This window comes from Arthrobacter sp. P1_D4, from assembly GCF_056406115.1.
On the sequence record NZ_JBFUAU010000013.1, the window covers coordinates 228,331 to 274,216 of the forward strand.

General features: G+C 67.1%; 43 protein-coding genes and 2 tRNA genes (1 of these 45 cut by a window edge). 29 read left to right on the top strand and 16 right to left on the bottom strand.

Annotated features, from left to right (window positions below):
* A protein-coding gene (locus AC1D0A_RS14385) for an MFS transporter (protein WP_476946092.1) crosses the window boundary here: on the bottom strand, positions 1 to 46 show its start. The gene continues 1,199 nt to the left of window position 1, outside the view; only the first 46 of its 1,245 coding nucleotides appear in the window; it begins with the start codon at positions 44 to 46; its stop codon lies beyond the left edge, outside the window.
* Between the two features lie 232 nt (positions 47 to 278).
* Between AC1D0A_RS14385 and AC1D0A_RS14390 the strand changes: the two genes are divergently transcribed.
* The gene (locus AC1D0A_RS14390; RefSeq protein ID WP_476946093.1) at positions 279 to 950 is read left to right on the top strand and encodes an MmyB family transcriptional regulator; all 672 of its coding nucleotides are present in this window, start codon (positions 279 to 281) and stop codon (positions 948 to 950) included.
* 34 nt (positions 951 to 984) lie between these two features.
* Here AC1D0A_RS14390 and AC1D0A_RS14395 read toward each other — a convergent pair whose 3' ends face one another.
* Together AC1D0A_RS14395 and AC1D0A_RS14400 are read right to left on the bottom strand one after the other, a co-directional pair.
* On the bottom strand, positions 985 to 1,287 hold the full coding sequence (locus AC1D0A_RS14395) for a YciI family protein (RefSeq protein WP_476946094.1): 303 nt from the start codon (positions 1,285 to 1,287) through the stop codon (positions 985 to 987).
* Positions 1,288 to 2,045: 758 nt separating this feature from the next.
* Positions 2,046 to 2,133: transfer RNA gene (locus AC1D0A_RS14400), tRNA-Ser, on the bottom strand.
* A 163-nt stretch (positions 2,134 to 2,296) separates the two neighbouring features.
* Between AC1D0A_RS14400 and AC1D0A_RS14405 the strand changes: the two genes are divergently transcribed.
* The 7 genes from AC1D0A_RS14405 (at position 2,297) to AC1D0A_RS14435 (ending at position 8,987) form a co-directional block, all read left to right on the top strand.
* Positions 2,297 to 3,280, top strand: a complete 984-nt coding sequence (locus AC1D0A_RS14405; protein WP_028276366.1) for an NAD(P)H-quinone oxidoreductase — start codon at positions 2,297 to 2,299, stop codon at positions 3,278 to 3,280.
* Positions 3,281 to 3,458: 178 nt separating this feature from the next.
* Positions 3,459 to 3,995: a PadR family transcriptional regulator gene (locus tag AC1D0A_RS14410; protein ID WP_476946095.1), complete on the top strand. Its 537-nt coding sequence runs from the start codon at positions 3,459 to 3,461 to the stop codon at positions 3,993 to 3,995.
* Between the two features lie 134 nt (positions 3,996 to 4,129).
* Entirely contained in the window at positions 4,130 to 6,469 is a 2,340-nt protein-coding gene (locus tag AC1D0A_RS14415) for a carbon starvation CstA family protein (RefSeq protein WP_476944166.1), read from the top strand.
* Positions 6,470 to 6,482: 13 nt separating this feature from the next.
* Positions 6,483 to 6,674, top strand: coding sequence for a YbdD/YjiX family protein (locus AC1D0A_RS14420; protein WP_476946096.1), 192 nt, complete (start codon positions 6,483 to 6,485; stop codon positions 6,672 to 6,674).
* A 161-nt stretch (positions 6,675 to 6,835) separates the two neighbouring features.
* On the top strand, positions 6,836 to 7,513 hold the full coding sequence (locus AC1D0A_RS14425) for a bacterial proteasome activator family protein (protein WP_476944168.1): 678 nt from the start codon (positions 6,836 to 6,838) through the stop codon (positions 7,511 to 7,513).
* Positions 7,514 to 7,520: 7 nt separating this feature from the next.
* Positions 7,521 to 7,988, top strand: coding sequence for a hypothetical protein (locus AC1D0A_RS14430; RefSeq protein WP_243181865.1), 468 nt, complete (start codon positions 7,521 to 7,523; stop codon positions 7,986 to 7,988).
* A gap of 153 nt (positions 7,989 to 8,141) precedes the next feature.
* Positions 8,142 to 8,987 carry an aldo/keto reductase gene (locus tag AC1D0A_RS14435; protein WP_476944169.1) on the top strand — a complete coding sequence of 282 codons (846 nt, stop codon included), beginning with the start codon at positions 8,142 to 8,144 and terminating at the stop codon, positions 8,985 to 8,987.
* 96 nt (positions 8,988 to 9,083) lie between these two features.
* Here AC1D0A_RS14435 and AC1D0A_RS14440 read toward each other — a convergent pair whose 3' ends face one another.
* Both AC1D0A_RS14440 and AC1D0A_RS14445 read right to left on the bottom strand, forming a co-directional pair.
* Entirely contained in the window at positions 9,084 to 9,341 is a 258-nt protein-coding gene (locus AC1D0A_RS14440) for a hypothetical protein (RefSeq protein ID WP_279294440.1), read from the bottom strand.
* Positions 9,342 to 9,377: 36 nt separating this feature from the next.
* Positions 9,378 to 10,427 carry a hypothetical protein gene (locus tag AC1D0A_RS14445; RefSeq protein WP_476944170.1) on the bottom strand — a complete coding sequence of 350 codons (1,050 nt, stop codon included), beginning with the start codon at positions 10,425 to 10,427 and terminating at the stop codon, positions 9,378 to 9,380.
* Between the two features lie 86 nt (positions 10,428 to 10,513).
* Here AC1D0A_RS14445 and AC1D0A_RS14450 point away from each other — a divergent pair, with 86 nt between their 5' ends.
* Positions 10,514 to 10,987, top strand: coding sequence for a DUF2231 domain-containing protein (locus AC1D0A_RS14450; RefSeq protein ID WP_243181844.1), 474 nt, complete (start codon positions 10,514 to 10,516; stop codon positions 10,985 to 10,987).
* A 1-nt stretch (position 10,988) separates the two neighbouring features.
* On the opposite strand, the gene AC1D0A_RS14455 is transcribed toward AC1D0A_RS14450, so the two are convergent.
* Together AC1D0A_RS14455 and AC1D0A_RS14460 are read right to left on the bottom strand one after the other, a co-directional pair.
* The gene (locus AC1D0A_RS14455) at positions 10,989 to 12,299 is read right to left on the bottom strand and encodes an MFS transporter (RefSeq protein WP_476946097.1); all 1,311 of its coding nucleotides are present in this window, start codon (positions 12,297 to 12,299) and stop codon (positions 10,989 to 10,991) included.
* Between the two features lie 43 nt (positions 12,300 to 12,342).
* Positions 12,343 to 12,495, bottom strand: coding sequence for a hypothetical protein (locus AC1D0A_RS14460; protein WP_476946098.1), 153 nt, complete (start codon positions 12,493 to 12,495; stop codon positions 12,343 to 12,345).
* Positions 12,496 to 12,514: 19 nt separating this feature from the next.
* Between AC1D0A_RS14460 and AC1D0A_RS14465 the strand changes: the two genes are divergently transcribed.
* From AC1D0A_RS14465 to AC1D0A_RS14480, 4 genes are all read left to right on the top strand, one after another.
* Positions 12,515 to 12,802, top strand: coding sequence for a cellulose binding domain-containing protein (locus AC1D0A_RS14465; RefSeq protein WP_308197256.1), 288 nt, complete (start codon positions 12,515 to 12,517; stop codon positions 12,800 to 12,802).
* 157 nt (positions 12,803 to 12,959) lie between these two features.
* On the top strand, positions 12,960 to 13,703 hold the full coding sequence (locus tag AC1D0A_RS14470; protein WP_476946099.1) for an HNH endonuclease family protein: 744 nt from the start codon (positions 12,960 to 12,962) through the stop codon (positions 13,701 to 13,703).
* A 225-nt stretch (positions 13,704 to 13,928) separates the two neighbouring features.
* Positions 13,929 to 14,105 (top strand): hypothetical protein, encoded by a 177-nt coding sequence (locus AC1D0A_RS14475; RefSeq protein ID WP_476946100.1) that lies wholly within the window; start codon positions 13,929 to 13,931, stop codon positions 14,103 to 14,105.
* A 41-nt stretch (positions 14,106 to 14,146) separates the two neighbouring features.
* Positions 14,147 to 14,710 (top strand): DUF805 domain-containing protein, encoded by a 564-nt coding sequence (locus AC1D0A_RS14480; RefSeq protein WP_476946101.1) that lies wholly within the window; start codon positions 14,147 to 14,149, stop codon positions 14,708 to 14,710.
* A gap of 186 nt (positions 14,711 to 14,896) precedes the next feature.
* On the opposite strand, the gene AC1D0A_RS14485 is transcribed toward AC1D0A_RS14480, so the two are convergent.
* The 4 genes from AC1D0A_RS14485 to tmk all read right to left on the bottom strand — a co-directional run bounded on the left by AC1D0A_RS14485 (position 14,897) and on the right by tmk (position 18,523).
* Positions 14,897 to 14,969: transfer RNA gene (locus AC1D0A_RS14485), tRNA-Thr, on the bottom strand.
* A 114-nt stretch (positions 14,970 to 15,083) separates the two neighbouring features.
* A complete protein-coding gene (locus AC1D0A_RS14490; protein WP_476944500.1) occupies positions 15,084 to 16,667 on the bottom strand; it encodes an alpha/beta hydrolase in 1,584 nt (527 codons plus the stop codon).
* 60 nt (positions 16,668 to 16,727) lie between these two features.
* Complete coding sequence (locus AC1D0A_RS14495) at positions 16,728 to 17,870, bottom strand: DNA polymerase III subunit delta' (RefSeq protein WP_243181851.1); 1,143 nt, start codon at positions 17,868 to 17,870, stop codon at positions 16,728 to 16,730.
* Positions 17,867 to 18,523 (bottom strand): dTMP kinase, encoded by a 657-nt coding sequence (tmk, locus tag AC1D0A_RS14500; RefSeq protein ID WP_028276354.1) that lies wholly within the window; start codon positions 18,521 to 18,523, stop codon positions 17,867 to 17,869. The genes AC1D0A_RS14495 and tmk overlap by 4 nt, the downstream gene beginning before the upstream one ends.
* Positions 18,524 to 18,657: 134 nt before the next feature.
* Here tmk and AC1D0A_RS14505 point away from each other — a divergent pair, with 134 nt between their 5' ends.
* On the top strand, positions 18,658 to 19,854 hold the full coding sequence (locus AC1D0A_RS14505) for a trans-sulfuration enzyme family protein (RefSeq protein WP_243181852.1): 1,197 nt from the start codon (positions 18,658 to 18,660) through the stop codon (positions 19,852 to 19,854).
* Positions 19,855 to 19,863: 9 nt separating this feature from the next.
* Positions 19,864 to 20,223: a DUF2516 family protein gene (locus AC1D0A_RS14510; protein ID WP_028276353.1), complete on the top strand. Its 360-nt coding sequence runs from the start codon at positions 19,864 to 19,866 to the stop codon at positions 20,221 to 20,223.
* 13 nt (positions 20,224 to 20,236) lie between these two features.
* Here AC1D0A_RS14510 and AC1D0A_RS14515 read toward each other — a convergent pair whose 3' ends face one another.
* The gene (locus AC1D0A_RS14515) at positions 20,237 to 21,085 is read right to left on the bottom strand and encodes a class I SAM-dependent methyltransferase (protein WP_476946102.1); all 849 of its coding nucleotides are present in this window, start codon (positions 21,083 to 21,085) and stop codon (positions 20,237 to 20,239) included.
* Positions 21,086 to 21,263: 178 nt separating this feature from the next.
* Here AC1D0A_RS14515 and AC1D0A_RS14520 point away from each other — a divergent pair, with 178 nt between their 5' ends.
* Positions 21,264 to 22,010, top strand: coding sequence for a phosphoglyceromutase (locus AC1D0A_RS14520; RefSeq protein ID WP_243181854.1), 747 nt, complete (start codon positions 21,264 to 21,266; stop codon positions 22,008 to 22,010).
* A gap of 165 nt (positions 22,011 to 22,175) precedes the next feature.
* Here the strand turns inward: AC1D0A_RS14520 and phoU are convergent, their stop codons facing one another.
* Positions 22,176 to 22,838, bottom strand: coding sequence for a phosphate signaling complex protein PhoU (gene phoU / locus AC1D0A_RS14525; protein WP_079552056.1), 663 nt, complete (start codon positions 22,836 to 22,838; stop codon positions 22,176 to 22,178).
* A 207-nt stretch (positions 22,839 to 23,045) separates the two neighbouring features.
* Here phoU and AC1D0A_RS14530 point away from each other — a divergent pair, with 207 nt between their 5' ends.
* Both AC1D0A_RS14530 and AC1D0A_RS14535 read left to right on the top strand, forming a co-directional pair.
* Positions 23,046 to 24,278, top strand: coding sequence for a sensor histidine kinase (locus tag AC1D0A_RS14530; protein ID WP_028276349.1), 1,233 nt, complete (start codon positions 23,046 to 23,048; stop codon positions 24,276 to 24,278).
* Positions 24,275 to 24,955, top strand: coding sequence for a response regulator transcription factor (locus AC1D0A_RS14535; protein ID WP_028276348.1), 681 nt, complete (start codon positions 24,275 to 24,277; stop codon positions 24,953 to 24,955). The genes AC1D0A_RS14530 and AC1D0A_RS14535 overlap by 4 nt, the downstream gene beginning before the upstream one ends.
* Before the next feature lie 164 nt (positions 24,956 to 25,119).
* Here AC1D0A_RS14535 and AC1D0A_RS14540 read toward each other — a convergent pair whose 3' ends face one another.
* Positions 25,120 to 25,689, bottom strand: a complete 570-nt coding sequence (locus AC1D0A_RS14540) for a hypothetical protein (protein WP_476946109.1) — start codon at positions 25,687 to 25,689, stop codon at positions 25,120 to 25,122.
* A 326-nt stretch (positions 25,690 to 26,015) separates the two neighbouring features.
* On the opposite strand from AC1D0A_RS14540, the gene AC1D0A_RS14545 reads away from it, so the two are divergent.
* The 6 genes from AC1D0A_RS14545 to rlmB all read left to right on the top strand — a co-directional run bounded on the left by AC1D0A_RS14545 (position 26,016) and on the right by rlmB (position 31,240).
* Positions 26,016 to 26,498: a CarD family transcriptional regulator gene (locus AC1D0A_RS14545; RefSeq protein WP_026266570.1), complete on the top strand. Its 483-nt coding sequence runs from the start codon at positions 26,016 to 26,018 to the stop codon at positions 26,496 to 26,498.
* A gap of 201 nt (positions 26,499 to 26,699) precedes the next feature.
* A complete protein-coding gene (gene ispD / locus AC1D0A_RS14550) occupies positions 26,700 to 27,545 on the top strand; it encodes a 2-C-methyl-D-erythritol 4-phosphate cytidylyltransferase (protein WP_476946103.1) in 846 nt (281 codons plus the stop codon).
* Positions 27,542 to 28,060, top strand: coding sequence for a 2-C-methyl-D-erythritol 2,4-cyclodiphosphate synthase (gene ispF, locus AC1D0A_RS14555; protein ID WP_243181856.1), 519 nt, complete (start codon positions 27,542 to 27,544; stop codon positions 28,058 to 28,060). The genes ispD and ispF overlap by 4 nt, the downstream gene beginning before the upstream one ends.
* A gap of 120 nt (positions 28,061 to 28,180) precedes the next feature.
* Positions 28,181 to 28,540 carry a hypothetical protein gene (locus AC1D0A_RS14560; RefSeq protein WP_079552067.1) on the top strand — a complete coding sequence of 120 codons (360 nt, stop codon included), beginning with the start codon at positions 28,181 to 28,183 and terminating at the stop codon, positions 28,538 to 28,540.
* 115 nt (positions 28,541 to 28,655) lie between these two features.
* Positions 28,656 to 30,104 (top strand): cysteine--tRNA ligase, encoded by a 1,449-nt coding sequence (cysS, locus tag AC1D0A_RS14565; RefSeq protein WP_243181857.1) that lies wholly within the window; start codon positions 28,656 to 28,658, stop codon positions 30,102 to 30,104.
* A gap of 134 nt (positions 30,105 to 30,238) precedes the next feature.
* Complete coding sequence (rlmB, locus tag AC1D0A_RS14570; RefSeq protein ID WP_028276342.1) at positions 30,239 to 31,240, top strand: 23S rRNA (guanosine(2251)-2'-O)-methyltransferase RlmB; 1,002 nt, start codon at positions 30,239 to 30,241, stop codon at positions 31,238 to 31,240.
* 304 nt (positions 31,241 to 31,544) lie between these two features.
* Here rlmB and AC1D0A_RS14575 read toward each other — a convergent pair whose 3' ends face one another.
* Positions 31,545 to 32,348, bottom strand: coding sequence for a carbon-nitrogen hydrolase family protein (locus AC1D0A_RS14575; protein ID WP_243181858.1), 804 nt, complete (start codon positions 32,346 to 32,348; stop codon positions 31,545 to 31,547).
* A 115-nt stretch (positions 32,349 to 32,463) separates the two neighbouring features.
* Here AC1D0A_RS14575 and glgX point away from each other — a divergent pair, with 115 nt between their 5' ends.
* Positions 32,464 to 34,578: a glycogen debranching protein GlgX gene (gene glgX / locus AC1D0A_RS14580; protein WP_476946104.1), complete on the top strand. Its 2,115-nt coding sequence runs from the start codon at positions 32,464 to 32,466 to the stop codon at positions 34,576 to 34,578.
* 22 nt (positions 34,579 to 34,600) lie between these two features.
* Entirely contained in the window at positions 34,601 to 34,957 is a 357-nt protein-coding gene (locus AC1D0A_RS14585) for a barstar family protein (protein WP_079552073.1), read from the top strand.
* Positions 34,958 to 35,002: 45 nt separating this feature from the next.
* Here AC1D0A_RS14585 and glgP read toward each other — a convergent pair whose 3' ends face one another.
* On the bottom strand, positions 35,003 to 37,621 hold the full coding sequence (gene glgP, locus AC1D0A_RS14590) for an alpha-glucan family phosphorylase (protein ID WP_243181860.1): 2,619 nt from the start codon (positions 37,619 to 37,621) through the stop codon (positions 35,003 to 35,005).
* A 151-nt stretch (positions 37,622 to 37,772) separates the two neighbouring features.
* Here glgP and AC1D0A_RS14595 point away from each other — a divergent pair, with 151 nt between their 5' ends.
* Genes AC1D0A_RS14595 through AC1D0A_RS14605 form a run of 3 tightly spaced genes read left to right on the top strand, consistent with a single transcriptional unit; the run spans position 37,773 to position 45,374 of the window.
* A complete protein-coding gene (locus tag AC1D0A_RS14595) occupies positions 37,773 to 39,845 on the top strand; it encodes an alpha-1,4-glucan--maltose-1-phosphate maltosyltransferase (protein WP_476946105.1) in 2,073 nt (690 codons plus the stop codon).
* A gap of 5 nt (positions 39,846 to 39,850) precedes the next feature.
* Positions 39,851 to 41,647, top strand: a complete 1,797-nt coding sequence (gene treS / locus AC1D0A_RS14600) for a maltose alpha-D-glucosyltransferase (RefSeq protein ID WP_243181862.1) — start codon at positions 39,851 to 39,853, stop codon at positions 41,645 to 41,647.
* A gap of 1 nt (position 41,648) precedes the next feature.
* The gene (locus tag AC1D0A_RS14605) at positions 41,649 to 45,374 is read left to right on the top strand and encodes a 1,4-alpha-glucan branching enzyme (RefSeq protein ID WP_476946106.1); all 3,726 of its coding nucleotides are present in this window, start codon (positions 41,649 to 41,651) and stop codon (positions 45,372 to 45,374) included.
* Positions 45,375 to 45,886: the final 512 nt, after the last annotated feature.

A 45,886-nucleotide genomic window follows, 5' to 3' on the forward strand; every position in this document is an offset into this window, starting at 1 on the left:
AGGCACTGGCTTCCTGTGCCGGTGTTCGGGTGGGGGCGGTCGTCATGCGGTTCCTTTCGTGCGTGGCGGTATTGCCTCAGCGTTGGGGTTGGTCAAGCGTGGCTGTGTAGCCACCGGAAGCGGCGCCTCGCCCGACGTCGTCGACCGTTCCGCAGGCCGCGAAGCACCGCTCAACCCTCCGGCCAGTCAATCCCGATTTCCGCGGGCGGGGGAGTCCCCGGTGAGACGTGTACCGGGAGGGAACCCCTTGTTCGGCCGCAGCGATTTACCCTTGATGCATGGATAACCGGGGTGAAGTGCGTGAGTTCCTGATGTCGCGCCGTGCACGACTGACGCCGGAACAAGCGGGCCTTGCGGCAGGCTCGAACCGACGGGTGGCCGGATTGAGGCGCAGCGAGGTTGCGGTTCTCGCCGACGTCAGCGTGGAGTATTACGCCAAGCTGGAGCGCGGTTCCATCGCCGGTGCGTCCTCGTCCGTGCTCGAAAGACGGCATCCCGACCTCTGGACGGGGGCGCCCGCGGGCGGCCGCACCCCGAACTTGGCGCGGTTCCAGTTCCTCGACCCCGCCTCGCGCGACTTCTACCCAGACTGGGACTTGTTCGGTGAAATGTGCGTCGGCATCATGCGCGCTGAAGCCGGCCGCGACCCCCACGACCGCACCATGCAGGACCTGGTCGGCGAACTGTCGACCCGCAGTGAGACGTTTCGGACACTGTGGGGCGCCCATAATGTGCGGACTCACGGGTCCGGCACGAAACGCTTTCACCACCCCGTGGCCGGCGAACTCACGCTGGCCTACGAGGAACTGGCGATCACCGCGGAACCGGGCCTGGTCCTCTTGGTCTACACCGCCGAGCCGGGCTCGCCCTCAGCGGAACGGCTGCACCTCCTCGCCAGTTGGAGTGCAAGCGAAGACGCCACGATCGAACGGCGGCGGGCAACCAGCTGACGGGAGGCAAGTTCCGTGCCCGCCAGAGAGCGTGCTACCCGGCGCCGGAGTTGCCTTGGAGGTAGTTCAGGCTGATGAGCAGCGCCTTAAGCTGGGCGTACCGGTCTGTTGCCATCCAGGCCTTTGCGGCGGCCCGGGTCGGGAACGCGGGGTCGTTGAAAAGAACACTCGTGGTGAGCCCGCCGTTCCCCGTGGCCAGGAGCCCGCAGCTTGAGGTGACGCCTTTGCCCTGCTCCAGGTATCGAGGGTCGCGGAGACCCATTCCGTAAAAATCGCGGGTCGAAGAGGATTCCACGGCGAACCCAAAAACGGGTTTAGTGCCGCCCGGTGCGGTCATTCCCGGAGCCTGCACCTTATCGAACACTTCGCGGGAGGTGGGCGCAGTTGCGCAACCAGTTGTAAAGCCATTTTGTAGTGAGAGCAGATCGTTGCCGGCGCCATCGGAAACGATCGCCTCAACGCCGGGGACGGTTCGGGCAGGCGGGAGGACCGTTCGCACGGTCCAGGTCGACGGATACGTGAAGGAAATGTGGCCATCCGGGAAAGTGAACGTCTTCCGCGCAGGTGCTGCAGGCTTCGCTGACGGGGCAGGCGCCGCAACCGGGGGTGCCGCGCTGGCGGTCGGGGCCACCGGTGCTGGAGTGGCGGTTGGTGTGGCCGTCACGGTCGGCGCGGCCCCAGCCGTGGCCCCCGTGGTCGAGCGCGGAGCGGCAGCGGCAGGATTAGTTCCTGGCTGTGATGCACATCCGGCAAGGACGAGGCTGAGCGCAATGCCCGCCATTGTGACATGCGCGTAAAACCCGGTGCGGTTGAGACCCACTTTTTGGTTCCCCCAATATTTGCGACGGCCGGGTGAATATCCCGCTCGAGACCTCAGTATCAGGGATGCGGCCGGAAGTTATTGTCAGGTCTGAAAGACGGCGCAGAACCGTTACCTTGGGCTGCCAGTTGGCCGCCAACCCGACCGACATTCACAGCTGATAATTCTTGGGCCGGTCGGGAGTTTCACTCCGGGCGGAGACGAGTAAGGCCGGCCGGAACGATCTTTCGATCGCCCCGGGCCGGCCTCTGAACCGCGCATGATCTGCGCTCCCGCGGAAGGTAAGAGATTCGAACTCTTGGTACGGGGTCACCGCACACTGGTTTTCAAGACCAGCTCCATCGGCCGCTCGGACAACCTTCCCTAACGAGTAGTCTTTCATAGGCAGTCGGCTGCAACAAAAACCAAAAACACGGTGCGCTTGCGGACGCGTGCAGCTCCCCGCCATATTCTGGGGAGTGATGTTGATCGGACCTGGCGATCGCGGCGAACGTGCGCGGAGCCAGTTAGGAATCGGGAGTGCTCCATGAAGGCTGTCTATATCTCAGAGCCCGGCGGACCCGAGGTCCTGGAAGTCCGTGAGGTTCAGGCCCCGGTGGCCGGCCCCGGCGAGGTGCTGATCGACGTCGTGGCCGCGGGCCTTAACCGTGCCGATGTCCAGCAGCGCAAGGGCTTCTACCCGCCGCCCCCGGGCGCCTCCGAGGTCCCCGGGCTGGAGGTCTCCGGCCGGATCGCAGGGTTCGGTCCGGGCGTGACCAAGGCGTTTTCCGTGGGGGACAAGGTGGTGGCGCTGCTCGCCGGCGGCGGCTACGCCCAGCAGGTGGCCGTCCCCGCGGGTCAGGTCCTGAGGATCCCCGACGGCGTGGATCTGGTCACGGCGGCGTCGCTGCCCGAGGTCGCGGCGACGGTCTATTCCAACCTGATCATGACGGCGCAGCTGCAGCCGGGCGAAACTGTCCTCATCCACGGAGCCACAGGCGGTATCGGCACCATGGCCATCCAGCTGGCCAAGGCCGTCGGCGCCCGCGTGGCCACGACGGCCGGGAACGCGGAAAAAGTCGGCACCGCCAAGGCCTTCCTCGGGGCGGACATCGCCATCAACTACGCGGAGGAAAACTTCCCGGCGAGCCTGCGCGCGCAAAACGGCGGCAAAGGCGCGGACGTCATCCTCGACGTCGTCGGGGCCAAATACCTCGAGCAGAACATCGATGCGCTCGCCGACTACGGACGCCTCGTGGTGATCGGGCTGCAGGGCGGCGCGAAGGCGGAACTGGACCTTGGCCAGCTGCTGCAGAAACGGGCCGCTATCATCGCCACCGCACTGCGTCCCCGCCCGGTGGAGGAAAAGACAGTGATCATGAACGCCGTCCGCGACGCCGTGTGGCCGATGCTGACCGACGGCAGGATCCGGCCCCTCGTGGCCAAGAGCTTCCCGCTGGACCAAGTCGCCGCCGCGCACACCTACTTCGACTCCGGCGACCACGTGGGCAAGGTCCTGCTGGTCATGTAGCGGGGCGCCGGATCCGGCCTAAAACCGCAGGTCCGGGCCGACTTATTCCGTGCGGGGCATGCGCTGTTTTGCGACAAAGTCACCAAAGACGATAGCGTGGTTCCATACGCGGTATACACGCGTCTTGGGGCGCGTGTATGCTGTGTGATTTCGTGACTTAGCGATTCCGGGGGGCGCCATGTCTATACGTCACAGTCTCCTCGCCCTCTTGCAGGACCGCCCGCGCTACGGGTACCAGCTCAGGACCGAATTCGAGGACCGCACCGGGTCCTCCTGGCCGCTGAACATCGGACAGGTCTACACCACCCTGGACCGGCTGGAACGCGACGGGCTGGTCCGCAAAGACGGCGGCGACGGCGACGGGCACGTCATCTACAGCATCACCACGGCCGGGCGGACCGAAGTCGGCGCCTGGTTCACGGCCCCGGTATCCCGCGCGAATCCGCCCCGGAATGAACTGGCCATCAAGCTCGCCCTCGGCCTCACGATTCCCGGGACAGACGTCGGCGCCATCATCCACGCCCAGCGGACGGTCTCCATCCGCGCGCTGCAGGACTACACCAAGTCCCGCCGCGACACGGCCGCGCTTCAGCGCCCGGCCGACACCGCCAGGCTCCTGGTGCTGGATTCCCTCATCTTCCAGACCGAAGCCGAGGTGCGCTGGCTGGACCTCTGCGAGGCCCGCCTCGTGCAGCTCAGCAACCTCCGGGCGTAGCCGGGCCGACCGCTCGTCGCGCAATCCACACCGCCGGGCGCAGGGCTGCGGCCGGGACCCGCCCGCATTGGTAGGGTGCCGGAGGGCAGTTCTGTACCGGTGGACTGCCCAGCTGGGTTTCTCAAGGAGGAGACATGGGCACAATGCCAGATGGCACACAACGCGAAAGCACAAACAACCTCACGCAGGGCAGCGCGCGTGGCACCGCGCAACTCGACGACGGGGTCGTTCCGGACCCGTCCCTCCCGCCGACGTCGGTGGATGAGTCGGTCCGCGACGCCGCGGACCGCGCCTGGACGCCCGCCAAGATCGCGCTGTGGGCGGCCATTGCGCTGCTGGGCGGGATCGCCTGGTTCATGCTCGCCATCATCCGCGGCGAGACCGTCAATGCCATCTGGTTCGTGTTCGCCTCCGTCTGCACCTACCTGATCGGCTACCGCTTCTACTCCAAGGTCATTGAGCGTTACCTGACCAAGCCCAACGACCGCCGTGCCACCCCGGCCGAATACAAGGCCGACGGCAAGGATTACGTCCGGACGGACCGCAACGTCCTCTTCGGCCACCACTTCGCCGCCATCGCCGGCGCCGGCCCACTGGTGGGCCCGGTCATCGCGGCCCAGATGGGCTACCTGCCCGGCACGATCTGGATCATCATCGGCGTCGTCCTTGCCGGCGCCGTCCAGGATTACCTCGTCCTGTTCTTCTCCATGCGCCGCGGGGGCCGGTCCCTGGGCCAGATGGCCCGCGAGGAACTCGGCGTCATCGGCGGCACGGCCGCCCTCATCGCAACCCTGCTCATCATGGTGATCATCGTCGCCATCCTCGCCCTGGTGGTCGTCAACGCCCTCGGCGAGAGCCCCTGGGGCGTCTTCTCGGTGGGCATGACCATCCCGATCGCCCTCTTCATGGGCGTGTACCTGCGCTTCATACGGCCGGGCAAGGTCATGGAGGTGTCCCTGATCGGTTTCGTGCTGCTCATGGCCGCCATCATCGGCGGCGGCGCCGTGGCGGGCACCGAATGGGGTGCCGCGTTCTTCCACCTGGACAAGGTCACCATCGCCTGGGGCCTCATCATCTACGGCTTCGTCGCAGCCATCCTGCCCGTCTGGCTCCTCCTGGCCCCCCGCGACTACCTCTCCACGTTCATGAAGATCGGCGTGATTGTGATGCTGGCGCTGGCCATCATTGTGGTCCGCCCCGAAATCACCGTGCCTGCCTTCAGCGAGTTCGCCGGCCGGGACAACGGTCCGGTGTTCTCCGGCGCCCTGTTCCCGTTCCTTTTCGTCACGATCGCCTGCGGCGCGCTGTCCGGGTTCCACGCGCTGATCGCCTCCGGCACCACACCGAAGCTGATCGAGAAGGAGCGCCAGACGCGCCTGATCGGGTACGGCGGCATGCTCATGGAATCCTTCGTCGCCATCATGGCCCTCGTCGCCGCAATCTCCATTGACCGCGGCATCTACTTCGCCATGAACGCCCCCGCGGCGCTGACCGGCGGGACCGTCGAGACCGCGGCCGCGTGGGTCAACAGCCTGGGCCTGTCCGGCGTCAACATCACGGCCGGTGATCTCGCGCAGACGGCCAAGGACGTGGGGGAGCAAAGCATCGTGTCGCGTTCGGGCGGCGCGCCCACCCTCGCCGTCGGCCTTGCCCACATCATGCAGCAGTTCATCGGCGGCACCGCGATGATGGCCTTCTGGTACCACTTCGCCATCATGTTTGAGGCCCTCTTCATCCTCACGGCCGTCGACGCCGGCACCCGCGTTGCCCGGTTCATGCTCCAGGACTCGATCGGCAACTTCGTCCCGAAGTTCAAGGAACACTCCTGGCGCCCGGGCGCCTGGCTCTGCACCGCCATCATGGTGGCCGCCTGGGGCGCGGTCCTGCTGATGGGCGTCACTGACCCGCTGGGCGGCATCAACACCCTGTTCCCGCTGTTCGGGATCGCCAACCAGCTGCTCGCGGCCATCGCCCTCTCGGTCTGCCTGGCCATTGCCGCCAAGCGCACCGCCCCGAAGTTCCTGTGGATCGTGGCGGCGCCGCTGGCGTTGGCCGCCGTCGTGACCATCACGGCGAGCTTCTACAAGATCTTCTCGCCCGTTCCCGCGGTGGGCTACTTCGCCAACAACGCAGCCTTTGCCAAGGCTCTGGCGGACGGCAAGACCTCCTTTGGGACCGCCAAGACCCAGGCCGCCATGGAGGCCGTGGTCCGCAACACGATGATCCAGGGATGGCTCTCGATCATCTTCGTGGTGTTAAGCATCGTCGTCATCATCACGGCAGTGATGGCAACCATCAAGGCCCTGCGGAACACCGCCGCGGGGCTGCCCAACGCCGAGCACGAAGACCCCGCACAGGCCTCCCGAGTCTTCGCCCCGGCAGGGTTTGTCCCCACGGCGGCGGAGCGTGACCTCGTGGCCGAATGGAACCAGCTCCCGGCCGGAGGCCGGCTCGAAAAGTCCGGGCACCACTGATGCGGGGCCGGACGTGAACGCGGTCCTCGCTGGGTTCCGCGGGTTTGCCGGGTACCTCAGCGGTGTGCTGGGCGCCGATGCCTACAAGAAGTACCTGGAGCACCATGAGGCCTCCGGGCACACCAGCCTTCCCCTCACCGAGCGGGAGTTCTGGCGTGACCGGACCGACCGGCAGGACACGAATCCGCAGGGGCGGTGTTGTTGAGGCGGTGTTGTTGAGGCGGTGTTGCTGAGCGGCTGATGCTGGGCAGCTGGCCCGGCCGGGCCGGGGGAGGGGCGGCGTGGGGCACAACGGTGTCCGACGCCGCCCCTCCGCTTCCGGCGGACGCCGGGTCCGGGCCGCCCGGCGCGTGAGAGTATGAAGCCATGAGCGATCAGCACGACACTCAGCCCCGCGCCCAAACTGCCGACGACGTGCCCGTCGAAGGCACACCCGTGGATGACGCCCTGCCCGGGACGCCGCTGGCGCCACCGGCTGCAGTGCCGCCCGGCCGCGCCGGTGGACCCGGTGCCGGGCCCAGGCCGCCCCGGGGCAGCGAACTTCAGGACCTCGTGGACCAGCCCGCCAAGGTCATGCGGATCGGCACGATGGTCAAGCAGTTGCTGGACGAGGTGAAGTCCGCGCCCCTTGACGACGCTGCCCGCGTCCGGCTGGCCGAAATCCATGACCGGTCCATCAAGGAACTCGAGGACGGCCTGGCCCCGGAGCTCGTTGAGGAGCTTGAACGGATCAACCTCCCCTTTCCGGAGAACGCAACCCCCTCCGACGCGGAACTGAGGATAGCCCAGGCCCAGCTGGTCGGCTGGCTTGAGGGGCTCTTCCACGGCATCCAGACGGCCATCGCGGCGCAGCACGCCGCCAGGGAGCACACCTACGCCCAAATGCAGCTGCGCCAGCTGCCGCCCGGAACCGTGATCGCGCCGGGCGTCATCATCGGGGAAAACGGCGAACCGGTCCGCGCCGCCGCGCCGCGTCACGGCGCGGAGTCCCCCGAGCCGCCCGAACCCGCGGACCCGGACCATGGCCCGGGCCAGTACCTTTAGCGCGACCTTGGGCTTCTTCAGCGCAGCACGGCAAGGCCGCAGGGACGACGCAGAACTTGGCAAGGGGCTCTGGCGGCGCGCCCACGACCGGTTCAACCGCGGGCTTGACCGCTACCACCAGGTCCTCGAGGGGGTCGAAGACGAGGCCCTGTACGGCGAGCTCGTCGAGATCGCCAATCAGCTCTCCGCGCTCGCGCCCCGGGTCCGGCAGGTCTGCGTGGAGGCCCAGCGGCGCTTTCCCAGCAATGGATTGGACATCCCGGGGCCGTTGGCAGGGGTCCACCGCGCCCTGTCGACGGCGGGCAACTCCCTGGCCATGACGGCTGAGGCGGCCGCGATGCTCCGGCTTGCCGTGGGTCCGGTCCCGGCGGGCGCCGCGTCGGTGCGGCGGCGCGCCGATTCCGTGCTGGAACAGGTCCACGACGCCGAGCGGCGGCTTGCGGAAGCCGACGGCGGCGGCCCGACGCCAGCCTGAGCCGCTACGCGAATTAGTCTCTTGCACAGGCCCGCCCTGGCATGGCTGGGTTTCCCGACATTCCCTTAATTTCCCGGGTATTCCCGGTTACGCGCCTAGCTTAGCGGCGCCCTGTCGCTGGCCGGAGGGCGCCGAAGTTGGCAGGATACTTATATGACTTTTTCACCGGAACTGACTTTCAATGACGGCAACACCATCCCCCAGCTTGGCTACGGCGTGTGGCAGGTTGAAGATGACGTGGCCGAAAAGGTGGTTGTCCAGGCGTTCGAGGCCGGCTTCCGCCACATCGACACGGCAAAGATCTACGGCAACGAAGCAGGCGTAGGCCGCGCCATCGAGCGTTCCGGCCTCAAGCCCGAGGAAATTTTCATCACCACCAAGCTGTGGAACGCGGACCAGGGCTACGAGTCCACCCTGAAGGCGTTCGAGGAATCCATGGAGCGGCTCGGCCTCGAGACCCTGGACCTGTACCTGATCCACTGGATGCAGCCCAAGCAGGACAAATACGTTGACACCTGGAAGGCCCTCATCGAGCTCCAGAAGCAGGGCCGGGTCAAGACCATCGGCGTCTCCAACTTCACCAAGGAGGGCCTGCAGCGCCTGATCGATGAAACCGGCGTTGTTCCGGCCATCAACCAGGTCGAACTGCACCCGTTCTTCAGCCAGGCCGACCTGCGCGAGTTCAACGCGTCCAAGGGCATCCTCACCCAGGCATGGTCGCCGCTGGGCCAGGGCGGCGAGCTCCTCGAGAGCCCCGTCATTGACCAGATTGCCGCCAAGCACGGCGCCACCCCGGCCCAGGTTGTCATCGCCTGGCACCTGGCCATCGGCAACGTGGTCATTCCGAAGTCGGTGACCGAGTCCCGGATCCGCGAGAACTACGCGGCCCTGGACGTCAGCCTCGACGAGACCGACATCCAGGCCATCAACGGGCTGGACCGTTCCGCCGAAGATGCCGGCCGGATCGGACCGGATCCGGCCGTCTCCGACTTCGCCTAAGCACCTCCCGTGACGCCGGCAGCCAGCCGGCGTTCGCACAGGGCCTTCACCCCGCACGGGGTGGAGGCCCTTCGGGCGTCCCGAAAGCCTCCGGAGTCAGGCGGCGGCCCGGCGCTCTTTCGCCGGAATTGCATCGACCACGGCCCAGCCGTCTTCGCCCGCAACGCAGCGGCTGGCGAAGCGGTCTGCGGAGGCAGCGTCATCGAAGCTCTCGGTGCGGATCCGGCCGCAGTCGGTGTCCAGGTAGGTGACCACGAAATGCAGTGCGCCATCCTGTGCGTCGTTGAAATCCGCCTCAAAATCTGACTCGATATCATGGCGGAAACCCTGCTGGAAATTCTGGTTGTTCTCCATGATTCCAGTGTGCGACTGACCACCGACACTAAGACTTCACTCCTCCGGCGTGTTGCCGAGCCGCAGCACCCGTTCCCGCGCCAGGACTTCCTTGCGGCGCTGCCGGTCGGCGGCCCGTGCCGTCTGCTGCGCCAGAGCCGACGCCAGCTCGTGATCCTTCCGGGCCGTTTTGAGCCCGGCTTCTGCCGCGTCCAGACGCCGCCTGAGCTCGCGCACCTCGTCGGCCAGCCGGCTGGTTTCCGCCGTCGCCTCCGCCAGCTCCGCGGCCGCGCGGCCTGCCTCCTCGTCGGCTTCCGCGGCGGCCACTTCGGCCGCCTCCAGGGCGGTCCGCGCCCGTTCCACTGCCGACGGCGTGGGCGTCATCCGTGCCGTCCCGACGGCCCGGAGGCGGGGCTGTTCCGTTGTCGGCTTTCCACCGGCAGTTCCGCCGCGCTGTGCGGTCCGGTCCGCCGGTTCTGTCCCGCCGGCGGCGGTCGCTGGTGCTGACCGGTGGACGCTGGCCGTTCCAGGCGCGGTTCCAGGCGCGGCTCCAGTGCCGGGCACCGACGCCGAATGGCTCCCCGGGACCGCCACTGCGCCGGCGAGATCGACGACGTCGACCCCGTCCGCCGAGAGCGCCCGGAGCAGACAGCCGCTTTGCACGGCGGCGGCGGCCCCCGCGTCGGCGGTGGCGGCCCGCAGGGTCTGCTCCACTTCCGTCGCGACGGCGGCGCTGATGGCCCGTCCGTGCCGGGCCGCCAAGGCCTGTGCCGCTTTCACCGTGCTGGCGAGGAGCTGGCGCCGCTGCTGGGCGAGGCGGCGGAGGTCCGCTGCATCCAGGGCATCCTGAGCGGCCTGCATCGACGTCCCCAGCTCAGCCAGCTCCCGCAGGATTTCGGGGCTGTGCGCCGCCAGCATGTTCACCGCCCACGCCGCGACCGACGGCTTGGGCAGGGCACGGACTGCGGCCGCCAGGGCACGCTGCTCGGCGGCGGTGACACCCGCGGAACTGACGTCTTTGGCCGCCGCCGTTCTAGCTGCCACGAACTCCCCGTAGGGCAATGCATAGAGCGGCCCGGCAATGCCCGCTAGTTCCCGCGATCCCATGCAAGAATCATAGGAGTCTGGCCCCGCCGCGAGTTCGCTGCCCCGTTATCAGACCCGGTGCCGTCACGTTCTGGAGGAGATTTCACTTGATCGAAATTGGTGGGCTCCCGGCCCATGTCCTGCTCGTCCACGCCGTAGTGGTATTAGCGCCCATTGCAGGTCTTGGCGCCATCGTTTATGCCGTGGCACGGCGCTGGTGGGGCTACCTGGCGTGGCCCTTGGGCGTGTTGTCACTGGGGCTGGTGCCGGTAACACTCCTGACCGCGCAGGCAGGCGAGCAGCTGGAGAAAGTCCGTCCGGCGTCGGCGGTGGTCCACGAGCACGCCCAGGAAGGTGACGTACTCAAAGTGCTTTCCGTGATCTTCTTCGTCCTGGTCGCGGCAATGTTGATGGTCACCTACGAGCCCTTTGGCCGGCGCCTGGCGTTCCTTGGCGGCCTTCGGAGCAACCGGATTGTCCGGGGAGCCGTCCTGATTGCCGGCGCCCTCGCGGGGGCCTTCTTCATTTACCAGAGCATCATCACGGGACATTCCGGCGCGGCCTCAGTCTGGGCGCGCTAAGTCAGCCCCTCTGCGGGCCCTTGGCCAGGTGATGCGTGCCGGGCCCGGTGCAGCGTGACGAGCAGCAGGACAAGGGCCGTTGCCTGCAGTCCGGCCACGGCAGCGATGAGCGCCGGCCGTGCGCCGTAAAGTGACCCGTACAGGGCGCCGCCGGCCAAGGCTCCGGCGCCCTCGAACGCCGCGAACACCCCGTACGCCGTGCCCTGCCGGGGTTGGGGCACCAAATCGGCAACCAGCGCCTTGACCGTGGAGTCCTGGATGCCGGTGGCGGCACCCCAGACCAAGACCCCGGGCGCACGAGCCCGGCGCTCGGCGCCAGGGCCAGTACGGGCACCCCCATAATCAGCACGGGCAGCGCCAGGAGCACGGCCGCCCCGGCGCGGTCGTAAAGGACGCCACTGGCGAGGGCCCCGACGGCGGCGGCCCCCATGGCGCCGGCGTACAGCAGCGGAACCACCGAGACGGGGACGGCCACGTCGGCCGTCAGGTGATAGGAGATGACGCCGAAGGCGACCAGTCCGGCGCTCCAGAAGAACCCGGCCAACGCGAACAAGGTGAAGACGCTGGAGAGCGCCGACGGCTGCCGCCCGGCGGGTTTCCCGCGGGGCGGCTCCGGCAAGTCGGAGGGGTCGGCCACGGGCCTGTCCGCGCCGGGATCCCGGACGCGGCGGCGCAGCCAAACGAGAATCGCCAGCGCCGCCGCCGCCGGAATGATGAGCACCGCAAAGGCTGCCGGCAGTGAGCCGGTGGCAACCAGCACCGCCGAGACGAGCAGCGGGCCCAGGAGCGCCCCGGCCAGATCGAGGGACTTGTGGACGGCGAAGCCGCGGCCCCGGCCAACCGGCCCGGCGACGGCGGCGAGCAGCACGGTTTTCGCCGGGCTGCGGACGGCTTTGCCTACCCTGTCCCCGATGATGAGCACGGCCGCCAGGGCCATCCCGGCGGTCCCGGCGAACGGCGTCAACGCCAGCAGCGGGACGCACACCGCCGTCAGCACATAGCCGGCCATCGTGAAAGTCCAGTACTTCCTGGTGCGGTCCGCCCAGGGGCCGAACACCAGCCGGAGTCCCTGGGACGCGGCTTCCGCAGCGCCGGTCACGAGGCCGACGAACAGCGCGGACGCACCGAGCTGGGCCAGCAGGGGACCGCCGAGCGGGCGGGCGCCGTCGGACACCATGTCCGCGGCGAGGCTGACCAGGCCGAAGCCGACAACCGGGCCCCACAGCCGGTGCCGCCAATTCCCGGTTTGGCTTCCGGACCGCGACGTCGGGTATTGCTGGCCGGCTGGCATCCTGCGCCCGGGCCGTTCCATTTCCTAAGGCTGACGGACGGCCCGGAAAAAGACAATACGCAGGTCAGGGGCCTGTCGCCGCGTCGAGGCGCAGAAGGAAATATTGGCCAAAGGGGTTCTTTCTGGGCGGGACCGTCACCTCAACGCCGTCGCCGACTGCCACGCCGTCGCTCACGGCCACGGCCACGGCGACGCCGACGCCCTCGCCGTCTCCCACCCCTACATCGGGCGCGCCGATCAGCGCGGTCTGGAACCTCGGCAGTTCATGGACCGGCGGCTACGTGGCCAATATCGAGGTCACTGGCCTCCGGGCGGCGGCCGGTTGGAGCGTGAGCTGGCCCGATCCGAACGTCACCCGGGTGGCCAACTCCTGGGGGATCAGCTGCACGGTGCTCCCCAAGGTGTCGGTGACCTGCAGCGGCTCGGACTGGGCCACGAAGGTCGCCGCCGGCCAGAAACTGTCCGTAGGCCTGCAGGTGGATTCGCTGAAGGCTCCCGTCAACCCGGTGCTCACTCTGAAGTAGCCGGCCGCGCAAGGGCGCCCTCACCGCGCAACGTATTGACGAGAAGCAGCCTGGAGCCGCGGCCACAGCCTCACGTGAGCGACTCCATGCTCCGGCCTGCGCGGGCACGGAACGGGGTGCGGGTAATCTGGTCATTTTCGCCGCACTCATGATTGGCATGATCATCTCCCGCTCCGCCGCCACCAAGTCCCTGACCGTCCTTGCCGGCCTGCTTCTGGCAGGCTCCCTCGCCGGCTGTGATGCCGCAGCCCACGTTGGCGCCAAAGTCGCAGACGCCGTGCACAGCGCGGCCGCATCCCAGGCTCCCGGTGCCGGTGCCGGTGCCGGTGCCGCGCACCCGGGCGAGGCCGCCGCGGCCGTAGCCCAGCTGGCGTCCATCCCGGTGAAGGGCAAGGCCCCAAAGACCGGGTACAGCCGTGGGCAGTTCGGTCCCGCCTGGTCCGATGTAGACCACAACGGCTGCGACACGCGCAACGACATGCTCCGCCGTGACCTCACCGACGTGACGACCAAGCCGGGGACCAGGGATTGCGTCATCGCCTCCGGCAAGCTTGCCGACAAGTACACCGGCAAGACCATCACCTTCACCCGTGGTGAGAACTCGGCCGACGTCCAGATCGACCACATTATTCCCCTGTCGCTGGCCTGGCAGACCGGCGCCCAGCAGATCAGCGCCGGCCAGCGCCTCCAGCTCGCCAACGATCCGCTGAACCTGATGTCCGCCGACGGCCCCGCGAACCAGCAGAAGTCAGACTCCTCGGCCGATGCTTGGCTGCCGGCCAACAAGGCGTTCCGGTGCGAATACGTCGCCCGCCAGACTGCTGTGAAGGCCAAGTACAAGCTCTGGATGACCCGTCCCGAGCACGACGCCATCGCCGGGATTCTCGCCACCTGCAAATAGCGGCACCGCATCCCTGAGGGGTACCTTCGTCGGAGCCGCCTAAACCGCGCCCAAATCTCCGTCTCGTCGAATAGCTTCCGTCCCTGAGGACGGCACACCAAGGTGTCGGCCCTTTCTGCTCCCTGACCTGCGGAAACATTCCGGGATGCCATAGTGCCCACGGGACGAAAACGCCGGTAGCATGACAGCCGGGGGCCCGCTGGGGCGCCCGGTATTGGGGGAACCATGGCACAACCGCGCCGGCTACTCGGCAGCAGTCCCAGCTCCGTCATCGCGGGCCGTCACCGCCTCGAGGTCCATAACGCGCAACGCCGCGGTGCCGCGCGTGCCCAGGCCCATGTCCTGCCCCCGCCGAGCCAGGCGCCACACTTCAGCGATTCCGCCGCGGCCGACGTCCCCTGACCCTCCCGGATCCACCCGGCACACCAGTGAAGGAGCATCACATGTCAGATCCGCATTATTCTCAGCAAGGCACCGGCCGGCAGATGTGGCCCAGCGAGCAGCCCCGGCAGAACCCGGGGTGGGCGCCGAACCCGTACGCCGCTGCGGCGTACCCGGCTCACGGATCCGGGCCCGTGCCACTCTGGGCACCGCTCTACGGCGCTTCTCTGCCAGAGGCCGCGTCGCGGTTCTTCAAGAAGTACGGGACGTTCTCCGGCCGCGCCAGCCGGAGCGAATACTGGTGGTGGATGCTCGTCTCCGGTCTCGTCTCGATCGTCTTAAACGTCATCATGCTTGCCGGTGGGGCGGCCGGCGCAAAACTGGGCCCCAACGGCGCCAGCGTCCCCGGCCCCGCCTATATGATCGGGCTCATCCTGGCAGCCGTCTGGTTCCTGGCAGTCATTGTCCCGTCCTTGGCCCTGACGGTCCGTCGACTCCACGACTCGAACTTCAGCGGCTGGATGTACCTCATCGTCCTCATCCCGTTTATCGGCGGCATTATTCTCCTCGTCTTCACGCTGCTGGAATCAAAACCCGAGGGCCAGCGGTTCGACGTCCCCGCATAAGCATCCGGGTCGCACCCACTGACCCCGCGCGAACTACAAGAAGGCCCTGCCGCCCCTGAGGGCTGCGGGGCCTTCTTCTGGGTCGGGGTTCCCGGCCCGATACGGCCCCGTACGGACCCGTCCCGCCGCAACCAATAAAAAACCCCGTATCCCCGTTGAGTCAACGGTGATACGGGGTTCTTCCCGAGCTTCCTGCCAGAATCGAACTGGCGACCTTCTCATTACGAGTGAGACGCTCTACCAACTGAGCTAAGGAAGCAACCACATGAATGCCCTGTGAACCGGGCGGATCATGCAAGAGACAACTGTAATAGAGTCCCGGCGTCCGGGTCAAAATGAGCGACCGAAGCCGCCATGCGGCCCCGTCGCGGACCTAGCAGACGGTGTTGTCCGCCGGGGCCTTTCCGTCCACCAGGTAGTCATCGACCGCGTTGCCGATGCAGCTGTTGGAACGGCCGTACGCCGTGTGGCCCTCACCCTTCCAGGTCAGCAGCGAGGCGTTCCCAAGCTGCTTGCGCAGGGAACTGGCCCATTGCACGGGCGTAGCCGGGTCGCCGGTGGTTCCAACTACGACAATCGGGGCCGAGCCCTTGTAATCGACCGGGGCAGGGGCCCGGACGTTCTTGTACGGCCAGTCCTTGCAGTTGCTGCCGCCATAGGCGAAGTAGTAGCCAAACGTGGGCGACAGCTGGCGCAGCTTCTGGTCCTCGGCCCGCATGGACGCGGTGTCGGACACCATCGGGTAGTCCAGGCAGTTGATGGCGTTGAAGGCGAAGGTGCTGTTTGACGTGTAGGTGCCGCTGGGATCGCGGTCGGCGCCGAAGTCGGCCAGCTGCAACATGCCCGTGCCGTCGCCGGCCAGGGCGGTGGCGAGCGCCCGGGTGAGGATCGGCCAGTTGTCATTGTTGTAGAGCGGGATGATGAGGCCGCTGACAAACGTGGAGCCCGAGACCTTCCGGCCGTCCTTCGCCGGCAGCGGGTTCGCCTCGGCCGCGCTGATGGCGTTGCGGATCTGCTGGACACCTTCCTCGGTGCTTCCCGCGAGGGGGCATCCGGACGTCTGCTGGCACTTGGCGACATAGGCGTGGAGGGCCTTTTCGAAGGCCACGGCCTGGTCGCGGGTCAGTTCCTCGTTGCTCAGCGATGGGTCAAGGGCGCCGTCGAGGACCAACCGGCCCACGTTGTCCGGAAACAGCGATGCGTAGGTGGCGCCGAGGAGCGTCCCGTAGGAGTAACCGAGGTAGTTCAGCTTGGAGTCGTTGGCCACCCCGCGCAGGATGTCGAGGTCCTTCGCGGCGCTGACGGTGTCGATATGGGCCAGCACCGGCCCGGTTTTCTCCACGCACTTGGCAGCGATGGCCTTGTTGTCGGCCAGGGCCTCGTCTAGTCCGGCGTCGGTGTCCAGGGCGTAGGTCTTGGCGCGGGACGCGTCGCGTTCCTTGTCCGTGAGGCACGTGACCGGGGCGGAGCGCTTCACGCCGCGGGGGTCGAAGCCCACGATGTCGTAGGCGGACCGGACTTTGTCCGAAATATTGGTGTTGGCCGCATCCCTGACGAAGTCGTACCCCGAGCCGCCCGGGCCGCCCGGATTGACCATCAGGGTGCCCTTCTTGTCGCCTGTCGTGGCGAGCTTGATGGCGGCAAGCTCGATGCGTTCGCCGTCGGGCTTGCTGTAGTCCAGCGGAACCTTGATTTTGGCGCACTGGAAGTTGCCTTCACACGGTTTCCAGTCGACCTGCTGGGAGTAGTAGCTGCGCAGCTCGGCCGGCGCGGCCGCCACGATTGACGGGTCCGCCTGCCCCGCCGCCCCCGATGCCGGCGCACTGGACCCGTTGCCGCCCCCGCCGCCGAAGAGGGTGCACGAGGCCAGCGTGAGGGCCAGGGCCACGGCGCCGACGGCCCGCATGCCGATCGCCAGGGATCTGGATCTTGCGGACTGGGGTCGAGCAGGCTTCATGCGGTTCTCCTTGGAGGCTAGGAACGAAAGCGAAGATGATCGTTGGAGCGGCCGGAACCGTCAAATAAGGCTGGAAGCCATGGACTCGATCGTCAGCAGCGGGGCCACGTTGGTTGTGGTGATCCGCGTGCGGGCCTTGTTGATGGCGTCCATTCGGGCAAGGGTCACTTCGGCGGTGGAACGGGAGGCGAAGTCTTCGAGTTCGCTTCTGAGTTCAACGTTGACGAGTTCCACTGCGTTCCCCATCTGGATGATCAGGACATCCCGGTAAAAGGACAACAGGTCCGTCAGGGTGCGGTCAAGGGAGTCGGTGACGGAACGCTTGGCGCGGCGCTTCTGGTCGTCCTCGAGCTGCTTGACCTGGCTCCGCATGGCTGGCGGCAGCGTGCCGCTTTCGGGTGCCCCGAGAGTGGCCAGAAGCGCCGTCTTCTCGGCGGCGTCGCGCTCGTCGTTGGAGCTGTTGGCTTCCTCGGTGGCGATCTTGACCAGTTTCTCGGCCATCATGACCGCCGCCGTGACGCCGCGAAGGGACAGCGGAAACCGCACCGTCTCGAGCCGGCGCTCCCGGGCCTCCGGGTCCCGGGCCAGGCGGCGGGCGATCCCGACGTGGCTCTGCGCCGCGCGGGCGGCGCGCTCGGCGACCGCCGGGTCCACGCCGTCGCGCTTCACCAGCAGTGCAGCGACGGCGGCAGCCGGCGGAAGCCGCAGCGCCACCGGCCGGCAGCGGGAGCGGATGGTCACCAGGACATCGGCGGGGGAGGGGGCGCAGAGCATCCAGACGGTGCGGGGCGTGGGTTCCTCGATGGCCTTGAGCAGCACGTTGGTGGTCCGCTCGGCCATCCGGTCCGCGTCCTCCACCACGATGATCCGCCACCGGCCCGACGAGGGCCGGTTCCCGGCGGTGGACACGAGCTCACGCGCCTCGTCGATGGTGATGGTGACCTTCTCCGTGCGCACGAACGAGACGTCGGAATGGGTTTCGCCGAGGATGGTCAGGCACGCCGGGCATTCGCCGCAGCCGCGCAGGCTGACGTCCTCCTGGTCGCAGTTCAGGGCCGCGGCGAACGCCTTCGCGGCGTTGGAACGGCCGGAGCCGGGCGGTCCGGTGAAAAGCCACGCGTGCGTGAGCCCTTCGTTCTGGGCCGCCTGGCGCAACTGGGCCACGACGGCGTCCTGGCCCTGGAGGTCGTCCCAGACCGTCATGCTGTGCTGCTTTGGGTGACGGCCAGCAGGGATTCGACGCGCTCGAGGATCCGGGCAGCGAGTTCGGCGACCGGCAGCCGGGCGGGCAACACCAGATACGCCTCGGGCCGGGCCGAGGCGAGGTCCAGGAAGGCCGCCCGGATCTTGGCATGGAATTCGTCGGCCTCGGACTCGAGGCGGTCTTCGGCGGCCTCGCCGGCGGTGCGCCGCTGCCGGCCAACGGCGGGCTCGACGTCGAGGAGTACCGTCAGGTCCGGCTGCAGGTCCGATGTGGCCCAGGCATTGATGTCCCGGACCGCCTGCGTTCCGAGGCCTCGGCCGGCGCCCTGGTACGCGACCGAGGAATCGATGTACCGGTCGGTAAGGACGATTTCGCCGCGTTCCAGGGCGGGGCGGATGACCTGGCTCGCGTGCGCCGCCCGGGATGCCGCGAAAATCAGGGCCTCGGTATGGGCATCGATGTGGCCGTGGCCGTGATCCAGCACGAGGGACCGCAGCTTCTCGCCGATCGCCGTGCCGCCCGGTTCCCGGGTCCGCAGCACGGTAAAACCATCCGATTCCAGGGCTTTGGCGAGTTCAGCCGCCTGCGTGGACTTGCCGGCGCCGTCTCCGCCCTCGAAGGCAATAAACAGTCCGGGCAACAGGCCGGTCAACTTTCGGCCGGACGCTCCGGGGCTCTGGGTAGTCACCGTTCAAGAGTACCGACAATCCCCGACACTCTAGTCTGCGGATAGTCTGCGGCGTAACGGCTTGGGTACCCTGCCGGGCGCCCACGTACCCTGTCCTCATGAGTCTTACTGAAGAACAGGCCGCCACGCTTTCGCCGGATTCCCTGGTCGTCGCGGCAGGGCGCCCGCCGCGCACCCGCGACGAACCGGTCAACCCGCCGCTGGTGCTGTCCTCGACCTACTTCGGCACGGGACCGCTGGGCGACGGCGACCGCGGCTACGGCCGGTATTCCAACCCCACGTGGGACCCCTTTGAAGAGGCGCTGGGCCAGTTGGAGGGCTCGGAACTGCCGGGCCTGCTCTACGCCTCGGGACTCGCCGCCGTGAGTTCGGCCCTGTCCCTGGTGCCCGCCCAGGGCGTGCTCGTCATGCCGTCGCACAGCTATGCGGGGTCGGTCACCATGGCCACCGAACTGGCGGCCAAAGGGTTCCTCGAGCTGCGGACGGTGGATATCGCGGACACCGACGCTGTACTTGCGGCGCTTGCCCCGGCCGGCGGGCGCGCCGCCAGCATGCTCTGGCTGGAGAGCCCCACGAACCCCATGCTCGGCGTCGCGGACATGCGGGCCCTGACCGCCGCGGCGCATGAGGCCGGCGCCATCGTCGTCACGGACAACACCTTTTCCACGCCCCTGGTACAGCAGCCCCTGAGCCTGGGCTCCGACGTCGTGCTGCATTCGGTGACCAAGTACCTCTCCGGCCACTCCGACGTCGTACTCGGTGCCCTGGTGACGTCCGACGCCGGTCTCCGCGCCGCCCTGCTGCACCACCGCACCATCCACGGCGGAATCGCCGGACCATTCGAGGCGTGGCTGGCGCTGCGCGGGCTCCGCACCCTGGCGCTGCGGATCGAGCGTTCGCAGGCGTCGGCCCAAATCCTGGCCGAGCGGCTCGACGGTCATCCGAAGGTGGCCGGCGTCCGCTTCCCCGGGCTGGCCTCGGACCCCGGCCACGCGCGGGCCAAGGAGCAGATGAAGGGTTTCGGTTCCGTCCTGTGCATCGAGGTGGCACCGGTGGGTGGGCAGGGCAGGGGCCTCAGCGGCGCGGACGCCGCGGACCGCATGATCCGCGCCCTGCAGCTTTGGCTCCCCGCGACCTCGCTGGGTGGGGTGGAATCCCTGATCGAACGCCGGCGCCGGCACGCCGCCGAGCCGGAGAGCGTGCCGGACAACCTGGTCCGGATGAGCGTGGGCATTGAGAACGTGGAAGACCTTTGGGCCGATTTGGAGCAGGCATTGGGCACTCTGGACGGCTAGGCTGGGGGAGTGGACGGACGCATACTCATTTACTTTGTCGAATCCGGGGTTTACCTGGTCCTGGCTGTCGTGGCCTTTGTCCTTGAGGCATGGGCGTTTTTCGATTGTCTCCGGCACAAGGCCAACGCGTTCGAGGCCGTATCGAAGCGGACCAAGACCTTCTGGCTGGCCCTGACCGGCGGCGCGTTCGCCGTGGGACTGTTTTCCCTGCTCTCGCAGCTGGGCAGCGGTGGCGGCGCCAGTTCGCTCGGGATTTTCGGCCTTGCAGCGGTGACGGCCGCGTCCGTGTACCTCGCCGACGTCCGCCCCGCCGTCAAGGACGCCGGCCGCGGCCGCGGCAGCAACATGGGCCCCTACGGCCCCTGGTGACCACCGGCGGCACCTAAGCTCCCGGGGCCACGGCTTCCCAGCCGACCGTCACTTCGCCCAGCCGCCAGCGGGACGGGCCGTCCTGGATCGGCCAACCGGCGTCGAGCAGTGCGCGGCACATCGCCCCGAAGCGCTGCCGGTTTCCGAAGGCCGCCAGCGGCGCCGCTTCCAGCCAGGCTTGGTCCATCGCCTGCAGGTAGGCGTGGATCTTCTCGCCGGGCACGTTGCGGTGGATCAGGGCCTTCGGCAGCCTTTCGGCAACGTCGGAGGGCAGCACGAAGGCACCGAACCGCATGGACAGGCTCAGGCTCAGCGGCCGCTCGACGTCGAGCGCCACCCAGGCGGCGCGCCGCCCAATTTCATCGCACGTGCCGTCGATGAACAGCCCGCCCGGGGCCAGCCGGTCCTGCACCAGCCGCCAGATGCCCGCCACGTCGGCTTCCTCGTACTGCCGCAGCACGTTGAAGGCGCGGACCAGCACGGGCCTTCCGGTCATGGGCAGTTCGAAGCCGCCCAGCTGGAACCTTAGGCCGGGCCGTTCAAGGGCTTGGGCCTGCCGGACGCGCTCCGGTTCGATTTCGATCCCCACCATTTGTACGTCCCCGCGGACCGCGGCGAGGCGTTCGAAGAGTTCGACGGCGGTGGCCGGTGAGGCGCCGTACCCGAGGTCGACGGCAAGAGGATGGGCCGCGGCCCGCAGCCGCCATGCCTGGGGCCCGGTCAGCCAGCGGTCCACGCGGCGCATCCGGTTGGGGTTCGTGGTTCCGCGGGTCACGTTACCCACGGGCCTGCCGCCGCGCGCGCTGCCCCTCGTTCCGCCCTTGTTCCGGGGGGCCAGCACCCGTTCAGCCTTCTGCACCACCGCCCAAGCCTATCCTCCAACGCGGGGTCACCTCACTTCCGTGGTGGCCGCTGGATGGACCGGCAGCGACCCCGCGTTGCCCTGAAGCGGGCGGTGAAGCAGAAGGTGAGGCACGCTCTGAAACGCGCGGTGTGTAACGCTCGGCACCGCCGCCAACCGCTCGGCTAGGATGAAAACCATGACTTACAAGCTGATTCTGCTGCGCCACGGCCACAGCGACTGGAATGCCAAGAACCTGTTCACCGGCTGGGTGGACGTTGACCTCAATGACCAGGGCCGTGCCGAGGCGGTGCGCGGCGGCGAGCTGCTCGTGGAGAACAACATCCTCCCCGACATCCTCTACACCTCGCGGTTGAAGCGGGCCATCAACACGGCAAACATGGCCCTGGAAAAAGCCGACCGCGGCTGGATCGACGTCAAGCGCGACTGGCGGCTCAACGAGCGCCACTACGGCGCGCTGCAGGGCAAGGACAAGGCCCAGACCCTCGCCGAATTCGGCGAGGAGCAGTTCATGCTGTGGCGCCGGTCCTACGACACCCCGCCGCCGCCCCTGGCTGACGATTCCGAGTTCTCCCAGGTGGGGGACCCGCGCTACGCGGACCTCGGCGACGCCATCCCGCGCACCGAATGCCTCAAGGATGTCCTGATCCGGCTCATGCCGTACTGGGAATCAGACATCAAGGAAGACCTCAGGGCCGGTAAGACCGTCCTGGTCACCGCCCACGGAAACTCGCTCCGCGCCCTCGTCAAGCACCTTGACGGGATCAGCGACGAGGACATCGCCAGCCTGAACATCCCCACCGGCATCCCGCTGGTCTACGAACTGGATGAGGACTTCAAGCCCCTGAACCCGGGCGGCACCTACCTCGATCCCGAGGCCGCCGCCGAGGCCATCAAGGCCGTCGCCAACCAGGGCAAGAAGTAACCGGCCCCCGCCCGGCCAGGCACTAAGCAAGGCACAGAGCACAAACGACGGCGTCCGGCCACCCCCAAGGTGACCGGACGCCGTCGTTCGTTCAGCGCGGTGCTATCAGCGCCGTTGTACCGGCGCCGTTGTAACTGCGGTTGAGTCAGCCGCAGTCGGCCGGAGTCAGTTGTGCTCGATCGTGCTCGGCTGCCACGCGCCCGTCACCAGGTACGTGACCTTCTGGGCCACGGAGACGCCGTGATCCGCGAAGCGCTCGAAGTAGCGGCTGGCCAGGGCAACGTCCACCGTGGTGGCCGGCGACTCCTGCCAGTCGCTGCGGGCGATCGCCTGGAAAACGCTCAGGTGAAGGTCGTTGACGGCGCCATTGGCCTTCATGATCTCCCGGGCCACGCCGAGGTCGCGGGTTGCCAGCAGCTCCGTGAGCTTCTGGGCGATCAGCAGGTCCTGTTCCGCGAAAGCCTTGAAGGTCTCCCGCAGCTGGTCCGGGACCACTGACGCCGGATAGCGCAGACGCGCCAGCTGGGCCAGGTGCCGGGCGAGGTCGCCCATGCGTTCGAGCGAGGCGCTCATCCGGAGCGAACCAACCAGCATGCGCAGATCGCTCGCCACCGGGCCCTGGAGGGCGAGGATGTCGATGGCCCGCTCGTCGAGGCTGTTCTGCAGGAAGTCGATGCGGGCATCGGCGGCAATCACGTCCTCGGCGAGGTCGATATCGGCGCCCTGGAAAGCTGTCGTGGCCTTATCGATGGCCTCTGTGACCAGCGCTGAGATCTCGACGAGCTGTTCCCTTACCTGGGCGAGCTCCTCCTGAAAAACCTTACGCACGTGTGCGTCCTTTCCTCGGAAATATTGCCTGCAATCGAAGTGGCGGGCCTATTTCGGTTCACCTACCGGCGCTCCAACTGTCAACTCTTTCAGGGTCCGGTGAACTGTTACGCCCCAATAGGTGAACGTTAGCTGAACCGCTGCCCGAATCGCAGGAGATTTCGGTTTCGGTCACGTGGCAGAGCATAAGCTGGAGCCGTGGATCCAATGCTCATCGGCGTGATCGCCGGCCTGATCGGCCTCTCGTTTGGCATGTTCGGCGTACTCGCGTTCCGGGTCAGTGAGCAGCAGCGGCATATTGTCGATGTCGACGTCGATGACCCCTCGCTGCCCGAGGGGGCCGCGGAAGTGCTCGCCGTCCTCGGCCGCGCGTTCGTGGTGGTGGATGCGATCGACGGCGTGGTCCGCGCCAGCCCCGCCGCCTACGCCTACGGCCTGGTCCGCGGGCACACGGTGGTCCACCAGCAGCTGCTGGAACTGACGGCCAAGGTGCGGCGGGACGGCGTCATCCTCGAACAGCAGCTGGAACTGCCGCGCGGCCCGCTCGGCCAGGGCACGATCGTTGTCCAGGTCCGGGCCGCCGTCATCACGGAGGAATATGTCCTCCTGCTGGCCGATGACCGGACTGAATTCACCCGCACCGAGGAAGTCCGCAACGACTTCGTCGCGAACGTCTCCCACGAACTGAAGACACCGGTCGGGGCGATCTCCCTCCTGGCCGAGGCACTCGAGTCGTCCGCTGACGACCCCGAGGCGGTGAAGCGGTTCGCCAAGCGCATGCACAAGGAATCGACACGGCTTGCGGCGCTTGTCCAGGACATCATTGAACTCTCCCGGCTCCAGGGCGCCAACGTCGCGCAGCAGGGCCGCCCGGTGGACATCAACCTTGTGGTCAGCGAGGCCGTGGACCGCTCCGTGCTGCCGGCCGAGAGTAAGAACATCCAGCTGGTGGTCGGCGGACACGCCGATGCCCTGGTCTACGGCGACCAGGACCTTCTCGTAACCGCCCTGCGCAACCTGATCGATAACGCCATCCGCTACTCGCCGGAGAACACCAAGGTGGGCGTGGGCATCCGGGCCAAGGACGGTCTCGTGGCGGTCTCGGTGACGGACCAGGGCGATGGGCTCAGCGCCGAGGACCAGGAGCGCGTCTTTGAGCGCTTCTACCGCGTGGATGCTGCCCGCTCGCGGCAGACCGGCGGCACCGGGCTTGGCCTGAGCATCGTCAAGCACGTCATTTCCAACCACGGCGGCGAGGTGACCCTGTGGTCCCGGCTCGGCCAGGGTTCCACGTTCACCATTCGACTTCCCGAGATAGAAGGGCAGGACGACGGCGACGTCCCCGAGGCGGGCAAGCCCGCTGCCCAAACTTCCAGTCGGGACCCCAGACCGCAACGACGTGACGCCGCAGGCGTCCATGAGCAAGGAGCTACCGCTTGAGCAGGATTCTGATTGTCGAGGACGAGGAGTCCTTCAGCGACCCCCTGTCCTACCTGTTGGGTAAAGAAGGCTTCGAAGTGGAGGTGGTGGACAACGGACTGGACGCCATCACCGAATTCGACCGCAACGGCGCCGACCTCGTGCTCCTGGACCTGCAGCTGCCTGGCCAGTCCGGCACCGAGGTCTGCCGCCAACTCCGGCAACGCTCCGGGGTGCCCGTGATCATGCTGACGGCCAAGGACTCGGAAATCGACAAGGTGGTGGGGCTCGAGCTGGGTGCCGACGACTATGTCACCAAGCCCTACTCCTCGCGGGAACTCGTGGCCCGGGTCCGGGCCGTCCTGCGGCGCCAGAGCGAGCCGGAGGAGCTTGTCTCCACCACGGTGCAGGCCGGTCCTGTTCGGATGGACATTGAACGCCACGTGGTCAGCGTCGGGGGCGAGCAGGTCGCCTTGCCGCTCAAGGAGTTCGAGCTGCTGGAGATGCTGCTGCGGAACTCCGGCCGGGTCCTGACCCGCGGGCAGCTGATCGACAGGGTCTGGGGCTCCGACTACGTCGGGGACACCAAGACCCTCGACGTCCACGTCAAGCGGCTGCGCAGCAAGATCGAGCCGGATGCGTCCGCGCCGCGGTACCTGATCACGGTCCGGGGGCTGGGCTACAAGTTCGAGCCCTAAAGGTCGGAAGAGGCAGCCCGGCGGCCGCTGCTGCCGGGCCGCTGCAGCCCTACTGCCCTGCTGCCGGGCCGCTGGAAGTCCGGCGCAGTTGTACATCAGGGGACACACAAAAGGAGGGGCACCTGCAGGTGCCCCTCCTTTTGCAATAGGTCCAGCCGTTGAAGCTAGTGGCCGGCCGTGCTGCTCGGCGTCGGTGTGGCCGTCTCGGTCGGCGTAGCCGTCTCCGTCGACGTGGCCGTGCCGGACCCGGTGGGCGCCGGCGTCGGCAGGTACGACTTGTAGTCGACGATCGTGCCGTCCATGACCGGAACCGTGAACTTGGCTTCCTTGTTGGTGCCGTTCTCGGAGATGGTGACCTCGAGGACGGCGCCTGGCTTGGCGCCGGCCGGGGTCAGGATCGCGGCGTCGGTGGAGTCGTTGAGCATGGTGTAGGAGTTCTTCTTGACCGGAACCTGGGTCTGCGAGCCCTCCACACCCTTGATGGTCAGCACCACGTCGTTGGAGGAGGTGTTGTACACGGCGCCGATCACACGGCCCGGCTTGTCCTCGCCATCGGAGACGATGATGAAGTTGCGCAGCTGCAGCGCACCGAGATCCGTCCGGGTTCCGTCCGAGGCCGCGTACTGCTCCGTGGTCTGCTGGGCGTTGATGTAGCCGCAGCCGGTCAGGGACAACAGGCCGATGCCAAGTGCAGCCGTTGCCATTGCCAGCTTGCCGCGCTGGCCCCGGTTCATCGCAGTGAAACGCACGTCACGCACTCCTTGAGAGTCTTGAAACATTATTCAGCCATAGCCTAGCCGCAATCGGCCGCAAACAAGGATTCGGCGACTACACACAAGCGCGGCCACGTGTGCTCCTCCGGCGACGGGTCCCGGCTCGGCGGGGGACGGAAACCTCTTGGCAGTTAGGGCCGCAGGCACTATTATCCGCATTCGTCAAGGGGTTTGAGGGGGCGGATTGCGGCCATTTCCCCCGGATTCATGCGGTTCCAGGCACCTTTTGATGCCAGTTGTATGCCTTAATCGTGATAAACTGGTCTGCGGGAAAGGGGAATGTCCACATGGTTTTTGAGGTCGGCGAGACAGTAGTTTACCCTCACCACGGTGCAGCCAAAATTGAAGAAATCAAGATGCGCACCGTCAAGGGCGAAGAGAAGATGTATCTCAAGCTCAAGGTGGCTCAGGGTGATCTGACCATTGAAGTTCCAGCAGAAAACGTTGACCTGGTAGGGGTTCGGGACGTAGTGGGCAAGGAAGGCTTGGAGCACGTGTTCGATGTGCTGCGGGCCGAGTTCACTGAAGAACCCACCAACTGGTCGCGTCGCTACAAGGCAAACCTGGAAAAGCTTGCTTCCGGTGACGTCATCAAGGTAGCCGAGGTCGTCCGTGACCTCTGGCGCCGTGATCACGACCGGGGTCTCTCCGCGGGAGAGAAGCGCATGCTGGCCAAGGCCCGTCAGATCCTGATTTCGGAACTGGCACTGGCTGAGAAGACTGATGAAGAGAAGGCTGCAAGCGTTCTCGACGAGGTCCTGGCTTCCTAGCACAGGGCCGGCCCAACGGGGCCGGCGCAGATTAAGAATCGAACCCCGGTGGCGTCAGCCGCCGGGGCTTCTTTTTGCCCTTTTCAGCGGCCGCCCCCTCCGTTGCGCTATCAGTTGAGGTCCCTTTGAGTTGAGCGCTCCAGGGCAGCCACAACCAGGGCAACGGGATGGTCCGAGGCGCGGGGACGTAGTCTTGTGCCCATGGATACTGCACCGACGAATACGTCACAGGCGAATACGTCACAGCCCGGTCCCGCCACGGCGGTCATAGTTGTAGCCGCCGGCTCCGGCCAGCGCCTGGGCTACGGCATGCCGAAAGCAAAGGTGCCTCTCGGCGGGGACACCATCCTCACCCACGCCCTTCGCGGTGTGGTGGCTGCCGGGATCGCACAGCAGATCTGCATTGCGCTCCCCCCGGGTGACACTGAGTTGCGGGCGCTGTGCGAGGCCTTCACGCAGGAGCTTGCGGCCGGGCAAGCCGGAGCAGCGTCGGGCAACGGCGTCCGGGTTCCCGTCGTGACGGTCGTCGACGGCGGTGCGGACCGCGCCGATTCAGTCCGCGCCGCGATGGCGGCCCTCCTGCCCGATATCGAATCGGTGCTGGTCCACGACGCCGCCCGGGCGCTGACGCCTGAAGCCGTCTTTCACCGCGTGGCAGCGGCGCTCGGCGCCGGTGCATCGGCCGTCATCCCGGTGATACCGGTCGTCGACACCGTCAAGACCGTGGAACCGACCACCGGCGACGGCGCCGCGGTGGCCCCCGAGCTGGTCACCGGGACGGCGCCCCGGGAGTCGCTCCGCGCCGTGCAGACACCGCAGGGATTCGCGCTGAGCACCCTCAAGCGCGCCCACGAGGCTGCCTCCGGGTTCGACGCCGGCCAGGCCGCCCTCGTCACGGACGACGCGATGCTTGTGGAGCTCATCGGGGTCCCGGTCCACGCTGTACGCGGCGCCAGCCAGTCCCTGAAGATCACCACGCCCCTGGACCTGATCCTGGCCGAAGGCCTTCTTGAAGGACCCCTGGGCTTGCGCTGGGTGGAGGGATGAGCATGTCCGCCAACCCGCCAGTCGTTCCCCCGGTCATTCCCCGGACCGGGATCGGCATCGATGTCCATGCCTTCGCCGCCGAGGAGGAGCCGCAGCCGCTGTGGCTCGGCGGCCTCTTCTGGGAGGGGGAGCGGGGTCTGTCCGGCCACTCAGACGGCGACCCCGTGGCCCATGCCGCCGCCGACGCGCTCTTCTCGGCCTGCGGGATCGGGGATCTGGGCACGCACTTCGGTACGGACCGTCCCGAATATGCCGGAGCATCCGGCGTGACCCTGCTGGCCGAGGCCGCCAGGATTGTTCGCGCCCACGGATTCGAAATCGGCAACATCGCCGTTCAGTTCGTGGCGAACCGGCCAAAGTTCGGCCCGCGGCGGGAGGAATCCCAGCAGGTCCTCAGCGCTGCTGCCGCGGCGCCGGTGAGCGTCACGGCCACCACGAGCGACGGGCTCGGGTTCACCGGCCGCGGCGAGGGGATCTCAGCCGTGGCTACAGCGCTCGTGTATCCGGCAGGCTAATCACCGCAGGTTAAGCACGGCAGGCTAATCACCGCAGGTTAAGCACAGCCGGCCCCGGTCCCCTACGCTTGAGGGAAGACCCAAGCGAGACACCCGTTCCGAACTGCCAGGAGACCTGCCGTGAAGAAGCTGCTGACCGCCGTCGTACTCGTGGCAGGGACCATGCTGAGCGGCTGTGCCGCCTCCACGACAACGCCCCAAACGCCTAGCGCCACTCCGAAGCTCAGCGTCGAGGAAAGCTGTAAGTTCCTCAACACCGACACCTTCGTGCCCTCCGGGAGCGCGAAGGAGCAGGCAGGGCAGATTGGCCAGCACTACCAGGAAGTTGCGGACAAGGTAGCGCCGGAGGTGGGCGCCCCGATCCAGCAGATGGCCGAGATTATGAAGCAGGTTGCGGCGAGCCCTACGGGAACCAAGACGGATCAACAGACGGCCCAGCTCACGGAGCAGATCAACAAGATCGGCCAATACTGCAAGTAGGCCACTGCACCGGCCGTCTCCGGCGGCTGGCCTGCCGGCCTGCGCCGTGCCGGCCTGCGCCGTGCCGGCAAAGCCGCGGGTCAGGCCCCGGAGCGCCATCGGCTAATCTGGAGCGGTGACCCTGCGCTTTTACGACACTGCATCCGCCGAAGTCCGCGACTTCGTCCCCCTGGTACCTGGCAAGGTGAGCCTGTACTACTGCGGAGCCACCGTCCAGGGCATGCCACACGTCGGCCACATCCGCTCGGCCATTGCGTTCGACCAGCTGACCCGCTGGTTGCAGTACCGCGGTTTCCGGGTGACGGCAGTCCGCAACGTCACCGACATCGACGACAAGATCCTTGCCAAGTCGGCCGCCTCGTTCGGCGCCGACTTTGAAGACGAGCCAGGAGCCCTCCGCAACGAGGAATGGTGGGCCCTGGCCTACCGCTACGAGCAGGAATTCCTCAAGGCCTATGACACCCTGGGCGTCTCCCGCCCCACCTATGAGCCCCGCGCTACCGGCCACATCCCGGAAATGCACACCCTCATCCAGCAGCTGATCGACCGAGGCCACGCCTACCCGGCTCTGGACGACTCCGGCGACGTCTACTTCGACGTGCGTTCCTGGTCCAAGTACGGCTCGCTGACGCGGCAGAAACTCGACGACATGCAGGGCGCCCCGGACGCGGACCCCCGCGGCAAGAAGGACCCCCGCGACTTCGCGCTGTGGAAGGGCTACAAGGACGGCGAGCCGACGACGGCGAGCTGGTCCTCCCCGTGGGGCGCCGGCCGCCCGGGCTGGCACCTCGAATGCTCGGCCATGGTCACCAAGTACCTCGGCACCGAGTTCGACATCCACGGCGGCGGCCTGGACCTGCGCTTCCCGCACCACGAAAACGAAATGGCGCAGTCCCAGGCGGCGGGCCACGGCTTCGCGAACTTCTGGATGCACAACGGCATGGTCACCTACGCCGGCGAGAAGATGTCCAAGTCCATCGGCAACACCGTCAGCCCGGCCGAAATGCTCGAACTCGCCCCGGCCCGCGTGGTCCGCTACTACCTCGGCCAGGCGCAGTACCGCTCGGTCCTGGACTACCAGCCGACGTCGCTGCAGGAGGCGGCCGCCGCCGTCGAACGGATTGACGGGTTCATCAGCCGCGCAAGCCGGGTCCTGCCCGACCCGGGACCGGATGCATCCGCTGGTTCTGTCCCGGAAGCTTTTGGGGTGGCCATGGACGATGACCTCAACGTTCCGCAGGCACTGGCAGTGCTCCACGAGACCGTCCGTGCCGGCAACACGGCTCTCACCGACGGCGACCTCGACGCCGCGGGTCTGGCGCTGGCCAGCGTCACCGCCATGCTGGACGTCCTCGGCCTCAACGCCACCGCAACGCCGGCGGCCGACGACCAAGCCAACACCGCACTTGGCGTCCTGGTCGAGGCTCAGCTGGAGGCGCGCGCCCACGCCCGGGCCGCCAAGGACTGGGCAGCGTCCGACGCCATCCGGGACACGCTGGCCGCAGCCGGCGTCGTCGTCGAGGACGGCCCGGACGGGGCGAGCTGGAGCCTGAAGCGCGGCTAAACCCCGTTGCCGGCGGCCGGTGAAGTGGGCCGCCGTCGTCCCTTCCGGGCCACCCCGAAATCGTGGATTTTACTCGAGTCAGTAGACTGGAGGTCAGACTTGTCAACGAATCGCGTATTTAAAGGGTGAAACTCATGGCCAACAACGGTCGCCGCTCGGTCAAATTGAAGAAGGGCCCCTCCGTCGGAACCGGCGGTCACGGCCGCAAGGCTCTGGAGGGCAAGGGCCCCACGCCGAAGGCGGAGGACCGCCCCTACCACAAGGCGTTCAAGAACAAGCAGCTCGCCGAACGCTCCGAGGCCAAGCGCGCCAGCGGAAGCCGCACTACCAGCGCCGCCGCCCGCACCGGCCGCTCCGGTCCCAAGGGTCGCGCCACCGAAGAGGTCGTCACCGGGCGCAACTCGGTGGTCGAAGCCCTGCGCGCCGGTATCCCGGCCAAGGCCCTGCATGTCGCAGTCCGCATCGAAATGGACGACCGCGTCAAGGAATCCCTGAAGCTGGCCGCCGAACGCGGCATCCCGCTGATGGAAACCGGCAAGCCCGAGCTCGACCGGATGACCGACGACGCCATCCACCAGGGCCTCGTGCTGCAGATCCCGCCGTATGAATACCAGGACGCGTACGAGCTCGCCGAAGAAACCCTCGAGGCCTGGAAGAAGGGCCACGTAGCCAACGCCCCGCTCTTCGTCGCGCTCGACGGCATCACCGATCCCCGAAACCTCGGCGCGATCATCCGCTCCGTCTCGGCTTTCAGCGGCCACGGCGTCGTAGTCCCGGAGCGCCGCTCCGTGGGCGTCACCGCCTCGGCCTGGAAGACCAGCGCCGGTGCCGCCGTCCGCGTCCCCGTCGCCCGCGCGGCCAACCTGAACAACACGCTCAAGGCGTTCAAGAACATGGGGATCTACGTCCTGGGTCTCGACGGCGACGGCGACGTCTCGCTGCCCGAGCTCACCCTGGCCACCGAACCGGTATGCATCGTCGTCGGGTCCGAGGGCAAGGGCCTGAGCCGCCTGGTCCGCGAAAACTGCGACCAGATCGTCTCCATCCCGATCGACTCCGCCATGGAATCCCTCAACGCCTCCATGGCCGTCGGCATCTCCCTCTACGAAATCTCCCGCCAGCGCGCCGCAAAGTAGTCCTCGAGCGGCCGCAGGCGGCCTTACTCGGTTCTGGTCGGCGATGCGCTCCTTAGCAAAACTCCGGTCCCGTCTCCGACGCTCCCTCACCTTTGGTCGTAAAACGTCAAACGCTCCCTCACCTTTCGCGGTAAACGGCTAAGCGCTCCCTCACTTCTTGTGGGGGAGCGCTTCGGTTAAACGTGCGAAACGTGGTGGAGCGTTTCCGTTTAACGTGCCAAAAGTGAGGGAGGGTTTTTGGCTGAACCAGCCCGGCGGTTGGTGACCGCGGGACGTAACCATTGCGAACTTGGCCGATAGTGACTTAGAACTTGTGGCGGTTGGCCAGGACCGGGAGTTTGGTGCGGGCTTCCAGGACGGTGGCGGTGTCCAGGTCGGCAAAGAGAAGGCCGGGGGCGCCGTCGAGCTCTTCGAGGACGTCGCCCATGGGGGAGACCACCACGGAGTTCCCGACGCCGGTGGGGGCGGAACCCTTGACCGGGTGACCCACGCTGGCGGGGTCGCCCTGGCCGCAGGCGAGAATCAGGGTGGTGGAGTCCAAGGCGCGGGCGCGGGCCAGGAGCTTCCACTGCTCGGCCTTGCCGGGGCCCGAGCCCCAGGAAGCGCACACAATGTTGACGTCGGCGCCGAGGTCCGCGTTTTCCGTGAACAGGTCCGGGAAACGGACGTCGTAGCACGTGGCGAGGCCGAACGTCACGCCGTCGAGCTCGAAGGTGACGGGGGCCGTGCCGGCGTCAACCGTGTCCGACTCGGCGAAACCGAAAGCATCGAACAGGTGGATCTTGTCGTAGCTGGCCTCGAGGCCGCGGCCGGTGACCAGCAGGGTGTTGCGCACCTTGGCGCCGTTGCCGGCGGTGCCGGGAGTGAACATGCCGGCGACGATCACCAGGCCGAGCTCTGCGGCGAGGTCACGGACGCGGGATGCCCACGGGCCGTCCAGCGGCTCTGCGATATCCAGGAGCGAATTGCCGAAGGCCCGCATGGTGGCTTCCGGGAATACCACGAGGTCCGCGCCGCCGGCCTTGGCCTGGCGCGCGTAGGCGTCCACGAGGTCCAGGTTTGCGGCCACGTCACGGCCGGTAATGATTTGGGCTAGTGCAACGCGCACAATTACCTCCAACTCGGCGCTCCATTACAGTATGCAGTGCGGCGGTCCGTACACTGCAAAACGTCATGAAAACGAAAACGGGGGCCATTTGTCTGGCCCGGCTAAGCTTTAAGCAATGGTTATGTCTTACATAGATACCGCTTCCACCGTAGACGCTTCGCGGGCGTTTCCGCTGGGGATCAGCGTTCCACATACCGGGTCGCCGGCAGTGGACGATCCCCGGGGCGCGTTCGCCAACGTGGCCGTCTACGCGCCCGGCGTAACCACGCTGGAGATCGAATATCAGGCGCCCGGGGGAACCTGGCAGGTGAAGACCCTGCCCAACGTCACCGACGGCGTCCACCACGGAATTGTTGAGGGCATTCCCGCCGGCTCGCGCTATGGCTTCCGGTCCTCCCCGGAACACGAGGCCCTCCCGCTGTCCATGCCCGCCACGGATTTCGATGCCGCCGGCGAGCAGCCGCTGCTGATGGACCCCTACGGCCGGGCCGTCGACGAACGCGAGGGGCTGATCACCAGCGTCCGGGTCGGTAACGACTTTGACTGGGGTCTGGACCGCAGCCCGCGGGTCCCGTGGCGCAACACGATCGTTTACGAGGCCCACGTCCGCGGCCAGACGAAGCTGCACCCGGACATTCCGGAGGACCTGCAGGGGACGTATGCCGGGATGGCCCACCCGGCCATGATCGAGCACCTGATCTCGCTGGGCGTCACGGCGGTCCAGCTCCTGCCCGTGCATTTCCACGTGGACGAGCCGCACCTGCAGCAGCTCGGGCTGACGAACTACTGGGGCTACAACACGGCCGCGTTCTTCGCCCCGCATCCCGGCTACGCCACCGAGGCCGCCCAGGCCGCCGGCGCCCACGCGGTCCAGGACGAGTTCAAGGGCATGGTCAAGCTGCTGCATGCCGCCGGACTCGAAGTCATCCTCGATGTCGTCTACAACCACACCGCCGAGGGCGGCACGGACGGCCCCACCCTGAGCTTCCGTGGCCTGGGCGAAATGCAGTACTACCGCAACGACGGCCACGGCAGGTACGTGGACACCACGGGCTGCGGCAACAGCCTGAACTTCGGCGAACCCCGCGTCGTGCAGCTGGTGCTGGATTCCCTGCGCTACTGGGTGAGCGAGTTCCACATCGACGGGTTCCGCTTTGACCTCGCCGTCACACTGTGCCGCAACAGCGCCAACGAGTTCGATCCGCGGCACCCCTTCCTCGTCGCCGTGGGAGCCGATCCGGTCCTGTCCGGCGTCAAGCTGATTTCCGAACCCTGGGACGTGGGCTACGGCGGCTGGCAGACCGGCCGGTTTCCCGCCGGGTGGGTGGACTGGAACGATCATTTCCGCGACGCCGTCCGCAGCTTCTGGCTCGCCGACCGCGCCGCGATCGACGGCGGTGGCAGCGGCGGCCCGGTGGCCCGCCTCGCGGACGCCCTCTCTGGTTCCGCCCGGCTGTTCGAGTCCTCGGGCCGGTCCCGGCTTGCCTCGCTGAACCTGATCACGGCCCACGATGGCTTCACCCTGGCCGACCTGACGGCCTACGACCGCAAGCACAACGAGGCCAACGGCGAGCAGAACCGGGACGGCCACGGCGATAACCGCAGCTACAACCACGGCTTCGAGGGCCCCACTGAAGACGGCGACATCCTCGCCCGGCGCGCCCAAAGCAGGCGGAACCTGATGGCCTGCCTGATGATTTCCCAGGGCGTACCCATGATCACTGCCGGGGACGAGATCTGCCGGACCCAGCAGGGGAACAACAACGCCTACTGCCAGGACAATGCACTGACCTGGATCGACTGGACCAGCACCACGGAATCCCATGCGATGCTGCGCACCACCAAGCGCGTCATCCGGCTGCGCAAGGAGTTTCTGGCCAGCCAGCCGCATGATTACCCGGCGCGTGACAACCAGTCCTACTTCCACTGGTTCGATGTGGACGGCCAGCCCATGTCCGCCGACACGTGGCATGACCCCGGCCACCGGGTGATCCAGCTCCTGCTCGGGTCCGACGACGGGCACGTCGACGGCCTCGTGGTGGTCAACGGCGGCGCCGACGACGTCAAGGTCACCTTGCCTCGGCTGAGCAATGAGGACGGCACCGGGCACCGGCTCTTCGAACTCCGCGTGACGACGTCCGAACTCCATGACCGGCGTCAGGGCGCCCGCGTCGCCTCCGGTGAGCGCGACCTCGTCCAGGCCAACACGATCAATATCTACCGCACCTAAATAATTCGAGATTAAGGACCCCATGAAGATTTACTCGGCAGAGACCTGGACCATCGAAGAACTCACGGCGCAAATCGGCGACGCCGGCCGGCGCGCCCTGGTGGTCCCCGCCGCCGACACCAAGCAGGCGGTCCTGGACACGTTCGGCGAGCTCCTGGACGTCCCGGAGGACTACGGCACGGACCTGGATGCCCTGCACGATTCGCTGCACGACGTCGCGGATGCCGTGACGGACGACGGCGAGGCCCCCGTCACGTTCATCTGGCAGGTGCCTGCCGCGCTCCGCGCGGACCGCTCCTTCGGCGTCATCTGCGAAACGCTGCAGGACGCCGAAGGCTACGCCGGCAAGAGCCTGGACGTCATCGCCGTCTGCCTCTAAAGAGAGCCAGCACGCCACGCGGTGACGGTCAGGCCGCGGTGACGGTCAGGCGTTGACGATCAGGCCCAGCTCCGCTTTTGAGGCCAGGGCACCGTTCTTGGGGAGCACACGCACGGTGTAGCCGAAGGACCCCGAACGGTCGATCACCAGCGTGCCGCTGAAGAGGTGCCGGCCCTTGCCGAGGTCTTCGGCGGCCTTGAGCTCCGCGACCGTGATGTCCGTCAGCTCGTCGGTGTCCTCGGCCCGGCCGTAGGCCACCTCAACATAGACGTCGTCCGGTGAAAGCTCACGCAGCGCCACGTACGCATTTACCTGCAACAGATCGCCGATCTGCGGGTCCTCGGAGACCCCCACCGAGTCGACGTGTTCGACCTGGATGTGCGGCCATGCGGCCCGGACCCGTGAGCTCCATGCCGCCAGGGCCTTGGCCTGGGCGTAGTTGTCCGCCACAGCGTGGCGCCCTGCGATCGCGGCGGGCCGGTACAGGACGTTGACGTAGTCCCGGAGCATCCGTTCCGCGGAAACCGCCGGGCCCAGGTGGGACATGGTGTGCTTGATCATCGAAACCCAGTGCGTAGGAACGGCCTGCGGGCCGGGCTGGGACGGTCCGGCAGCGCCCGCGGCGTCGGACACGGTCAGCCCGTAGAACCGCGGCGCCACCTGCGTTTCGAGCAGCTCGTACAGTGCCGCCGCCTCGATGTCGTCGCGTTCCTCCGGGGAGGCGTCGTTGTTGGCCGTCGGAATCGCCCAGCCGTTCTCGCCGTCGTACATCTCATCCCACCAGCCGTCCATGACCGAGAGGTTCAGCGAACCGTTCAGGGCAGCCTTCATGCCGGAGGTACCGCAGGCCTCCAGGGGGCGCAGCGGGTTGTTCAGCCACACATCGCAGCCGGGGAACAGGGTCCGGGCCATGGCGATGTCGTAGTTGGGCAGGAACGCGATCCGGTGCCGCACGGCGGGGTCGTCGGTGAACCGGACGAGGTCCTGGATCATCTTCTTGCCGGCGTCGTCCGCCGGGTGGGACTTCCCGGCGATGACCAGCTGGATGGGGTGCGTCTTGTGCAGCAGCAGCGCCTTGAGCCGGTCCGGGTCGCGCAGCATCAGGGTCAGCCGCTTGTAGGTCGGCACGCGGCGGGCAAAGCCGATGGTCAGGACGTCCGGATCCAGGACGGAGTCCGTCCACGCCAGCTCGGCGTCGGCCGCGCCGCGCTTCTTCCACGCGGCCCGGAGCCGGCGCCGGACATCCTCCACCAGGGACACCCGCATCTCCCGCCGCAACGCCCAGAGGTCCTCGTCGGTGACGTTGTAGGCCAGGTCCCACCGGCCCTGCGCCTCCGCCTCGGCACCGAACTGGTCCCGCGCCAGCGCGGCGATGCGGGGGTCCACCCAGGTGGGGACGTGCACGCCGTTGGTGACGGAGGTGATGGGGATTTCGGAGTGGTCGAAGCCCGGCCAGAGGGCGGAGAACATCCCGCGCGAGACCACGCCGTGCAGTTTGGCCACACCGTTGGCCCGCTGGGCCAGCCGCAGCCCCATCACGGCCATGTTGAACACGAACGGGTTGCCGTCGGCGAAGTCCTCGCGGCCCAGGTCCAGGATTTTGGCCACCGGCACGTCCGGGGCGAGGCCGGCTTCGAAGAAGTGCTGAATCTGGGAGATTTCGAAGCGGTCGATCCCCGCCGGCACCGGCGTGTGGGTGGTGAACACCGTGGACGCGCGCCCGGCGGCCAGGGCCTCCTCCCAGCTCAGCGGCGCCGCGCCGGACATCAATTCCTGGATCCGCTCGACGCCGAGGAACCCGGCGTGGCCCTCGTTGGTGTGGAAGACCTCCGGCGCGGGGACGCCCGTGAGCCGCTGGAACTCCCGCAGCGCCTTGACCCCGCCCATGCCCAGCAGGAGCTCCTGCTGCAGCCGGTGGTCTCCGCCGCCGCCGTACAGGCGGTCGGTGATGCCGCGGGCGGCCTCGTCGTTGCCCGGAACGTTGGAATCCAGCAGCAGCAGCGGCACACGTCCGACGTCGGCCCGCCACACGTGCGCCAGCAGGCGCCGTCCCTGGGGAAGCGGCAGCGAGATCTGGACCGGTTTGCCGTTGCCGTCCGGGGAGGCCTCGCGCAGGAGCGTCAGGGGCAGCCCGTCGGGGTCGAGGACCGGGTACGTTTCCTGCTGCCAGGCGTCCCGGGAGAGCGACTGCTTAAAGTAGCCGGCCTGGTACAGGAGGCCGACGCCGATCAGCGGCACGCCAAGGTCCGAGGCCGCTTTCAGGTGGTCCCCGGCCAGGATGCCAAGGCCGCCGGAGTACTGGGGCAGGACCTCGGTGATGCCGAACTCCGGCGAGAAGTAGGCGATGCATGCCGGCGCGCCGTCGCCCAGGCTCTGGTACCAGCGCGGCTGTTCCAGGTACCGGTCGAGGTCATCGGCCGCGGCGTGGACGCGCCGCACCACGTCCTGGTCCGCGGCGAGGCGCTGCAGCTCTTCCCGGCTCACCAGGCCCAGGAAGGTCACGGGGTCGTGGGCGCTCTCCGCCCAGATCCCGGGGTTGAGCCCCTCGAAAAGCTCCCGGGTGGGCCGGTGCCAGGACCACCGGAGATTGGTGGCGAGCCGGGCCAGCGGCCGGATCGACTCCGGGAGTACGGTTCGGACGGTAAATCTGCGGATTGCCTTCACCTGCGAAACACTAACGGACAAGTCGGTGCCCCGGAACTGCTTTAAGATTCTTTCCCGTAAATGACGGATATCACTCCGACCAGAACCGGAAACCTCCGGAAAACGTTCGAGGCCTTAGCATTCTGGCCGTTTTGTAGATAACGTCGAGGCTGTGACGAATAACTCGCGAACCAGCGCCGTGTCCAAGCAAAAGCCCAAGGCCCTGATCACGGATGGCCTTCGATTTGGCCGCTTTCCGATCACCGCCGTGCAGCCTTCGGTGGAGGGCGGAAAGTTTCCCGCCAAAGCCGTCGAGGGCCAAACCATTGTCGTGGGAGCCACCGCGTTCCGGGAGGGACACGACCAGCTCGGGGTCAGCGCCGTCCTGCTCGACCCCCGCGGCAAAGAGCGGCAGCGGGTCCGCCTCGCCCCGCCGCCCGGCCCCCGCGGAATGGGCACGGACCGCTGGGAGGGCCTCCTGACCCCGCCCGCCACTGGCAACTGGTCCTTCGTCATCGAGGCCTGGCACGACCGCTACGGCACCTGGCACCACAACGCCGAGGTCAAGGTGGAGGCCGGCATCGACGTCGAGCTCATGCTGTCCGAAGGTGCCGCCCTGCTGGCCGAAGCCTCCGAAGACGCCTCCCGCCCCTCCGGTGACCGCAGAACGCTGCGGATGGCCGTCGTCGTCCTCTCCGACACGTCCCGGACACCCGAGGAACGCCTCGCCGCCGGCTTCGGCGCCGACGTCGCCGCCGTCGTCGAACGCCAGCCCATCCGCGAACTTGTGACGGTTTCCGAGCCTTACCCGCTGCTGGTGGAGCGAAAGCTTGCCGGAGCCGGCGCCTGGTACGAATTCTTCCCCCGCTCCGAAGGTGCCGTGCGCAACCACGACACGGGGGAATGGACCTCCGGCAACTTCCGCACCGCCGCGCAGCGCCTCGACGCCGTCGCCGCCATGGGCTTTGACATCATCTACATGCCGCCGATCCACCCGATCGGCGTCCAGCACCGCAAGGGGCCGAACAACACCCTGATCGCCGGACCGCACGATCCCGGTTCGCCATGGGCCATCGGATCCCACGAGGGCGGCCACGACGCCATCCACCCGGATCTGGGCACCTTCGAGGACTTCGACGCCTTCGTGGCGCGGGCCGGTGAGTTGGGACTCGAGGTGGCCCTGGACCTGGCCCTGCAGGCCGCGCCGGACCACCCGTGGGTGCAAAGCCACCCGGAATGGTTCACCACGCGCGTCGACGGCACTATTGCCTACGCGGAGAATCCGCCAAAGAAATACCAGGACATTTTCCCGCTGAATTTCGACAACGACCCCGCGGGGCTGTCCAATGAAATTCTAAGGATTGTGATGCTCTGGGTCAGCCACGGCGTCAAGGTGTTCCGGGTGGACAATCCGCACACCAAACCCGTGTGGTTCTGGGAATGGCTAATCGGCAAGGTCAATAAGAAGCACCCCGACGTCGTCTTCCTCGCCGAGGCGTTCACCCGCCCGGCCATGATGCACGCTCTTGGCCGGGCCGGCTTCCAGCAGTCCTACACCTACTTCACCTGGCGGAACACCAAGGAAGAACTGGAGACGTACTTCCAGGAGGTCAGCCACGAGTCGGCGGCCTACTTCCGGCCGAACTTCTTCGTCAACACCCCGGACATCCTCACCGAATACCTGCAGTTCGGCGGCCCGGCGGCCTTCAAGATCCGTGCGGCCTTGGCCGCGACGGCAAGCCCCATCTGGGGGGTGTACGCCGGCTTTGAGCTTTACGAACACGTGGCGCGTCCCGGCGCCGAGGAGTACATCGACAACGAGAAGTTTGAGTACAAGGCCCGCGACTGGGACGCGGCGGCAGAATCGGGGCGCACCCTGGCCCCGTATCTGACCCGGCTCAACGCGATCCGGCGCGCGCACCCGGCCCTGGGGGATCTGCAGAACCTGACGATGCACCAGAGCTCGGACAGCTCCACCGTGGTGTACTCCAAGCACAAGACCCTCGCGGACGGGACCAAGGACACCCTGATCATCGTCGTCAACGTGGACCCGCACGGCACCCGGGAGAGCACGGTGTCCCTGGACCTGCCGGCGCTGGAACTGGACCCGGAGAACTTCACGCACAACGGCCGTTTCATGGTTGATGACCTGCTGACCGGCGAGAGTTGGGAATGGGGGGAGTACAACTACGTCCGCCTGGACCCGCACCTCGAGCCCGTTCACATCCTTAGCATCCGGAGGTAGTGCCAGTGAGTTTTAGCCCGCAGAACCCGAGCCAGCACTTCAGCCCGAGGGGGAGCTTTGAATTGAATGCCCCGGGCCTCCAGCACGATCCCCTCTGGTACCGCAAGGCGGTCTTCTACGAGGTCCTCGTCCGGGGCTTCGCCGACGGCAACGGAGACGGCTCGGGCGACTTCCACGGCCTGATCGAGAAACTGGACTACCTGCAGTGGCTCGGGGTGGACTGCCTCTGGCTCCCGCCGTTCTTCCAGTCACCGCTGCGCGACGGCGGGTACGACATCTCGGACTACAACTCCGTGCTGGACGAGTTCGGCACCATCAGCGACTTCAAACGGCTCGTGGCCGAGGCCCATGCCCGGGGCGTCCGGGTCATCATCGACCTTCCGCTGAACCACACCTCCGACCAGCACCCGTGGTTCCAGGAGTCGCGGAAAGACCCCGACGGTCCGTTCGGCGACTTCTACGTCTGGAGCGACACAGACGAGAAGTACGAAGATGCCCGCATCATCTTCGTGGACACGGAGGAATCCAACTGGACCTTCGACCCCATCCGCCGGCAGTTCTTCTGGCACCGGTTCTTCAGCCACCAGCCCGACCTGAACTTCGAGAACCCCAAGGTCATTGACGCGCTCTTCGACGTCGTGCGGTTCTGGCTGGACCAGGGCATCGACGGCTTCCGGGCCGACGCCATCCCGTACCTGTTCGAGGAGGAGGGCACCAACTGCGAGAACCTGCCGCAGACCCACGAATTCCTCCGCCAGCTGCGCCGGATGGTCGATGAAAGCTACCCGGGCCGCGTGATCATTGCCGAGGCCAACCAGCCGCCCGCCGAAGTGGTGGAGTACTTCGGCACCGAAGAGGAACCGGAATGCCACATGGCGTTCCACTTCCCGATCATGCCGCGGCTGTACTACGCGCTGCGGGACCAGAAGGCAGCACCCATCATCGAGACGATGAAGGACACGCCGGACATTCCCGAAGGCGCCCAGTGGGGCACGTTCCTGCGCAACCACGACGAACTGACGCTGGAAATGGTCACTTCTGACGAACGCGCCGCGATGCTCGGCTGGTACGCGCCGGATCCACGCATGCGCGCCAACATCGGCATCCGGCGCCGGCTGGCCCCGCTGCTGGATAACTCCCGCTCCGAGATCGAGCTCATCAACGCCCTGCTGCTGTCCCTGCCCGGCAGCCCGTTCCTGTACTACGGGGACGAGATCGGCATGGGGGACAACATCTGGCTCGAGGACCGTGACGCGGTCCGCACCCCGATGCAATGGAACCCGGACCGGAACGCCGGGTTCTCCCACGCCGACCCCGGCAAGCTGTACCTGCCGGTGATCCAGTCGCTGGTCTACAACTACAGCATGGCGAACGTGGAGGCCGAGGCCGCCCATTCGGGGTCCCTGTTGCGCTGGACCAGGCAGATCCTGAGCGTCCGCAAGAACCACCCCGCCTTCGGACTCGGCGGGTTCAAGCACGTGGAGGCTGACCACGACGTCGTCCTGGCCTATCTGCGTGAACTCCCCGAAGGCAACGCTGCCGGCGCGGACGCCGAGACCATCCTGTGCGCCTTCAACCTCTCCCAGCACCCCGTGGCGACGACGCTGCGCGTGCCCGGCTTCGCCGGAAGGGGCCTCCGGGACGTCTTCGGCGGCCAGGCGTTCCCGGGCATCGGCGAGGACGGAACGCTGACTCTGACCCTGGGCAGCCACGATTTCTTCTGGTTGCGGATCCGTTCCGCCGCCTCCAACCCGGCATCCCCGTTCACGCAGGCGATGCCCGTCCTGTCCATCGAGGGTTGAGATGACGCGACCAGCCCTTCCCCCGGCCTTGAGCGGACTGCTTGGCGCCTGGCTGCCGCGCCAGCGATGGTTCCCTGTCAAGACCGCCGAGTTCACCTTCGAACCGGCGGGCGGCCTGCGCCTGGAGACCGGCGCCGGCGGGGCCACGTTCGAGGTGTTGCTGGTCGCGGTGTCCTACCCCACGCCCGGCGGCAGCCGCACCGACGTCGTCCAGGTGCCGCTCAGTTTCCGGCCAGAACCCCTGCCGGGGGCAGAACGCGCGCTGATCGGCGAACTTCCCGGAACGCGCGCTGATGCAGCCCACCAGTGGGTGTACGACGGCGTCCACGACGCGTCCTTCGTCGCCGCCTGGCTGGAGCTCATGCGGCACGGCGCAACGACGCCGTCGGGCAACGCCACCGGCCACCTGGTGGAGTCCGGCTACAGCCTTCCGTTCGCAACAGGCAAGGTCAAGGTACTCTCGGGCGAGCAATCGAACAGTTCGGTGATCGTCGACGACGAGGACGGCGGCACAGTCGCCATCGTGAAGTTCTTCCGGGTGCTGTCCGAAGGCCAGAATCCCGAGGTTGAAATCGGTGCGGCGCTGACTGCGGGGCACACCGCGGAGGTCCCGGCAACCCTTGGCTGGGTGGCCGGCGAGTGGGAGGTGCCGGCGCCCGCAGCAGGGGCGGAGCCGTCGGGAACCGCCCGTCCTGCCACTGTCCGTCCCGCCTCCGGCGAACTCGCTGTTGCGCACGAATTCCTCGCCGGCGGGCTCGATGCGTGGCGGCTCGCCGTGGACGCGGCCAGCCGGGGGATCGGGTTTGCTGCCGAAGCCCACGCGCTGGGCGCGGCGACAGCCACCGTGCACCGCAGGCTCGCCGAGGCCCTGGGCACAGCCGCCGAATCTGCGCCGGGGCAGGACATCGCGCCGGGAGTGGCCGAGCGCGTCCGTCAGTCCTGGGCCCAGGCCGGCCAGGCCGTCGGGCCTTACGAAGAAGCCCTGGACGGTCTCCTCGGCCGGCTCGAGGGCACCAGCGCCGGCCCGCTCCAGCGTATCCACGGCGACCTCCATCTCGGGCAGATCCTGCAGGTGCCCGGCAGCATGGTCCCGGGCGAGCCGGGGGCCCCACCGCGCTGGGCCATCCTTGACTTCGAGGGCGAGCCCCTGCGCCCCATCTCCGAGCGCAACTTCCCGGACGTCGCTCTTCGCGACGTTGTCGGCATGCTGCGGTCCTTCGACTACGCCGCCGGCGCCGCCGTCCGCGAAAACCCTGGAGCCGTGGTGCCCGGGACCTGGGTGGATGGCTGCGCTGAGGCGTTCCTGGCCGGCTACGCCGACGTCATTCCCGGCAGCATCGACCGCGACTCGCCGCTCTTTGTGGCGCTGTGGCTCGACAAAGCCCTCTACGAAGTCATCTACGAACTAAGGAACAGGCCGGACTGGCTCTCCATCCCGGTGAACGCATCGCGTCGTCTCCTCGGCAGTACAGGTTCCGGCGTCGCCGCCGAAGCCGCAGCGGAAGGTATAAAAATGACAGGATCAGCACGTATCGATCGGCCCGGCACACCACTGCCCGTGGATGGCGAGACCCTTGCGAGGGTCTCCAGCGGCGAACACCACGCGCCCCACTCGGTCCTCGGCGCCCATCTCGATGACCATGGCCATGTCACCATCCGGACGGTCAAGCATCTGGCGGAAGCGGTCTCGGTCGTGACGTCGGCAGGTTCGACGCCCATGACGCACGAATCGAGCGGCGTATGGGTGGCCGTGATGGAGCCGCTCGAGCGCGGCCATGTGCCGGATTACCGGCTCGAGGTGACCTACAAGGACCACGAGCCCCAGATCATGGACGACCCCTACCGTTACCTGCCCACCGTCGGCGAAGTAGACCTGCACCTGATCGGTGAGGGCCGGCACGAGCGTCTGTGGGATGTCCTCGGCGCGCATGTGCAGCACTACAAGTCCTCGCTTGGCGACGTCGACGGCGTGTCCTTCGCCGTCTGGGCCCCGAACGCTCAGGCAGTCCGCGTCAAGGGTGACTTCAACGGCTGGGACGGCCGCGAACACTCCATGCGTTCCCTCGGTTCCACCGGTGTGTGGGAAGTCTTCATTCCCGGGGTTGTAGCAGGGGCGTGCTACAAATTTGAACTCAGGACCCGGCACGGATACTGGGTGGAAAAAGCGGACCCGCTGGCCTTCGGCACCGAGGTCCCGCCGCTGACGGCATCCCGGGTGGTGGAGCCCTCTTACGTCTTCAAGGATGCCGAGTGGATGCAGGCCCGCGCCGCCCGCGATCCGCACAACTCGGCCATGAGCGTCTACGAGGTCCACCTCGGTTCCTGGAAGGTGGGGCTGGGCTACCGCGAACTGGCCAAGGAACTCGTGGAATACGTCAAATGGCTCGGCTTCACCCACGTGGAGTTCATGCCCGTGGCCGAGCACCCCTTCGGCGGCTCGTGGGGCTACCAGGTCACCTCGTACTTCGCGCCGACCTCGCGCTTCGGGCACCCGGACGAATTCCGCCACCTCGTTGACGAACTCCACCAAGCCGGCATCGGCGTCCTCCTCGACTGGGTCCCGGCGCACTTCCCCAAGGACGAGTGGGCCCTGGCCCGGTTCGACGGCGAAGCACTATACGAGCACGCCGATCCCAACCTGGGCGAACACCCGGACTGGGGAACACTGATCTTCGACTTCGGCCGCAGGGAGGTGCGCAACTTCCTGGTGGCCAACGCCCTGTACTGGCTCGATGAGTTCCACATCGACGGGCTCCGCGTGGACGCCGTCGCCTCCATGCTCTACCTCGACTACTCCCGCGAAGAGGGTCAGTGGCAGCCAAACCGCTTTGGCGGCCGCGAAAACCTGGAAGCGATCTCCTTCCTCCAGGAGGTCAACGCCACGGTCTACAAAACCCACCCCGGCGCGGTCATGATTGCCGAGGAATCCACCGCATTCCCGGGCGTCACGGCACCCACGAGCGGCGGCGGCCTGGGCTTCGGCCTCAAATGGAACATGGGCTGGATGCACGACTCGCTCAAATACATGGCCGAGGACCCGTACAACCGCCGGTGGCACCACGGCACCATCACGTTCTCGATGGTCTACGCCTTCACGGAAAACTTCCTGCTGCCCATCAGCCACGATGAAGTTGTGCACGGCAAGGGCTCCATGCTGCGCAAGATGCCCGGTGACCGGTGGCAGCAGTTGGCAAACCTGCGCGCATTCCTGGGATATCAGTGGGCCCACCCGGGCAAGCAGCTGATCTTCATGGGCACCGAATTCGGCCAGGAAGCGGAGTGGTCGGAGCAGTACGGCCTGGACTGGTGGCTCGCGGACATCCCGGCGCACAACGGCATGCAGCTCCTGACCAAGGATCTCAACGAGCTCTACCGTTCCACGCCGGCGCTGTACGAGCGGGACAACCAGCCCGAAGGGTTCCAGTGGATCAATGGGGGAGATTCGGACCGCAATGTGCTGACGTTCATCCGCCGCGACGCCGACGGCAACCCGCTGGTCTGCGCCGTGAACTTCTCCGGCGGCCCGCACACGGACTACCTCCTCGGCGTCCCGACCACCGGCGAGTGGCAGGAAGTGCTCAACACCGACGCCGCCAGCTATGGCGGTTCCGGGGTGGAGAACACTGGAACCCTGACCGCGACGAAGGACGGCCTGGACGGACAACCGGCCATGCTCACCGTCACCCTGCCTCCGCTAGGGGCCGCGTACTTCAAGCCGCTGGGCTAGGAGCTAGGCGCAGCGCCCGGGCAGCAGGTCTGGCGCGCGTGGGGAAGTGTTTGCGAGAGGCCCGGAATCCCCGTGATTCCGGGCTTTTCTGCACCGTCTTCGGCGCCGCTTTGTCAGCCGGTCCAAGTGGTGGTAGAGTTTATTTCCGCGCTGCTCCCCGGAGTTGAACGGCCACCAAGACCCAGAAGCCTATGGCAAGAATGAGTCTGGATCGCCGATTTGACTAGGGTGAAGCGGCCGGGTAAGTTTGAAAAGTTGCTCCGGAGCGATCCTTGACTGATTGTTGGTTGTGGTGGTGCCGGGTGTGTCTGTTGTTTGAGAACTCAATAGTGTGCCAAGTTTGTTGATACCAATTTATTGTAYTGAATTGGTTGAATTTGCCGGGCCCGCCACCCCGTGGTGTGGTCTGGTGTTTTTGGCTGGTTTCAAATTTTGTGCAGCGTGTGTGTCCCGTTTTCCCGGGGGCGCATGTTGTGTCTGTTTTACTTCAACGGAGAGTTTGATCCTGGCTC

What these genes read in the sequence shown, in the direction of transcription:
- AC1D0A_RS14390 (WP_476946093.1), top strand. Translation starts at nt 279, where the DNA reads ATGGATAACCGGGGTGAAGTGCGTGAGTTCCTGATGTCGCGCCGTGCA.
- AC1D0A_RS14395 (WP_476946094.1), bottom strand. Translation starts at nt 1,287, where the DNA reads ATGACCGCACCGGGCGGCACTAAACCCGTTTTTGGGTTCGCCGTGGAA.
- AC1D0A_RS14405 (WP_028276366.1), top strand. Translation starts at nt 2,297, where the DNA reads ATGAAGGCTGTCTATATCTCAGAGCCCGGCGGACCCGAGGTCCTGGAA.
- AC1D0A_RS14410 (WP_476946095.1), top strand. Translation starts at nt 3,459, where the DNA reads ATGTCTATACGTCACAGTCTCCTCGCCCTCTTGCAGGACCGCCCGCGC.
- AC1D0A_RS14415 (WP_476944166.1), top strand. Translation starts at nt 4,130, where the DNA reads ATGGGCACAATGCCAGATGGCACACAACGCGAAAGCACAAACAACCTC.
- AC1D0A_RS14425 (WP_476944168.1), top strand. Translation starts at nt 6,836, where the DNA reads ATGAGCGATCAGCACGACACTCAGCCCCGCGCCCAAACTGCCGACGAC.
- AC1D0A_RS14435 (WP_476944169.1), top strand. Translation starts at nt 8,142, where the DNA reads ATGACTTTTTCACCGGAACTGACTTTCAATGACGGCAACACCATCCCC.
- AC1D0A_RS14440 (WP_279294440.1), bottom strand. Translation starts at nt 9,341, where the DNA reads ATGGAGAACAACCAGAATTTCCAGCAGGGTTTCCGCCATGATATCGAG.
- AC1D0A_RS14445 (WP_476944170.1), bottom strand. Translation starts at nt 10,427, where the DNA reads ATGGGATCGCGGGAACTAGCGGGCATTGCCGGGCCGCTCTATGCATTG.
- AC1D0A_RS14455 (WP_476946097.1), bottom strand. Translation starts at nt 12,299, where the DNA reads ATGGAACGGCCCGGGCGCAGGATGCCAGCCGGCCAGCAATACCCGACG.
- AC1D0A_RS14470 (WP_476946099.1), top strand. Translation starts at nt 12,960, where the DNA reads ATGATCATCTCCCGCTCCGCCGCCACCAAGTCCCTGACCGTCCTTGCC.
- AC1D0A_RS14475 (WP_476946100.1), top strand. Translation starts at nt 13,929, where the DNA reads ATGGCACAACCGCGCCGGCTACTCGGCAGCAGTCCCAGCTCCGTCATC.
- AC1D0A_RS14480 (WP_476946101.1), top strand. Translation starts at nt 14,147, where the DNA reads ATGTCAGATCCGCATTATTCTCAGCAAGGCACCGGCCGGCAGATGTGG.
- AC1D0A_RS14490 (WP_476944500.1), bottom strand. Translation starts at nt 16,667, where the DNA reads ATGAAGCCTGCTCGACCCCAGTCCGCAAGATCCAGATCCCTGGCGATC.
- AC1D0A_RS14495 (WP_243181851.1), bottom strand. Translation starts at nt 17,870, where the DNA reads ATGACGGTCTGGGACGACCTCCAGGGCCAGGACGCCGTCGTGGCCCAG.
- AC1D0A_RS14505 (WP_243181852.1), top strand. Translation starts at nt 18,658, where the DNA reads ATGAGTCTTACTGAAGAACAGGCCGCCACGCTTTCGCCGGATTCCCTG.
- AC1D0A_RS14520 (WP_243181854.1), top strand. Translation starts at nt 21,264, where the DNA reads ATGACTTACAAGCTGATTCTGCTGCGCCACGGCCACAGCGACTGGAAT.
- AC1D0A_RS14530 (WP_028276349.1), top strand. Translation starts at nt 23,046, where the DNA reads ATGCTCATCGGCGTGATCGCCGGCCTGATCGGCCTCTCGTTTGGCATG.
- AC1D0A_RS14540 (WP_476946109.1), bottom strand. Translation starts at nt 25,689, where the DNA reads ATGAACCGGGGCCAGCGCGGCAAGCTGGCAATGGCAACGGCTGCACTT.
- AC1D0A_RS14545 (WP_026266570.1), top strand. Translation starts at nt 26,016, where the DNA reads ATGGTTTTTGAGGTCGGCGAGACAGTAGTTTACCCTCACCACGGTGCA.
- ispD (WP_476946103.1), top strand. Translation starts at nt 26,700, where the DNA reads ATGGATACTGCACCGACGAATACGTCACAGGCGAATACGTCACAGCCC.
- ispF (WP_243181856.1), top strand. Translation starts at nt 27,542, where the DNA reads ATGAGCATGTCCGCCAACCCGCCAGTCGTTCCCCCGGTCATTCCCCGG.
- rlmB (WP_028276342.1), top strand. Translation starts at nt 30,239, where the DNA reads ATGGCCAACAACGGTCGCCGCTCGGTCAAATTGAAGAAGGGCCCCTCC.
- glgX (WP_476946104.1), top strand. Translation starts at nt 32,464, where the DNA reads ATGGTTATGTCTTACATAGATACCGCTTCCACCGTAGACGCTTCGCGG.
- AC1D0A_RS14585 (WP_079552073.1), top strand. Translation starts at nt 34,601, where the DNA reads ATGAAGATTTACTCGGCAGAGACCTGGACCATCGAAGAACTCACGGCG.
- AC1D0A_RS14605 (WP_476946106.1), top strand. Translation starts at nt 41,649, where the DNA reads ATGACGCGACCAGCCCTTCCCCCGGCCTTGAGCGGACTGCTTGGCGCC.